The sequence below is a fragment of the Porticoccus sp. GXU_MW_L64 genome, from assembly GCF_052983295.1.
The window spans coordinates 56,490-114,160 of record NZ_JBRKJK010000006.1; the positions used below are offsets into that span (position 1 = coordinate 56,490).

Annotated in this window: 46 protein-coding genes (2 of these 46 cut by a window edge); 9 read left to right on the top strand and 37 right to left on the bottom strand. The window is 54.6% G+C overall.

Going from position 1 to position 57,671, the window contains the following annotated elements:
* The 12 genes in view from ACVBEJ_RS05765 to ACVBEJ_RS05820 are tightly spaced (at most 44 nt apart) and all read right to left on the bottom strand, a layout consistent with a single transcriptional unit that may run on beyond the window.
* Positions 1 to 2,164, bottom strand: the 5' portion of a protein-coding gene (locus ACVBEJ_RS05765) for an MMPL family transporter (protein WP_447128659.1). Its footprint begins 122 nt before the window's first position; only the first 2,164 of its 2,286 coding nucleotides appear in the window; the start codon lies at positions 2,162 to 2,164; its stop codon lies beyond the left edge, outside the window.
* Positions 2,165 to 2,208: 44 nt separating this feature from the next.
* Complete coding sequence (locus tag ACVBEJ_RS05770) at positions 2,209 to 2,829, bottom strand: LolA family protein (RefSeq protein ID WP_447128660.1); 621 nt, start codon at positions 2,827 to 2,829, stop codon at positions 2,209 to 2,211.
* 3 nt (positions 2,830 to 2,832) lie between these two features.
* The gene (locus ACVBEJ_RS05775) at positions 2,833 to 3,285 is read right to left on the bottom strand and encodes an acyl-CoA thioesterase (RefSeq protein WP_447128661.1); all 453 of its coding nucleotides are present in this window, start codon (positions 3,283 to 3,285) and stop codon (positions 2,833 to 2,835) included.
* Complete coding sequence (locus ACVBEJ_RS05780) at positions 3,272 to 4,825, bottom strand: HAL/PAL/TAL family ammonia-lyase (RefSeq protein ID WP_447128662.1); 1,554 nt, start codon at positions 4,823 to 4,825, stop codon at positions 3,272 to 3,274. Before ACVBEJ_RS05780 ends, ACVBEJ_RS05775 begins: the two co-directional genes overlap by 14 nt.
* On the bottom strand, positions 4,815 to 5,771 hold the full coding sequence (locus tag ACVBEJ_RS05785) for an LpxL/LpxP family acyltransferase (protein ID WP_447128663.1): 957 nt from the start codon (positions 5,769 to 5,771) through the stop codon (positions 4,815 to 4,817). Before ACVBEJ_RS05785 ends, ACVBEJ_RS05780 begins: the two co-directional genes overlap by 11 nt.
* Positions 5,768 to 6,553, bottom strand: a complete 786-nt coding sequence (locus tag ACVBEJ_RS05790) for a glycosyltransferase family 2 protein (protein WP_447128664.1) — start codon at positions 6,551 to 6,553, stop codon at positions 5,768 to 5,770. Before ACVBEJ_RS05790 ends, ACVBEJ_RS05785 begins: the two co-directional genes overlap by 4 nt.
* On the bottom strand, positions 6,546 to 8,312 hold the full coding sequence (locus ACVBEJ_RS05795; protein ID WP_447128665.1) for an AMP-binding protein: 1,767 nt from the start codon (positions 8,310 to 8,312) through the stop codon (positions 6,546 to 6,548). Before ACVBEJ_RS05795 ends, ACVBEJ_RS05790 begins: the two co-directional genes overlap by 8 nt.
* On the bottom strand, positions 8,305 to 8,931 hold the full coding sequence (locus ACVBEJ_RS05800; RefSeq protein ID WP_447128666.1) for a hypothetical protein: 627 nt from the start codon (positions 8,929 to 8,931) through the stop codon (positions 8,305 to 8,307). The genes ACVBEJ_RS05795 and ACVBEJ_RS05800 overlap by 8 nt, the downstream gene beginning before the upstream one ends.
* A complete protein-coding gene (locus tag ACVBEJ_RS05805; protein ID WP_447128667.1) occupies positions 8,931 to 9,191 on the bottom strand; it encodes an acyl carrier protein in 261 nt (86 codons plus the stop codon). Before ACVBEJ_RS05805 ends, ACVBEJ_RS05800 begins: the two co-directional genes overlap by 1 nt.
* Complete coding sequence (locus tag ACVBEJ_RS05810) at positions 9,191 to 9,451, bottom strand: phosphopantetheine-binding protein (RefSeq protein WP_447128668.1); 261 nt, start codon at positions 9,449 to 9,451, stop codon at positions 9,191 to 9,193. Before ACVBEJ_RS05810 ends, ACVBEJ_RS05805 begins: the two co-directional genes overlap by 1 nt.
* Positions 9,402 to 10,208 (bottom strand): lysophospholipid acyltransferase family protein, encoded by an 807-nt coding sequence (locus ACVBEJ_RS05815; RefSeq protein ID WP_447128669.1) that lies wholly within the window; start codon positions 10,206 to 10,208, stop codon positions 9,402 to 9,404. Before ACVBEJ_RS05815 ends, ACVBEJ_RS05810 begins: the two co-directional genes overlap by 50 nt.
* A gap of 1 nt (position 10,209) precedes the next feature.
* Positions 10,210 to 10,953 carry a beta-ketoacyl synthase chain length factor gene (locus ACVBEJ_RS05820; protein WP_447128670.1) on the bottom strand — a complete coding sequence of 248 codons (744 nt, stop codon included), beginning with the start codon at positions 10,951 to 10,953 and terminating at the stop codon, positions 10,210 to 10,212.
* 190 nt (positions 10,954 to 11,143) lie between these two features.
* Between ACVBEJ_RS05820 and ACVBEJ_RS05825 the strand changes: the two genes are divergently transcribed.
* Both ACVBEJ_RS05825 and ACVBEJ_RS05830 read left to right on the top strand, forming a co-directional pair.
* The gene (locus tag ACVBEJ_RS05825; RefSeq protein WP_447128671.1) at positions 11,144 to 11,650 is read left to right on the top strand and encodes an excinuclease ATPase subunit; all 507 of its coding nucleotides are present in this window, start codon (positions 11,144 to 11,146) and stop codon (positions 11,648 to 11,650) included.
* A 583-nt stretch (positions 11,651 to 12,233) separates the two neighbouring features.
* The gene (locus ACVBEJ_RS05830) at positions 12,234 to 12,566 is read left to right on the top strand and encodes an energy transducer TonB (RefSeq protein WP_447128672.1); all 333 of its coding nucleotides are present in this window, start codon (positions 12,234 to 12,236) and stop codon (positions 12,564 to 12,566) included.
* Between the two features lie 265 nt (positions 12,567 to 12,831).
* On the opposite strand, the gene lysS is transcribed toward ACVBEJ_RS05830, so the two are convergent.
* From lysS to ACVBEJ_RS05895, 13 genes are all read right to left on the bottom strand, one after another.
* Positions 12,832 to 14,346 (bottom strand): lysine--tRNA ligase, encoded by a 1,515-nt coding sequence (gene lysS, locus ACVBEJ_RS05835; protein ID WP_447128673.1) that lies wholly within the window; start codon positions 14,344 to 14,346, stop codon positions 12,832 to 12,834.
* Between the two features lie 103 nt (positions 14,347 to 14,449).
* A protein-coding gene (prfB, locus tag ACVBEJ_RS05840) for a peptide chain release factor 2 (RefSeq protein ID WP_447128814.1) occupies positions 14,450 to 15,545 on the bottom strand; the annotation gives its coding sequence in 2 pieces (ribosomal slippage) (positions 14,450 to 15,472 and positions 15,474 to 15,545; 1,095 coding nt in all).
* Between the two features lie 433 nt (positions 15,546 to 15,978).
* Positions 15,979 to 17,070: a hypothetical protein gene (locus ACVBEJ_RS05845; protein ID WP_447128674.1), complete on the bottom strand. Its 1,092-nt coding sequence runs from the start codon at positions 17,068 to 17,070 to the stop codon at positions 15,979 to 15,981.
* 86 nt (positions 17,071 to 17,156) lie between these two features.
* On the bottom strand, positions 17,157 to 18,254 hold the full coding sequence (locus tag ACVBEJ_RS05850) for a permease (RefSeq protein ID WP_447128675.1): 1,098 nt from the start codon (positions 18,252 to 18,254) through the stop codon (positions 17,157 to 17,159).
* A complete protein-coding gene (locus tag ACVBEJ_RS05855; RefSeq protein WP_447128676.1) occupies positions 18,247 to 18,645 on the bottom strand; it encodes a MerR family DNA-binding protein in 399 nt (132 codons plus the stop codon). The genes ACVBEJ_RS05850 and ACVBEJ_RS05855 overlap by 8 nt, the downstream gene beginning before the upstream one ends.
* Before the next feature lie 33 nt (positions 18,646 to 18,678).
* The gene (locus ACVBEJ_RS05860) at positions 18,679 to 21,774 is read right to left on the bottom strand and encodes an efflux RND transporter permease subunit (RefSeq protein WP_447128677.1); all 3,096 of its coding nucleotides are present in this window, start codon (positions 21,772 to 21,774) and stop codon (positions 18,679 to 18,681) included.
* Positions 21,771 to 22,847 carry an efflux RND transporter periplasmic adaptor subunit gene (locus tag ACVBEJ_RS05865; protein ID WP_447128678.1) on the bottom strand — a complete coding sequence of 359 codons (1,077 nt, stop codon included), beginning with the start codon at positions 22,845 to 22,847 and terminating at the stop codon, positions 21,771 to 21,773. The genes ACVBEJ_RS05860 and ACVBEJ_RS05865 overlap by 4 nt, the downstream gene beginning before the upstream one ends.
* A gap of 64 nt (positions 22,848 to 22,911) precedes the next feature.
* The gene (locus ACVBEJ_RS05870) at positions 22,912 to 25,251 is read right to left on the bottom strand and encodes a TolC family protein (protein ID WP_447128679.1); all 2,340 of its coding nucleotides are present in this window, start codon (positions 25,249 to 25,251) and stop codon (positions 22,912 to 22,914) included.
* 79 nt (positions 25,252 to 25,330) lie between these two features.
* Positions 25,331 to 27,058 carry a single-stranded-DNA-specific exonuclease RecJ gene (recJ, locus tag ACVBEJ_RS05875; protein WP_447128680.1) on the bottom strand — a complete coding sequence of 576 codons (1,728 nt, stop codon included), beginning with the start codon at positions 27,056 to 27,058 and terminating at the stop codon, positions 25,331 to 25,333.
* 452 nt (positions 27,059 to 27,510) lie between these two features.
* Complete coding sequence (gene dinG / locus ACVBEJ_RS05880; protein ID WP_447128681.1) at positions 27,511 to 29,652, bottom strand: ATP-dependent DNA helicase DinG; 2,142 nt, start codon at positions 29,650 to 29,652, stop codon at positions 27,511 to 27,513.
* A gap of 76 nt (positions 29,653 to 29,728) precedes the next feature.
* Positions 29,729 to 30,904, bottom strand: coding sequence for a 1-acyl-sn-glycerol-3-phosphate acyltransferase (locus ACVBEJ_RS05885; protein ID WP_447128682.1), 1,176 nt, complete (start codon positions 30,902 to 30,904; stop codon positions 29,729 to 29,731).
* 69 nt (positions 30,905 to 30,973) lie between these two features.
* Entirely contained in the window at positions 30,974 to 31,984 is a 1,011-nt protein-coding gene (locus tag ACVBEJ_RS05890; RefSeq protein WP_447128683.1) for an aspartate carbamoyltransferase, read from the bottom strand.
* 284 nt (positions 31,985 to 32,268) lie between these two features.
* Positions 32,269 to 34,521, bottom strand: a complete 2,253-nt coding sequence (locus ACVBEJ_RS05895; protein WP_447128684.1) for an alpha/beta fold hydrolase — start codon at positions 34,519 to 34,521, stop codon at positions 32,269 to 32,271.
* A 242-nt stretch (positions 34,522 to 34,763) separates the two neighbouring features.
* Here ACVBEJ_RS05895 and ACVBEJ_RS05900 point away from each other — a divergent pair, with 242 nt between their 5' ends.
* Positions 34,764 to 35,702 carry a GGDEF domain-containing protein gene (locus ACVBEJ_RS05900; protein ID WP_447128685.1) on the top strand — a complete coding sequence of 313 codons (939 nt, stop codon included), beginning with the start codon at positions 34,764 to 34,766 and terminating at the stop codon, positions 35,700 to 35,702.
* A gap of 405 nt (positions 35,703 to 36,107) precedes the next feature.
* On the opposite strand, the gene ACVBEJ_RS05905 is transcribed toward ACVBEJ_RS05900, so the two are convergent.
* The 3 genes from ACVBEJ_RS05905 to ACVBEJ_RS05915 all read right to left on the bottom strand — a co-directional run bounded on the left by ACVBEJ_RS05905 (position 36,108) and on the right by ACVBEJ_RS05915 (position 39,590).
* Positions 36,108 to 37,676, bottom strand: coding sequence for a GGDEF domain-containing protein (locus ACVBEJ_RS05905; protein ID WP_447128686.1), 1,569 nt, complete (start codon positions 37,674 to 37,676; stop codon positions 36,108 to 36,110).
* A 163-nt stretch (positions 37,677 to 37,839) separates the two neighbouring features.
* Complete coding sequence (locus ACVBEJ_RS05910; RefSeq protein WP_447128687.1) at positions 37,840 to 38,208, bottom strand: EscU/YscU/HrcU family type III secretion system export apparatus switch protein; 369 nt, start codon at positions 38,206 to 38,208, stop codon at positions 37,840 to 37,842.
* 20 nt (positions 38,209 to 38,228) lie between these two features.
* Positions 38,229 to 39,590: a flagellar hook-length control protein FliK gene (locus tag ACVBEJ_RS05915; RefSeq protein WP_447128688.1), complete on the bottom strand. Its 1,362-nt coding sequence runs from the start codon at positions 39,588 to 39,590 to the stop codon at positions 38,229 to 38,231.
* Between the two features lie 121 nt (positions 39,591 to 39,711).
* Here ACVBEJ_RS05915 and ACVBEJ_RS05920 point away from each other — a divergent pair, with 121 nt between their 5' ends.
* On the top strand, positions 39,712 to 41,097 hold the full coding sequence (locus ACVBEJ_RS05920) for an SPOR domain-containing protein (RefSeq protein ID WP_447128689.1): 1,386 nt from the start codon (positions 39,712 to 39,714) through the stop codon (positions 41,095 to 41,097).
* 114 nt (positions 41,098 to 41,211) lie between these two features.
* On the opposite strand, the gene ACVBEJ_RS05925 is transcribed toward ACVBEJ_RS05920, so the two are convergent.
* The gene (locus tag ACVBEJ_RS05925; RefSeq protein ID WP_447128690.1) at positions 41,212 to 41,685 is read right to left on the bottom strand and encodes a deoxycytidylate deaminase; all 474 of its coding nucleotides are present in this window, start codon (positions 41,683 to 41,685) and stop codon (positions 41,212 to 41,214) included.
* 124 nt (positions 41,686 to 41,809) lie between these two features.
* Positions 41,810 to 42,628 (bottom strand): iron-sulfur cluster carrier protein ApbC, encoded by an 819-nt coding sequence (gene apbC / locus ACVBEJ_RS05930; protein ID WP_447128691.1) that lies wholly within the window; start codon positions 42,626 to 42,628, stop codon positions 41,810 to 41,812.
* Between the two features lie 84 nt (positions 42,629 to 42,712).
* Between apbC and metG the strand changes: the two genes are divergently transcribed.
* The 5 genes from metG (at position 42,713) to maiA (ending at position 49,752) form a co-directional block, all read left to right on the top strand.
* Entirely contained in the window at positions 42,713 to 44,737 is a 2,025-nt protein-coding gene (gene metG / locus ACVBEJ_RS05935; RefSeq protein ID WP_447128692.1) for a methionine--tRNA ligase, read from the top strand.
* A gap of 179 nt (positions 44,738 to 44,916) precedes the next feature.
* Positions 44,917 to 45,996 carry a 4-hydroxyphenylpyruvate dioxygenase gene (gene hppD / locus ACVBEJ_RS05940; protein WP_447128693.1) on the top strand — a complete coding sequence of 360 codons (1,080 nt, stop codon included), beginning with the start codon at positions 44,917 to 44,919 and terminating at the stop codon, positions 45,994 to 45,996.
* Positions 45,997 to 46,127: 131 nt separating this feature from the next.
* A complete protein-coding gene (hmgA, locus tag ACVBEJ_RS05945; RefSeq protein ID WP_447128694.1) occupies positions 46,128 to 47,435 on the top strand; it encodes a homogentisate 1,2-dioxygenase in 1,308 nt (435 codons plus the stop codon).
* Between the two features lie 100 nt (positions 47,436 to 47,535).
* Positions 47,536 to 48,849, top strand: a complete 1,314-nt coding sequence (fahA, locus tag ACVBEJ_RS05950; RefSeq protein ID WP_447128695.1) for a fumarylacetoacetase — start codon at positions 47,536 to 47,538, stop codon at positions 48,847 to 48,849.
* 258 nt (positions 48,850 to 49,107) lie between these two features.
* Complete coding sequence (maiA, locus tag ACVBEJ_RS05955; protein ID WP_447128696.1) at positions 49,108 to 49,752, top strand: maleylacetoacetate isomerase; 645 nt, start codon at positions 49,108 to 49,110, stop codon at positions 49,750 to 49,752.
* Here the strand turns inward: maiA and ACVBEJ_RS05960 are convergent.
* The 7 genes from ACVBEJ_RS05960 to ACVBEJ_RS05990 all read right to left on the bottom strand — a co-directional run.
* A complete protein-coding gene (locus ACVBEJ_RS05960; protein ID WP_447128697.1) occupies positions 49,749 to 50,090 on the bottom strand; it encodes a hypothetical protein in 342 nt (113 codons plus the stop codon). The two genes, maiA and ACVBEJ_RS05960, sit on opposite strands and share 4 nt — an antisense overlap.
* A 93-nt stretch (positions 50,091 to 50,183) precedes the next feature.
* Positions 50,184 to 50,858: an alpha/beta hydrolase gene (locus ACVBEJ_RS05965; protein ID WP_447128698.1), complete on the bottom strand. Its 675-nt coding sequence runs from the start codon at positions 50,856 to 50,858 to the stop codon at positions 50,184 to 50,186.
* Between the two features lie 225 nt (positions 50,859 to 51,083).
* Positions 51,084 to 51,956, bottom strand: a complete 873-nt coding sequence (sucD, locus tag ACVBEJ_RS05970; protein ID WP_447128699.1) for a succinate--CoA ligase subunit alpha — start codon at positions 51,954 to 51,956, stop codon at positions 51,084 to 51,086.
* Between the two features lies 1 nt (position 51,957).
* The gene (sucC, locus tag ACVBEJ_RS05975) at positions 51,958 to 53,127 is read right to left on the bottom strand and encodes an ADP-forming succinate--CoA ligase subunit beta (protein WP_447128700.1); all 1,170 of its coding nucleotides are present in this window, start codon (positions 53,125 to 53,127) and stop codon (positions 51,958 to 51,960) included.
* Between the two features lie 245 nt (positions 53,128 to 53,372).
* Positions 53,373 to 54,809 carry a dihydrolipoyl dehydrogenase gene (gene lpdA / locus ACVBEJ_RS05980; RefSeq protein ID WP_447128701.1) on the bottom strand — a complete coding sequence of 479 codons (1,437 nt, stop codon included), beginning with the start codon at positions 54,807 to 54,809 and terminating at the stop codon, positions 53,373 to 53,375.
* Between the two features lie 172 nt (positions 54,810 to 54,981).
* Positions 54,982 to 56,187, bottom strand: a complete 1,206-nt coding sequence (gene odhB, locus ACVBEJ_RS05985) for a 2-oxoglutarate dehydrogenase complex dihydrolipoyllysine-residue succinyltransferase (RefSeq protein WP_447128702.1) — start codon at positions 56,185 to 56,187, stop codon at positions 54,982 to 54,984.
* Positions 56,188 to 56,227: 40 nt separating this feature from the next.
* Positions 56,228 to 57,671: the 3' portion of a 2-oxoglutarate dehydrogenase E1 component gene (locus ACVBEJ_RS05990; RefSeq protein WP_447128703.1), read on the bottom strand. It continues 1,388 nt past the right edge of the window; only the last 1,444 of its 2,832 coding nucleotides appear in the window; its start codon lies off the right edge, out of view; the stop codon is at positions 56,228 to 56,230.

Genomic DNA, 57,671 nt, shown 5'->3' on the forward strand with positions numbered 1-57,671 from the left:
ACAAACCAAACGCCAACAACGTGGTCAGTGCCGACAAAATAATTGCCAGTGCTGTATGAGCGGCAAGGCTGCTCTGGCGAACCGCAAAAATGCCAAAGTCGGCGCCAATACCCAAAAGCAGCAGCAGGGCAAATACCCGAAACAGATTGACTGATTCTCCCAACCAACCCAACGCTCCAAGAGTCATGGCTATTGCCGTGACCGGAACCCCGATGGCAAGCACGGCTCGCTTGGTGCCCAACCGCAAAACCAGCAATAGAATCGCAATCAGCACACCGCATAACAGCAACAACGCTGCCCGCTGACGATAGGTTGCCATTACTGCGGAAACATCCCCTACCGTGTCCACCAGATACGCGCCTGCGGGCAATACCTGTTGCTGCAACGCGGCCACATCCTGCACTCCTTGCAGACGCACGATGGAACGGCAACGGTTATCGGCACATCCAAGAAACAGGTTTTTCCAGTGATCCGGTGCGGCAGCCAGCCATTCATTTAAGGTCAGGGTGCGCTCACTCGCCTGTTGAAATGCCGCGACCTCTGCGTCAATCAGGGAGTTGTCAAACCCCAGGGCCAACAAGTAACTGCGCAACGCACCACTGTCGTACAAACTGCGTTGCAACAAGCGATAATTCTCACGCTGCTTCTGTTGGTTTGGCAGCAGCAACGACAAGCCCTGATAGCCTGAAATAACCTCTGCTTTTTGCAAATCATTCAAGCCTTGGGCCAACTTTCTTTCGCGTTTGAGCAGCTCAATTTCGGAACTGCCCTCAACCACAAAAAAGCGGCTGTCGTAGGTCTCCGGCAAGCGAGACTTGATCAATTCTTCCTGAATTTTCAGGTCTGCATTCGGCACCTGTAACTGACGCACATCATCTTCACTGTGCAACCAAACACTGCCCGAAATAACCGCAAGTACTAATGGCACCGCAAACCAACGCCCCGCAACCATACATTGGCTCCACCGATCAGCCATATCACTTGCCATTGACAATAGAAAGTGACGACGAGGCCAGGGAAAGCCGCGCAACAAAAATGGAAACAACAACACAACTGTGAGCCAGGAAAACAACAAACCAAGCGCCGAAAAAACCGCCATTTGCCTTAAACCGGGGAACGGGGCAGACGCCACGGTGAGATAGGCCACCACTGTGGTAAACAAGGCCAGAGCCATCGTGCGTACAACAGGGCTCCGCCCCGCAGCAGTTGAGTCGCCATTGGCTGTACCGGGCAGATGGCTGCAGAAATAATGCAGGCAATAGTCCACAGCAACCCCCACAAGGCTGGCACCAAATACCAGGGTAAGAATATGCAGCTGGCCAAATAAAAGTCCGCTCAGGGTCCAGGCGGCAGCAATACCGGTAGAAATTGCCAGCAGCGCCAGCATCAATGGTCGAATGGCAGCAAAGGTGGCGATCAGCAGCAATACAACGCCTAGCAGCGAACCAACCCCCACCAGGCGAATTTCCTGTTGTGCGCGGCTGGAACCGGACGCCGCGTACACCGGCAATCCGGTTATATACAGACTGAGCTCGCTGTCGAGTTCTTCCTGCAATGTCTGTATCAATATCAGCAGTTGCTCCTGCTGGCCCAGGTCAAAAGCCCCTTTGTTTACTTCAGCGACCACCAGCCCGTGATGGGTGCCCGAGGATTCACCGAGCAGTACACCGTCGCGGGCATTAAGCGATGTCGGAAACAGCTGTTCAAAATAACTGCCAAACAAATACAAAGGGTCGCTTTCAAGGCTTTTTGCACGGGCGAAGGCTGTGGGGTTGTATAGCAGTTGTTTGCTTGTCTGAAGGTACTGTTCGGGGTTGCTTTGCAGCTGTTTGGCAATTGGCCCGGTCAGCAGTTGATAGCGGTACGGAAAAAGTTGTTGATAAAACGCCCTTGCCTGTTGCTGGACAACCGCCTGATTTTGCAACTGCAGAAAATCCGCTCGCCGAATCTTGTTTTGTATCTGCACACTGGCATCAACCACCTGGTCGCGATTGTCGCCAGTGACCATCAGCAGTACCCGGCGCTGCGCAGTTTCCGCCAAACGCTGGCGCCCCTGATTGACCGCTGGCTGCTGATCCACCGCTGGCAATAATTGCATCAGATCAGTTTCAACCCGGTACAGGTCAGCCCCTTTGTACAACACAGGTATGGCTAGCAGAATCATCGCCAGTAGCCAGGCAATTGCACCGCGTTTTTCCCCGTCCGGCATCACTGGGCAGGCTGGTTTACTGCGCGCAGAAATTCATTTTTCTGCGCCGGGTTTAACAGGGGTTCGCAGGCGACATTTTCGATGGCTACCACCGTGCGATCACCCCCATGTTCATGGATATCGATAGAACGCACCGCGCTGTCACCAGTGACCAGAATTTTTGTGACTGCCTGCTGCCACGGACCGGAACGAGGCGTCAGGGCAAGATCCCAATGGCTTTCAGAAATTACCGCCTTTACCTGAAAATGGCTGCTCAGTTGTGCACTGTCAATCAGCAACAACGCCAATAACAGCTGACCAAAATCCTCCGCCATGGGCTGACTCTGTTCTGAGCTAAATACCGTCCCTTGAGCGGTAATATGAATGGTGGATGGGTACGGTTCCAACACCCGCCAGCGGGCACCCAGATTTTGTTGGTGGTAAAAGTCCCCCGTTGACGTCAGCGGGCGGCTGAGTATTTTCAGATGACGCTGCTGCACAAATTCACCCCGCACAATCTCGGAGCGATGCAACCGTTGGGAGATATTCTGCAACGCCGTCACAGAATCATCCGTGGCAGTTTCCGCCGCCACAGAACAACACAGCAACAAAGCCAACATCCCTGAAATCACTATCCTCACTCGTTACTCTCCATCCATCTGCCCATCCATCTGCCCATCCATTTCAACACCCAGGCGATCATAAAGTACCTGAGGGCTGGCAAAGCACATTTCCCCGTTGGCCATATCCACCGCAACCTGACAGGTGTGCCCTTTGGTCAACCGTGCAGCGGTTATCTGGTCAAAAATGGTGTAGTTGATTTTCAGGCGATTTTCGTATTCGGCAATTTCTGCCAACACTCGTATGGAAGCGCCAAAGCGGGCGGGCCTGGCGTAGCGAACATGCAGGTCTATTACCGGCCATGCATAGCCGGATGCTTTCATTTGCCGATAGTTGTAGTTGAGTTTATCCAGCAACGCACAACGGGCAATTTCAAAATATTTGACGTAGTGGCCGTGCCAGGCCACCTCCATCATATCCACATCGTGAAAGGGTATTTCGAGTACCACTTCCGCCTGCCAGTCAGATCTCATCATAAAGTTTCCAGTTTCTCTGGCGCACTTCCTCAAGCCCTTGGCGCAGCTCTTTTTCAAGGGCTCTATCTTCCTTGAGAAGCGGAGTTACCTGACGAATCTTTGCCATTGTATCAGCCAGTTCTGCGGGCAATTCGCTCTGCAATTGCCCCTGTGCAGAACGCAACTCAACGCCCTGGACAGCAGCGTACAAAACAGCAACCGCCACCTGCTCGGCCAGCTCCAGCACCCGCAAACAATCACGGGCGGCGATAGTGCCCATGCTCACTTTGTCCTGATTGTGGCATTCCGTGCTGCGCGAAAACACACTGGCGGGCATGGTCAGTTTCAGTGCTTCAGCAGTCCAGGCGGAAACACCAATCTGTACTGCCTTGAAGCCGTGATTGATCATGGCGGTGTCACTGTCCGCACCGGAAAGGTTGGCGGGCAAACCGTGGTTAAAGCGCACATCCACCATCTGCGCCATTTGCCGGTCCAGCAGGTCGGCAATATTGGCAACGGCGGTTTTCAGACCATCCATGGCAAAGGCAATATGGCCACCGTAAAAGTGGCCGCCATGGAGTACGTGCTCCCCTTCACCATCAATAATCGGGTTGTCGTTGGCGCTGTTCAATTCGCCCTCAATAAATTGCCGCAACCAGGGCAGAGAGTCCTCCAGCACCCCGATCACATGGGGTGCACAGCGCAGTGAATAGCGGTCCTGCAAGCGATGGCTGTGCCTCGGCGCCTCTCCCACATGCAAATCCTGACGAATGCGCTGGGCCACTTTTATTTGCCCGCTGTGAGGTTTGACGGAAAAAAGCAGTTCATCAAAGTGATAGCGATTACCCGCCAGAGCGACCGATGCCAGTGATGTAATTCGGCAGGCCAATTGACTGAGGTATTCCGCGCGTTTGTAGGCAAGACACGCCAGTGCCGTCATCACTGCGGTACCGTTCATTATCGCCAGGGCTTCTTTGGGGCGGAATTTCAGTGGCTCGATGCCCAGCTCGGCAAACACCTCTGCGGTTTTGCGACGCTGGCCATTTACATGCAGTTCGCGCTCTCCGGCCAGTACCGCCGCCAGATACGATAACGGCGTCAAATCACCACTGGCACCAACGGAACCCTCCTCGGGAATCACCGGCAGAAGATTCTGTTCCAACAGTAGAGCAATTTGTTGCAGCAGCCGATAGCGTACACCGGAGTAGCCTCTGGTCAGGCTGGTGAGGCGAGTGGCAAGCACCGCGCGCACCTGAGTGGCGTCCAATTCGGCACCCAGGCCACAGCCGTGAAAGGTGTAAAGGTGCCTGGGCAGGGCTTCCACCATATTCAAGGGAACCTCAACGGTGCACGAATCTCCGTAGCCGGTAGTGACTCCGTACACCATACCCTCCTCCTCCAGAAGCTGTTCCAGAAAATTGGAACCCCGGCGAATGATGTCAACAAACCTCTGATCGTCACTCAATCTGGCAACGGCTTTGGTTTCGGCAACAGCCACAACCTGTTCAATGGTTAACGGCGCAGTATCGAACACCACTACCGGTTTATTTTCAGTGTTCACGTAAATCAGATCCCTGCCAAAAATCAAAAAAATTGTACCACTGCAGTGGTGCCTGCTGGCAGTAATAAGCCAGTTGGTCAGCGTATTGTTGTGCGTATTCTGCCAGTGCAGATTCTCGCGCCCCTCTGGGCAATATCAATTGCTCCGCAAATTGTTCGATATAAACCCGATAGCCTGTTTTCTGACGCAGACAGAACAGGCTGTACACCGGGCATTTCAACAGTGCAGCAAGAATGTACGGCCCTTGCGGAAAGGGCGCTGTGCGCCCCAGAAAACTGGCTTCCGTACGGCGCCCCTCGGCCCCTACCGGTGTTCTGTCGGCGGCAATGGCCAGCAGCTCACCACTGGCAACCCGTTGCGACAGCGTAGCGGCAGTGGCCGCGTCCAGTTCGGTAACTTCCAAGAGCTCTACCTGCCGATGGCCGTTTACCTTTTCCAGTAATTTGTTAAAGCTCTCCGCATGGCGAGTGTGCACCAGTATGTTGAGCCGGGCGCCCTGATTGACCATAGAGAGAACCCGGCACATTTCTGTGTTCCCTAAATGGGAAATAAACAACACCGCCCCCTGCTGCCGGGATTGCAAGCGGGTAAAAATATCCCGCTGCGGGAACTGTACTGTTTGCTCGTTGATACCACCAATCCAGGCGGAAAATTTTTCCAGTAAATTCTGCGCAAAGCTGAGCAAGTGCCGATAGCTGTTCCACCAGGTGCTTTTTGGGGTTTTACCGCCAGTGGCGATATGCAGCAAGTGCAAATACTCCAGGGATGCCCGGCGAGCTTTGCCAGCGAGCAAAAAATAGTACAACACCACCGGGCAGGCCAGCAGCCAAAAAAGCGGCAGCCCACCATAGCGGTAGCAAAACAACAGAATGCGAATACCCAGCGGATTGGCAATTTCCTGCTGTTCCGACCAGTGTTGCTGTTTGTGGGAGTTGAAATCATTCATGGGCAAGACTTGCACTTTTGTAATCCACGCTTTCGCAGCTTGCGCCTGAGCAACATGGGCAAGCGGATCAACATGCCCACAAACAAGCGGGCGTGCATGGCGGATATGGCCACATTGTCCCGCCACAAATCAAAATGGGAAACCCCGTCCAGCGGGTAGTTGACCGCTGTTTTCAAGGGCATCACATCAATGCCGCGCCAACTCAGATGCACCAGTATTTCCGTATCAAAATCCATTCTTTTGCCGAGACTGACCTGCTCCATCAGAGTGATTACGGCGGCCAGTGGATATACGCGAAAGCCACACATGGTATCGCCAATAGCGGTAGAAAGTGTATTGATCCACACCCAGATATGCGTCAGGTAGCGACCGTAAAAACGCACCTTGGGCACCGACTCGTCAAAACGGGGCTCGCCGTTAATCACCGCACACGGATGACATTGCGCCTGCTCTACAAAGCGGGGGACATCAGCCACATCGTGCTGGCCGTCGGCATCAATCTGCAAGACATGGCTATATCCCAGGCGCCAGGCTTCTGCAAAGCCCGACATAACGGCGGCACCCTTGCCGCCATTTTCCCTGCGCCGCAAAAGGCTCACCTGCGGCTGTATGGCCAGCTGATCGAGAACCGCCGCACATGCAGCACTGCTGCCATCGTCCACCAGTATGCAGGGAAGCCGATGGGCCAATAGTTTTGATACTACAGTGCCTATGGCTTCCTCATGGTTGTACACGGGGATCACCACACAAAGTGTGAATGGTGCACTACCGGGCTCAGGCAAACCTCAACCTCCCCTGGCTGTGTACGCCAGCGTCTGATTGCAGACAAAAGCTGATTGTTTTTTTGGCCTCGTCAAAGCTCAAGTCCAACTGAATATTCGTGTCTGGCCGCAGCACTTTTTGAAACTTGATCGCGTCCATGGAGGTAAAAGCACCGAGCGCAAAATACTGCCGACTGAAATAATCCGCCCAGCGAATTTGCACCACACCGGGGACAATCGGTGTTGTCGGAAAATGACCGGGTAAATAGGCCAAATCTGCTTCAACCCGCAGGTCGAGTGTGACACTGTTATTCAGGCGCTGCTCGGACAATACCGGAGGCAGAGTTTTTAATTCTTTTACAGGTTCCATGGTTTTCTTTTTGGTAGTGGAGTCAACAAACAACAATTGCAATTGCTTGTGCAACAACTTTCCCTGGGCATTCATAGGTAACTGTTCCACAAATCGCCATTTTCGCGGCAACAAAACCGCTTCATAGAAAAACCCCAATTGCGATTTTAGCTGGCGTGCCAGCGCCGACTTCCCCTGTTTTTGGTATAACCCCTGGCCTTTTTCGCTCAATACAACTACAGCCCCCACCTGCTGACGCCCATCCTGTTCAAGTAACAGCACTCGCGCTTCACTCACTGCGGAATTTTGTTGCAACCGGTTTTCCAACTCCGGCAGAGACAGACGCTTGCCTTCAATTTTGACAATGCGATCCAGGCGCCCCAGCAGTTGAAAAGTATCTTCACTGGTCATTTTCACCGCATCCGCCATGGCGAGAGTGACCCCCTCGGGCAAATGCGGGGAGCGCAACAGCAACTCCCCGCGCTCACCCTGGGACAATTCAACCCCGGCAAAGGCCCGCCAATCATCACCGGGTTGCTGGCCATCCCACTGCTGACGCCAGGCGATGCCGCCACTTTCCGTGCTGCCATAGACTTCTATTGGAGGCTCACCCAACCATTGTTCCAGTTGTCTGGCGCTGTCCGCTGGCAGCAATCCACCAGAGGAAAATATCGCAATCTGCTGTTGCCGCGCCCGTTCCCAGGGCAGTGCTGCGTGCAAACGTTTGAGATGGGCCGGGCTCGCCACCCAGTTGCAAGCGGCGAAGTTGTCGGCGTCTTCAAGAAGCGCCTGAGGATCCTGGTAACTGTTGCTGACAAAGGCCCTGCCCGCTGCAAGGGGCCAGAGAATTTTAAACAACAGGCCATATATGTGCTGATGGCTGACGGTAGCAACCGTTACGGCATTACCCAGGCGACTGCCCCAGCTGTTTTGCAGGCTGTCCAGTTCGGCAACAATCTGCTTCAGTTGCTTGGCTTCGCACTTGGGCTCTCCCGTTGAGCCCGAGGTAAACAGCTCCAGGGTTTGCCCGGCATCCAGCTCTGTAAAAGAATGCTGTGGTTCTTTAGAGGCTGCATCAAGCAATTCTTCGACACCGCTTATGGTTATGCCATCAGCGGACTCAAAGTCTCCGAGTAAAGCATCCACCTGAGCGGCTAACCCGGTGGCAGCACCAGGGCGACCACTGCCAGCAAGTAGCGGAATTTTGCCAGCGTGAAGCAAGGCCATCAACGCTACTGAAAACGAATAACCCTCTTTGATGTAAACACCCCAGCGGACTTCCGGGCGCTGTTGCAGGCACGCCGCCAAATTGCCAACCTCACCTGCAAATTCGCCCCAGAGCACTGTGCGCCCGTTATGCCAGGCAACCGGGCAGGAGTGACACCGCCCTGTTGCCATCAGCTTTTGCAGCGACAGAAAAGAGTTAGGCATGTTCGTTGTCACTAAGGTTATCGTTACTAAGGTTATTGTTATTAAGGCTGCTGTCACTGTCACTGCGACTGCTATTGCGAAGCTGGCGTCGCACCAGCCATTCAATGACAAAAATCAGGCCCATCAGCAAATAAGCGATCAGGCCGTTGTATAAAGTCCAGATTTCAAGGCTGGCCCAGATTGCCGTCAGCGCTGCCAACAACCCGTTAAGGCCAAAAAATACACACCATACCAGCGTTACCTTGCGGGTATATATAACCGCATTTTCCGGCAAATCCGGTTCGCGAATGCGAGCCAGACGCTCTATCAACGAGGGTGGAGACACCAGGGTATAGGCAAACACCAACAGCATCAGAAAATTGACCAGAACCGGGTACCAGAGCAGCATCTCGCGGTGGTTTAGCACCATCAACAACAGAGCGAAGACGCACAACAGGGGAAACCCTTTGCCCATTGACAGGGTGGATGGGGAGTTTCTTGCAAGCACAAAGCGAATCACCAGTATCAGCAACAAAGCAGCACCGATCACCCGCGGCGAAATATCCCCAACCCACAGGTAAACCATCACCGGGTACAATGCCGTGATGGTGACCAAAAGCCCGGTTAACAGGGCGCGCATCAAATACCCAGCAATCGCTCGATGGCGACCACCACGTCACCCACTGTACGCACCGCCTTGAAGTCCTCAGGCTTCACCCGTTTGCCGGTAATGTCTTTTACTTTCACCACCAGGTCAATGGCATCGATGCTGTCGATATCCAGGTCTTCGTACAAGCGCGCTTCCATGGTGATATCTCCCTTGTCGGCTTCAAACATTTCCACCAGCACATCGCAGAGAGTATCGAATATCTCATCCCGGTTGTTCATCGCATAAGCCATTATTTTTCCCTCGATTGTTGCACCAGCAATGCCAGGTTGTGCACCGAGGCAAAGTGCTTTTTGGTGTCTTCTGATTCCGAGTTCAGCTTGATGCCATAATTGTTTTGCATGGCTACTCCCAGCTCCAGGGCATCAATGGAGTCCAGGCCGAGACCATCTCCAAACAGGGGCGCTTGAGAATCGATTTCTTCAATGGAAATATCTTCCAGGTTAAGCGTATCGACAATCATCCGCTTCAGTTCGTTTTCCAGTTCCACCATGCTTTTCCAACTCCTCGGTAAAATGATGTTGCAGTAATTCAGTCACTCGCCTTACGGCCACAGTGATATTGGCTTGCTGGCGATAGCGGGAAATATCAATATCGTCGCCCACATACAAGGTGAAGTGCATTTTTCGTTCGGGTATCTGATACCACTTCATATCTTTTGTCATGGCCGGCAGCGCCCCGTGAATCACTACCGGCGTTATGGTCGCCTCAGAACGCAGCGCTACCTGGGCAGCCCCCCGCTGGAAACGCAGCGCCTCACCCGGCGTGGTGCGCGTTCCTTCCGGAAAGATCATCAGGCTGTCGCCACTATCCAGACTGCCTGCACAGCCCTGAATCATACTGTGCGAATCATTATTGCTGACATAGTTGGCAGCGCGCACCGGCCCTCCGGTGAAAGGATTCTTCCAAAGCGCGTGCTTGACCACACAGTTGGCATTGCGAATCTGGCTGATCAAAAATACCACATCCAGCAGACAGGGATGATTGGCCAGCACCAATTGCCCTTTCCGGTTCAATTTTTCTGCGCCGTAAATTTCCAGCTTCAGCACACCCAGGCTGCACAACAACCAGACGTGGGCACGCAGAATATAATGCAGTACCAGCCGCGAGCGCTTTTGCAACTCACTGGCCGGAGTAAACAACTTCAACAGGGGAAACACCAGAATTCCCAGCAAAAAACCGCCCAGGCCAAAGAAGAAAAAGCCTATCGCAGTGCCGATCAAACGCCAGATATAATTCAGTCGCCTCATATCAACTCGCCAGCTGCCAGCTTGAGCCGGAGCAGTTGCACAGAGCATTGTCGGCACCACCGGCCAGCACTCTGATCAAATCCAGCAGTTGACTCTCTTGCTCCTGGGGCACAGCTTCACCCTCTCCGGATTGCCGCTGCAATGTCAGATTGGCCGGGCCGTCTTTTGAAACCAGCAATGCACAAGCCAAGGTGCCGCCGGGCCCAGGCACTGTAGGTTGATAGAGCGCCGGCAGTGGGCGGTCGTAGAAAACAACCAGGGCCTGCTGCCACTGCCCTTCATTCAAAACACCCACCGCTTCCAGCAAAGCGGGCACCACGCCCGCCCCCATGGGGGACAGGCAGGAAATCTCGGCAGTAATATTGCGGGCAATACTCAATTGCCCGGCAATGGCATTGTGAACCGACAGGCTAAAAGACGCCGGAGATACCTGCTGCTGTTTGGCCACTGCCTCGGTGAGTTGGAAGGTGCGATCACTCTCCCCATAAAGGGAGCTGAAGATCAGCGGCACCTGCTGACCGTCGTCCAGGCACTGCCAGGCCACATGCAGTGCGGTTCTGGCCAGTGGTGACAGCCTGCGCCGCAACATGGCGGGCATGTAGGAAACATCGGGAACATCCCCTGCCAGGCATTGCGACTGCTGCGCTACAGGGTTACCAGAGGCGGCCCATTGCTGCCACTGATCAGTGGTTTCCAAACCCGGCGACCAGGCGGCCCAGCGCTCGATAGTGAGTGTCAATGTCATAACCTGCAATCCCGACAGGAACTTTTCGAATCCGGCATTATACGGATTTGCACATCGCGCCGACAGCCTTGCCAGCCCCTTGCCTCCCATGTCGAATAACCATGTCGAGTGCCCCTACCCCTCCCCTGGTAACGGAGTTATCATTGCATTGCCACAGGGCAAAGGACCATTGACTTGAGGAGGATCCACCATGCAACTCACTAAACTATTCACCATAAAACCATTCACCATTAAACCATTCACCATTAAACACGCCACCATCAAACTATCCGCCATTCTCACCGTGCTGTTGGCATTTAGCGCTCCGGCACTGGCCCGGGATACCAAACACATGTACTCGCTGGATGACGCACTCAATACTCCAGCGGCGCAAGAAAAGCTCAATCAGGGCATCAAATTCTATTTTGGCGACAAAAACCTGCCTGCCATTGCCAAGAATCTGGGCACTTACACCGCCAACAAAAAAACCAATGCCTTTGGCAAGAGCGACAAAAAAGCCTGCCAGTGGGCCTTCCTGTCCGCCATGCTGTCGATGCAGAACCGCGCGGTAAACGAAGGTGGAGATGCGGTCTTTATTCACAGTTACTACAAGAAGAATACCGTGAAAAGCAGCACCGAATTCGAGTGTGGTGCCGGTGCAGTTATGGCGGGCGTTACACTGGTAGGCAAAGTCGTTAAGTTGAACCTGAATCCGTGATTTCAGAGTGAGTGTAGAGTGCAAGATATTGGTTTCACAGTGGAATTGAAAAATCTTAGCTTCACCCATCGGTTAAGTGGGTATTTTTCAAACCGCTGTGGAATCAAGAGCTTGTGCTATACGCCGCTCTGAAGTCACGGACTCAGGTTGAAATAACTCATCGATGCGGGCGGCTGCAAATAGCCGCCCGCTTTTATACAGCTAACCCGATTCCAACAGCACCCACGTTTATCCCCCTGTAGCACAACAACAAACCGGGGGATTTATGCTGCTTTCACAACCGCCATCAACACGCCCATTAAAGGCCCTTCTTGCAGCCACAGTCACCACTGCCGGGCTGTTGCTTTTTATGACATCGCTGGTCAGTTCTGATGCCAAACCAGAGGACGGGGGTATCTGTTGCTTACCCATGGATCCTTTTCAACCGCCGACCAACATTGACGATGTGTTTATACAACGGCTTATCCCCGAGGTCCCGAAGCTCAAGTTCAAGCCAGCCCCACCGATGACTGCGGCGAGCATAACCGACCCCCCTTTTACTCCCGTCACCATTGAAAAAAGTTCAATTATTGAAGGCGAGATAATGAGTGTTGTCACAGGCCCGAAAGGTCTTCAAGACAGCCTGTTAGACGGCGCCAGTGAACGCACCGCGAGCCTGAATAACGCTGTGGCGGCGCGCTACCCCGGCGATGCCATTGAAAAGGGCCTGGAGGGTTATGTGGATGTGATTTTTGATATCACCGCTACCGGCACCACCACCAATGTTCGCGTACTGGCGGCAGAGCCCGCTCGGGTTTTCAACCGCAATGCCGTCAAAGCGGTAAAGAAATGGAAATACCGGCCTCAAATTGAAAGCGGTGTGGCGGTGGCGGTTAGTGGCGTGGTAGCCAGAATTCACTTTGAACTGGAAAACTAGCCACAGTTAGCAGATTCAAGAAACCCAGGTCACAGTAAGCGGTTGGTATTTTGCGTAACTTGGGAACAGCTGGGAATCCATCCAGCCTTTGGCCCTGCCATTCCTGGCGGGGCTTTTTTTGTGGTTTGTCCATAAGCTTCCGTCATTGCGAGGGAGCGGAGCGACCGCGGCAATCTCCATCCAATTGCCGCCTTTCCCCAAGCCCTCTGCCAACCGAACCGAGATCGCCGCACTGCGCTCGCGATGACGAATACAGGTTCATAGCTCACTCCGGCCGCATATGAGGGAACAACAGCACGTCACGAATGGAAGGGGAATCAGTCAGCAGCATCACCAGGCGGTCGATGCCAATACCCTCCCCCGCTGTCGGTGGCAGGCCGTATTCCAGAGCGCGGATGTAGTCCGCATCGAAGTGCATGGCCTCGTCGTCACCGGCGTCCTTTTCCGCCACCTGTGCCTGAAAGCGCTCTGCCTGATCTTCCGCGTCGTTCAACTCGGAGAAGCCATTGGCCAGCTCGCGGCCGCCTACAAAGAACTCAAAACGGTCAGTGACAAAGGGGTTGCTGTCGCTGCGGCGCGCCAGCGGCGACACTTCCGTTGGGTATTCGGTAATAAAGGTGGGGTCGTCCAGGCGGTGTTCGACGGTTTTTTCAAAAATTTCGATCTGCACTTTGCCCAAACCCCAGCTGTCTTTCAGTGGAATATGCAGTTGCTCGGCAATCTGGCGGGCGCCCTGCTCGTGCGCCAGGGACTCGGCGCTGATGTCCGGGTTAAAATGCAGAATAGAATCAAACACGCTGATACGGCGGAACGGCTTGGCAAAGTCGTAGGTCTTTTCGGATACAACGTCGCCCTCGTCATTCTTCTCGGTACTGCGCACATCCGTAGTGCCCAGCACGGTTTCGCACAGCTTGCGCAGCATATCTTCTGTCAGGTCCATCAGATCGTTGTAATCCGCGTAGGCCTGGTAGAATTCCAGCATGGTGAATTCCGGATTGTGGCGGGTGGACAAACCTTCGTTACGGAAGTTGCGATTGATCTCGTACACCCGTTCAAAACCACCCACCACCAGACGTTTGAGGTACAGCTCCGGGGCGATGCGCAGGTACATATCGATATCCAGCGCATTGTGGTGAGTGACAAAAGGCCGCGCGGTGGCGCCGCCAGGAATCACTTGCAACATGGGGGTTTCTACTTCCATAAACTCCGAGCTGTTAAGATAACCCCTAATAAAATCAATCACTTTTGATCGAATCTTAAAGATGTCTCTAACCTCCGGGTTGACGATCAGATCCACATAACGCTGGCGATAGCGCAGCTCTTGATCCGCCAAACCGTGGTACTTATCCGGCAGTGGGCGCAGGGATTTGGTCAGCAGCTGGTATTCGTCCAACTGTATGTAAAGGTCGCCCTTGCCGGATTTGTGCAGCTCGCCTTTAACACCAATGATGTCGCCCAGGTCCAGAGATTTGGCAAACGGGCGCGCCTCTTTGGTGACGTACAATTGAATGCGGCCGCTCATATCCTGAATTTCCATAAAGGCGCCGCGATTGCGAATCACGCGGCCGCCGACCGCAAATACCAGGCCGGATTCCGCCAGCTCCTCCTTGGATTTTTCACCGTATTGCGCTTGCAGATCACCGCAATAACTGTCGCGACGGAAACTGTTCGGGAATGCGGTACCGCCATTGCCCGCCGCTTCGTCGCGCATGGTTTGCAACTTGGCGCGGCGCTCGGCAATCAGTTTGTTTTCGTCCAATTGGGAATTTTGTTCGGTCATTTTCCTGTCTCTTGTAGGGTGGATTAGCGAAGCGTAATCCACCGGGCTTGGCGGATTACGCTACGCTAATCCGCCCTACGTCTCTCATCTCTCGCTTCTCGTCTCACAACCCAGCCTTCAAACTGGCCTCAATAAACTGATCCAGATCGCCATCCAGCACCGCCTGGCAGTTACTGGTTTGCACACTGGTGCGCAGGTCTTTAATACGCGAATCGTCCAGCACATAGGAGCGAATCTGGCTGCCCCAGCCAATGTCGGCCTTGCCGTCTTCCATGGCCTGCTTTTCTTCGTTGCGCTTTTGCATCTCCAGCTCATAGAGCTTGGCGCGCAGCATTTTCCAGGCCTGGTCGCGGTTTTTGTGTTGCGAGCGCTGGCTCTGGCATTCCGCAACTGTGCCTGTAGGTTCGTGGGTCAGGCGCACCGCGGAATCGGTTTTGTTGACGTGCTGTCCACCGGCACCAGAGGCCCGGTAAGTGTCAGTGCGCACATCGGCGGGGTTGATATCAATGTCGATATTGTCATCGATTTCCGGAGTCACAAATACAGACGTAAAAGACGTATGGCGGCGACCACCGGAGTCGAATGGCGATTTGCGCACCAGGCGATGAACGCCGGTTTCCGTGCGCAACCAGCCGAAGGCGTACTCGCCCTCAAAGCGAATGGTTGCACTCTTGACCCCCGCCACTTCACCGGCGGAGCATTCTTCCAGAGTGGTTTTAAAACCCTTGGCCTCGCCCCAGCGCAGGTACATGCGCAGCAGCATTTCGCCCCAGTCCTGGGCCTCGGTGCCACCGGAGCCGGATTGTATGGTTAAAAAGGCGTTGTTGGGGTCCATCTCGCCAGAGAACATACGGCGAAATTCCAGCTTGCCCAGCTGGGCCTGCATAGCGTTGATTTCCCCCTGAATATCCGCCACCGCATCGGCATCGCCCTCCTCAACAGCAAATTCCAGCAACTCCCGGGCATCGCCCACACCAGCGTCCAGATCGTCGATGGTTTTTACCACCGATTCCAGCATGGAGCGCTCGCGACCAAGCTCCTGGGCCTTCTCCGGCTCATTCCAGACATCTGGCTCCGCCAGCAGCAACTCTACTTCGGCGAGGCGTTCTTTCTTGTTGTCGTAGTCAAAGATACCCCCTAAGCACGTCGGTACGTGCTTGCAGGTCATCGAGGGTATTATTCAGAGGGGCTACTTCCAGCACAGTGTTCTTCCAGATTTATTTAGGTGAATTCAGTCAACTTTACAAAAGGTCGCGATTCTACCGGAAAGTACGCCTATCAACCATACTTACTATGCATCAACAAAAAACGCCCTACCATGACTACAGCAGGGCGCTCTAAAACAATTATTGTAACTATTCAGCACCTTTTGAAGTCACAATGGCGCGGGCGCTATTTATCGGGTTTTGTCGCGAGACGTAAATCTGAGGTGGCTTGCTGTGACACGCTGCAACTTTTATTTGTGAGAAAGTCTCCATGTAAGCTCGAGGCCAGCATCCCTGCTGACCACGGTCACATCAAGCGGCGTTGGCGTCGTACTCGAGTCCTCATGTATGCCTTATACACTGCGGGTCTCCGTGCGCCGCCGCCTTGCTCTCACGAAAATATCACTATTTTTAGAAGTGCCCTTAACTATTCCTTTACTTTTTTTTCATGCTCTTGATTTGAGGACTTTTTCTCCTCAGCCGCTTTACTGCTAACCTTGGTATTCCAAAGAACATTTCGCTTATTAATAGGGCTAGAATGATAGCTTCCAGAATGATAGCCATTGCCAATCTTAACGTCTCTCCTGAAAGCTGTTTCAACAATCACATCATCTTTTCCATTTTTAAAAACAGGGATTTCGGGTGCTTTTAAGTCTTGAATAAGAGAGCCCATGATGAATTTATTAGCTTCGTGAATGTTAAACCATATTAATTTTGCATCATCAGCCAACCATTGATTTAACATCACTTCATTTTTTAAACGTTCAAAATTTATTTTACGTAACTCTTGTCGCATTTCTTTTTCTTTTTGGGTACCCCTGGAAGGTAATACGTTATTTTTACCTCTATATTTATCTTTGATTTTATTCTTCTTTGACTTAACTTCACTCTTGAGATGCTCAATACTAACTGGCAAATGCAGCGTATCACTTTGATAAGCAAATTTATTTTTGTAAATTAGATTATCTTTTTTAGTGTTTTTATTATCGTCATCAACATACGGATTTTTATACAGAACATTCCGGGCATCCAGTGTCACGATAGCTTGAGCTTCGAAAGCTGAAAAATCAGGCAAAAAGTAATAACTCACATTCAGAAAAAGCCTATTTTTCTCAGTATCACCTTTTTTCTCAGATACAACGGTAGCGTCACCTACGGTTTGAACCCTATCTAAGCTGTTCCTGCTTTCATTAATTATATCTTTGAGGGCTTCCGTTACTTTATCTGGATCAATTATCTCAGCAATGGAATCAGCCGTATCCTCTGCTCTAGCAGCCGGCCCACTCGCTGAAGCTGCATCGATAATCGAGGTAGTTATAGCCCCTATCAAGCCATATTGATAACCTATGGCTGATGAATCACCATAATAATAAGTTGTTTCAACGCCATTTGATTCAAATATTTCAACACCAACATCCTTGATTTCACCATATTCGGATAAAAATGGTCTTTTTTCAGGAACTTGACTCGCGCACCCTGTAAGAAACAACAATGCAACCAACACAATTTTTTGGTACATGGGTTATCCTTTTATCAATTATTCTGCGGAAGGAACTTTATACAGAATCGTATTTTTGCTGACAAGCAGAAATACAGAGCGCGGATTCAAAGAGACAAAAAATTTAACACCCAACCAATCAACAACACTTGCGGCAAGGTTACCAGCGGCAAAAACAGCGCTACTTTCCAGGATTTGGTCAGGTCTTTCAGCACCATCACTTCGGTGTAGTCGGTGGCAATGCCCGCCATCAGAAAGGTAAAACCGTTGCCCGGCGCAGCGGCGCGGGTGAGCAGGTCGGCGGCGATTGGGGTGGAGCCTTCGGAACACACTTCAATAACGGTGGCCGCCGCCAGGGTCAGAAACAGGCCGATAAGCGTGGGGCCAAAGTAGGTTTGATACACATCCATGGGCACAAAGGCGCGAATCAGCACCGCCAGTACAATGCCGAACAGCAGCCAGCGAAACACCATTCTGGAATCCCGCAGGCCATCCTTGAGAACAGAACTAATAGACTGTGGCGTTACCTCAGCGGATTTCAACAACGCTTTCAGCTCTGGCCAGAACTTTACCGGCTTCACATCTTCTGCCTGATTGGGGTTGGCAGGCAATACTCCCCGCGCCACCAGGCGATCAAAAATTATCCCGGTGGTAATACCAATCAGCGCCGACAACAGAATAAACAACAATGTCCACTGCCAGCCAATCAGGGCTATCAGCACAATGGTCAGAGACAGGGAATTCCATGGGCTGGCAATCAAAAAGGCCATCAACTGACCGAGACTGGCACCGCGTTCGTAGAGTTTCACGCCCACCATCAAAATTCCGTGGTTACACAAGTCCAGTAATATGCCGGCAGCGGTGGCCCGCACCACGCCGCGCACTGAACCACCCCGCCCCAGCACCGACATCACCAGTTCACGAGGCACCCGCTCCAGCAGCCCCACAAACACCACCGCCGCCAGCAACCCCCACCACATTTCGTGCAGCAGTTGCGCAGTGCCAGATGTGATGATTTGCAACCAATCCGGAACATTGGCATTGCCTAAAAACCAGTGCAGCAGGTAGCTGACTGCCACCACCAGGCCAGAGCCCCACAGCAAATAATCGGGCCGGGCTTTTTGCCCCGGCTGGGATGACGGACAGCAGCTTGTGGTTATCTGCTTTGAAGAATCCGGTGATTTGGGAGGGCAGCAATTAGCCATTGGGCTGCCCCGACAGGGAATCGATAATGGCGCAGCTGGGAGAATCGTTATCGGCACAGCGACTCAACAATCCGGTGAGCAACTGTTGGGTTTCCTGCAACTCGGTAATTTGCTGTGCCACCTGTTTTTGGCGCTCGGCAACCAACTGATGCACTTCTGTGCTGCGACGTTTGGGGTTGCGCCATAATTGCATCAACTGACGACACTCATCCAGAGAAAAACCAAACTGGCGGGCGCGGCGCAAAAATGTCAATTCGGAAATTGCAGACTGCGGGTAATCCCGATAGCCGTTTTCAAGACGTGGCGGTGCAGGCAATAACCCCTGTGCCTCGTAGTAGCGAATGGTTTTGGCAGCTATGCCGCTTTGTTTGGATAGATCACCGATATTCATAGCGCCACTATAAACCTTCCAGCGACAAGAACGTCAAGCGCCCTCACCCACAAATCTCACCCGGAAAAATACCGCATACAACACCGGCACCACCAACAGTGTCAGCAGGGTGGCAAACGCCAAGCCGAAGATAATGGTCACCGCCATGGGCACAAACATGGCGGTACCGCCCCACCACAGGGGCATCATGCCCAGCACTGTAGTGGCGGTGGTTAGCACAATAGGCCGCAGCCGCTGCAAGCAGGCATGGACTACCGCATCCGCCGGAACTTTACCCTGTTGTTCAATTTCAATCTTGATGCGGTCGATTAACACAATGGCGTTATTAATAATAATTCCCGCCAGGGAAATAATGCCGAGAATGGTAAAAAAACCGAAGGACGAGTTGGCCGCAAGCAGGCCGATGGTAACGCCGATCAGCCCTAACGGAATGGTGGTCAGAATAATAATGGGACGGCGGATAGAGTTAAATTGTGCCACCAATAACAATACAATCACCATCAATGCCAATGGCAACTTGGCAGCGATGGAGGCATTGGCGTCGCCGGAAGATTCCGATTCACCACCCATTTCAAAGCGGTAGCCCGTGGGCCATTTTTCCGCGCTTTGTTTGAGCCAGGGCACCAGCGTGCTATTGACTTCAGCGGCGGTTACGCCGTCTTGCAATTGCACATTCAAGGTAAGCGTACGCTCCCGGTCGCGACGGCGCACAACACCCGGCTCAAACACCAGTTCCACATCCGCCACCTGTTTCAGTGGCACTCGATTGCCGGAAGATTGCGCGTAAATACTCAAGCCATCGAGCTTGCCCACATCCTGACGGTCGCTGGCTACCGTGCGCAATTTTACCGGAATCAGTTTATCCCCTTCCCGGTATTGGGTCATTTCAATACCCGCCAGGCCGGTGCGCAGCGAGTACGCCACATCGTCACTGGTAACTCCCGCTAACCGGGCTCTGTCCTGGTCGACATTCACCAACAGTTTTTTGGTGGGCAAGCCCCAGTTATTTTTTACCGAACTGACACCCGCGGTTTGATAGAGTTGGTCGGTCACCTGTTCTGCCATGCGGTACAAGTTTTTGGAGCCGCTACCGGACAAACGCACCTGAATGGGATAGCCCACCGGTGGGCCATTTTCCAGGCGGGACAGTTGCGCGGCCAAATCCGGATGGGCTGTGCGCAAATACTTGTTCATGTCATTAATAATGGCGTCAACCGCCTCACCGCTGGCAGTGTTGACGATCATAAATGCATTGGCGGGATTGGGATTAGCCGGGTCAAGGCCCAACGCAAAACGGGGGCCGCCCGTGCCAATAAACGTCATCCAGTTTTTTATATAGGTGCCCGGCAACTTTTCCGGAGTTCTGTAATTTTTTTCGATATATCGATCAAAGTCGACAATCACTGCTTCCGTGGTTTCAATAGACGTCCCCAGTGGCATTTCCAATTTGGCGGTAAACACCGGGTCCTCCGAGGGGGCAATAAATATTTGCGGCACAAAGCCCATGCCCTGTATGGCGAGCACAAACACCACCACAACCCCCAACAAGAATGTTTTCGGATGGCGTAAAGAGGCCAGCAAAAATTGGCGATAAAAACGGTAGCCACTGCTGTCAAAAACTTCGTCTTGTTTGCTGTGCTTCTGTTTGATCTTCAGCATCACCGTGGTCAGCATCGGGATCAATGTCATGGTCAGCGCCCAGGAACACAACAGCGTAATACCCACCACATAAAAAATATCGGCGGTGTATTCCCCCACCGCCGACTCCGCCAATCCGATAGGCATAAAGGCCGCGGCGGTGGTCAACGACGACACCAGCAGGGGAATTTTCAGCTCGCTGCCCGCCTCTACTGCGGCGGCGACGCCCCCCATACCCCCTTCCCTTTTAAGCAGTATGGATTCCACCATCACAATGGCGTTGTCCACCAACAGCCCCAGGGAAATAATCAGCGCTGCCAGAGATATCTGGTTCACGGTAATACCAAACTGCTGCATGACGAAAAAGCTAATCACCATAGTGGTGGGTATCAAAGTCGCCACCACTGCACCGGTACGCAGCCCCAGGAATGCCACCATAACCACCACCACAATGGCGATGGCCTGTAGCAAGCTGGACATAAAATTATTGACGTTTTGTTTTACCAGGTCAGCCTGAAACCAGACTTTTTCCAGCTCAATGCCCCAGGGGTACTGCTGTTGGATTTGCGGAATTAACTGGTTGAGTTTTTTACCCAGTTTGAGAATATCGCCGCCGTCGGTCATGGAGATGGACAAGGTCAAAGCCGCCGCACCATTGGTGCGCGCCATACTGGATGGCGGATCCACATAGCCCCGATAAACCTCAGCAATATCTCCCAGGGAAATCAGCCCGCCACGGGGCAATTGAATCACCGTATTGCGAAGATCATCCACCGACTCAAAATTACCGGTGGGCTCCAGTGCAATGCGCTCACGCCCACTGACAATATTGCCGCCAGAAGACAGTATGTTCACGCTGTTGAGCACACCGCCAAGTTGCTGCGGCGACAACCCCAGTTCGGTCAAACGGGCGTTGTTGTAGTCGATAAAGATCACTTCCTGCTGGGCGCCGTGGATATCCACCTTGGCGATATCCGGCTCTTTCAACAGGCGGTCGCGAATTTCATCGGCAACAGCTTTCAGTTCTGCGTAACTAAAACCATCACCGCTGAGGGTATACACACTGCCAAATACATCGCCGAATTCATCGTTCACATGGGGGCCGTCCACGCCATTGGGCAGGTCGGCTTCCACATCGCCAATCTTGCGCCGCAGATCGTCAAAGATCGGGCGCATGTTTTTGTAGCTCTCTTTAAAGTTGACGTTCACCACTGAAATACCAGTGCGGGATTCGCTGACAATAAAATCCACCTCGGGCATTTCCTGGGCTTTTTTCTCTATTTTGTCGGTGACCAGCTGCTCCATACGCTCCGGCGCCACACCGGGCAGGCGCGAGGTAATGACCGCAGTGCGCACGGTAAAACCGGGATCCATCGCCTTGGGCAGCGCGTAGTACGCCGACAGGCCAGAGATAAACAGCACCGTGACCAACGCAAAAGTAATGCGGTTTTTGGCGATAGCGAAGCCGGTTAATGTCTGCTTGGCGCTCATGGCAGCAATACCTGCTGACCTTCGCGAATCACACTGATACCGGCGGTAATAACACGGTCACCACGGTTCAAACCATCCACTACCTGAACCCCTTGTTCGGTCAGCTCCCCCAGCGTTACCACTTTGCGTTCAACCACTGCCGCTTTATTGCCGCTGGGTCTGGCAATAAATACAAAAGTGTTTTCACTGCCTTTAACAATGGCAGACAATGGCAACAAATAAGCGCTTCGCTCACTGCCTTCGGCAAAGGTAAACGTCACCTCCGCGGCCAACCCCGCCCGTACCCGGTCGCCGGGTTGCAACACGTTTACATTCACCGGAAACACCGATGCACTGCCGTCGGCAACGCCACCCACTTCAGTTACACGCCCTTCAAACAACTGCCCCGGAACCGCATCGAAGGTAATGCTGACCCGGTCATTGGCGCGCACATTGGCGATCAGGTTTTCCGGCACATTGACGGTAGCTTCAATACCATCTCCACAATTGACCTTGGCCACCAGATTGCCCTGGCCGACATTTTCATTTACCTCAGCGGCCAACTCCGCCACCGTGCAGTCACCGTCTGCATACAAACTGGTGTACGACAGCTCCAGCTCCGCCAGTTGCAGTGCCTTTTGCGCCGCCCGCTGTTGCGCCTGGGTAGATTCTGCCTGTGCCCGGGTGGTGTCCAGGTCGTTGCGCGAAGCATTGCTGTTTTGATACAGGTCTTTGGTGCGCTGATAACTGGCATCGGCACTGCGAGCGGTGGCTTTGGCCTGCTCCAGAGAAGCGGCTGCCTGTTGAACCCGCAAGCGGTAAGGAGTTTCATCCAGTTTTGCAATCAATTCACCGGGCTGCAAACGATCACCAATCTGGGCCGCCATTTCGACAATGGTGCCGGAAACCTTGAAGCTAAGACGCGACTCCTGGCTGGAATGACTGCTTCCTGAAAAAGTACGGGAGCGCATATTGGAAGGTTGTTCCAACGTAATGGTACGTACCGGCCGCAGCTGTGGTTCGGCCTCAGTTTTTTTATCGTCGCAGCCAACCAGTAATAAAGCAGCAAGCGAAAAAACAAATCCGTATTTCATAATTGATACCTAAGTAGCGTCACTGTCAGAAGTGCCCAGAAGCCGCAATGACGAGGTTGCACCATCACTGCCGCCCGCGAATATATTCCCGCAGCTGCTCCGCCAATTGTCCACGTCGCTCCGGGGGCAATAAAAATTCGAACTCCCCTACCGCCAGTTGCAAGTTCATCACGGTAAGCAAAAAATCGTATACCGAGTTGGCGGCAGCACCCTGTGCCTGTAATGCCGCATTTTGCGCATCCAGCAAATCAATCACCGACACCACGCCTTTGGCGTAGGAATCGCTGACCAATTCGAGGTTTTTATTCGCCGCCAGCGCTGCCTGGCGAGACAATTCAATGGACGAATAGGCCGCACTGGTACTGTGTACCTGGGCGCGAACCTGCTGTTCGATCTGCTCGCGAGTGGCAGCAATCAAGGTGGTTAATTGTTGCATCTCCAGCTTGCTTTTCGACAACGCCGACTTGCGACTGCCACCGGCAAACAACGGCAAAGAGGCATTCAGCGACACCGACCAGTCATCCTGGGACGCACCTGGGCCACCCGCCCCCACGCCAGACTGACTCAAATTATTGCCGTACTGACCACTGACACTGAAATCCGGCAGCCAAAAATCCCGTTTGCGGTTGGTAATTTCCCGTTTTTTGGCCGCCAGTTGCGCTTCCAGTTGGCGCAACTGAGGCGACAATGTGACGCCACGCTGTACCGAAAAATCGGTTAAAAAACCCAGATTTCTGGGATTGTCGATAAGCTCATTGAACTCCGCTTCCGTCATCACAAAAGGCTCGTTAATCTGTGCACCGGACAGCTGAAAAGACTCTGTAATAGGGCGATGCAATAAACGGTTGAGGTTCTCCTGCGCCTGTTTAAGCACTGCCTGTGCCTGTAGCAATGCACTGCGGTCACTGGCCAGCTGACTCTCCCAGCGATACTGGTCGGCAGCGGAACTGGAGCCGGCTTTAACCCGGTCCTGCGCCAAACTGAGGTTATCGCGGGTAAGTTTTAAATTGTCTTGCTGAATGCGCAGTTGCTCTCGCGCCCGCAACACATTCAGGTACGCCACCGTAGCGGCCTGAACAATGTCCAACTGAAGTTGTTTAAAAACTGCTTCGCGATTGCGTTGCAAATGCCCCTGGATATGAAAGTTGCTCCAGGCATCATCGGAATACACCAGCTGACTAAAGGTTGCTGCACCATCAGTAGAGCGCTGCGCCTGTTGCCCCGCCAACACCAGCGGCGACACTTTGCGGCGGCTGCTGGCCGCAGACACGGACAACTGCGGCAGCAAATTTCCGCGGGCACTGACGACATCGTTGTGGCCTGCGGCAACCCCATAGGCTTCAGCGCTGAGCTGCAGATTGTGTGCCAGCGCCAACTGCGCCACTTTCGTCAGGCTGTACAACGGCCCCTGGCCTTTTTGCTCCTGGTTTAACAGCACCGCTTCGCTCATCACATCAAATCGCGGTGACAGCCCGATCTGCCGCGCGGTGGCCATATTGATGGTCAACTGCCGTTTGCCTTCAAACAACGTGGGCTGTTCCGCGGTTTTATCGCCCAACATCACCGCCTGCATATTCAGGGCATTGCGGCGGGCAATGCGCTGCCAGTCCGTTGCCGGGGAGTCAGACACCAGCATGCCCTGGTGCACTCCGCCGGAACCCAACAGACTAAAACTGGGCAGCTGACGCTGATTGATGGCTTCCAGCAGTTGCTTCATTTGCGCTTGCGGCATGCGCGGCAAGCCCGCAATCATCAAACCATCCACCCCGGCAGGCAACTGGTTTAACAGCTTGTGATCGACCCCGTCGTGGCCGACAAAGTACATGTTTATGCTCTGTTGTTTTGCCAGTTGGCGAGCTTTTTCAGCCAGTTCTGGCACGGCAGCAAGAATCACTTCGTCCACCAGCAAGGCGATATTGCGCACCGGGGCGACACGCCGAAAGCTGGCCAACTGTTCGCTGAACTCCACCCTGTCTACCAGGTAATTGAAGTTGCGCACACCGGAGCCGGAACCGCTGGACGGCACGCCCAGCAGTTGAGCATCGAACACCAGGGGCAAAAAAGTCGGTTTGGGAAAGTCGTTGCGAGCCGCACCGATCTGGTTGGCGGCAACGCCGGACACCAACAGCATATCCACCGCAGGATCCGCATAGGCACGCTCGAATGCATTGCGGATTCCAGCAGCGCTCCAGCCACCCTGGAAGGGCTTGAAGGTGACTTGAAACTCCCCTTCGGTGAGTGCGGTGATTTCCTGGCGGTACAGCTGCTCTATAAAACGCAGCTGACGATCCGGGCCATCGCTGATAACGGCAATATGGTAGCTTTTGGCAGTAGCGGTTTGCGCAGTAAACAATGCCACCAACAACCACAGCCAGCTGAGGCGTTTGGTATTGAAAATACTCATATCCGGGGCTTCCTGAGATAACCCGCTGAGTATAACCATTGGCCGATCAATAAAATATATCGAAGGTGAATGGCGGTTTTTACGCCTTTTCAATCTGCTCCACAATCAACTGCACAGAACGTTTGCCGCGCCACTCGTTTATGTCCGGTTTAAAGGCGCAGCGCACTCGCTCGGCATTTGCAGACGGCCATTGGTCCAGATCGACATTAAAGGCAATGGCGTCTAGTGCCTCTCCGGATTCCTGAGCGAGCACCAATTTCAGGTGTTTTTCACCGACGATACGTTGTTGCACCAGGCGAAATTCCCCATCAAACACTGGCTCCGGGAACTGCTGCCCCCAGGGGCCGCCATCGCGCAATTGCTGTACCCGTTCAAGGGTAAAATCTTCCGGCGCCATTTCACCATCGGAGTGCAATACCGCCTGCAGGTCGTCGTCGCAAAGCTGGCGCCGCACTTCGTCATCAAATGCGGTTGTAAACTGGCCCAGTTTTTCCAGGGGCAAACTCATCCCGGCTGCCATGGCATGTCCCCCGAACTTGCTCAACAAACCCGGGTTGCGGGCAGCCACCGCATCCAGCGCATCGCGAATGTGCAAACCGGGAATGGAACGGGCGGAACCTTTGATATCGCCATCGCCGGCGTCGGCAAAAGCAATCACCGGGCGGTGAACTTTTTCCTTGATGCGGGAGGCCAGCAGCCCTACCACCCCCTGATGCCATTCCGGGTTATACAGGCACAGCCCCCAGGGGAGACCCTGCTCGTCCAGTTGCAACTGCTCAACCAGTGCGACCGCCTCTTTTTGCATCTGGCCTTCAATCAGCTTGCGATCGCGGTTCAGGCCGTCCAGCTCCATGGCAAATTCACGGGCGATATCCGGGCTATCGGTGAGCAGGCATTCAATGCCGTGGCTGATGTCATCCAGCCTGCCCGCCGCGTTCAGGCGCGGCCCCACAAAAAAACCGAAATCCATGGCCACGGCGCGGCGATAATCGCGACCGGCAGCGGCCATTAACGCCAATATACCGGGGCGACAACGACCAGCTTTTATGCGCTGCAACCCCTGGTGCACCAGAATGCGATTGACTCTGTCCAAAGGCACCACATCCGCTACCGTGCCCAGCGCCACCAAATCAAGCCAGGTGGCCATACCGGGCTCAGAAACTTGCTGTTCCGCAAACCAGTTGCTGTCACGCAGTTTGGCTCTGAGGGCGCTGAGCAGGTAAAAAATAACCCCCACACCCGCCAGGTTTTTACTGGGGAATTCGCAGCCCGGCTGATTGGGATTGACGATGGCATCGGCACTGGGAAGTTTTTCACCGGGCAGGTGGTGGTCGGTAACGATAACTTTGATGCCGGCGCTTTGCGCGGCCTCTACCCCGGCGATACTGGAAATGCCGTTGTCCACGGTGATGATCATATCCGGCTTGTTGGTTGCAGCCAGCTGGACAATTTCCGGGGTCAGGCCGTAGCCGTAATCGAAGCGATTGGGCACCAGGTAATCCACCCGCTGAAAACCCATGGCGGTCAATGCCAGAATCCCCAACGCCGTGCTGGTAGCGCCGTCGCAATCGAAATCACCGACAATCAGTATGGACTGTTGTCCAGCCAGTGCTTGCTGCAACAGCTCAACCGCCCTGTCCACTCCCTTTAGCTGTTTTGGGCCGGGCAGGTGTTTTAAGTGGTTTTGCAATTCGCTCTCGTCGCGCACGCCGCGAGCGGCGTAAACCCGTTGTAGCAAGGATGGTGTATTGCTGGAGAAGCAACTATCGCCTCGATCAACAGAGCGGCGTTTGATGATTTTGGGCATTTGTGCAATTCGTATTGAGCATGTCGCGCTATCTTGGTGGATTGCGCCCTGCACGTCCACCCAAAGAAAACATCCTGCCGGGCTGTGCGGCAAAAATTTACAGAACATCCAGGGTGATTACAGTTCGACAGGTAGCACGGTAGCAAATGGATGGGGATTGCCGCGTCGCTTCGCTCCTCGCAATGACAGTTAATTTTTGGCAGTTCTTTGACGTTAAGACCAGAGTTGGGTGGCGCTTTACTGGACCGTATGCGACAGGGATTTCGCATCCGAGCGTACAGGGAAGTTACTTAAATAACGAAAGCACAGCGTGTCCGGTAAAGCGCTACCCGGCTCTGGTCGCCACTCAGGGTGATTAGAGCGCGACGGGTTACAGGGTAGCAAATGGATGGGGATTGCCGCGTCGCTCCGTTCCTCGCAATGACGGGGTGACGCTTAGCCGCTACCCACGACTATTCAATCTCCCGCCGAAACGGTGGCAGCGAATCCAACAGTTGACGGCCATAGCCTTTGGTTACCACCCGGCGGTCGAGCACTGTGACTTTGCCGGTGTCCTGTTCAGTACGCAGCAAACGCCCCACCGCCTGAATCAATTTCAGGGAAGCATCCGGCAGGGAGATGTCAAAAAACGGTTTGCCACCTTTGTTTTCCACCCACTCGGCCAACGCTTCCTGAATGGGTTCGTTGGGTACCGCAAAGGGGATTTTGGCAATAATCACGTGGCGGCAATAATCGCCGGGCAAGTCGACCCCCTCGGCAAAACTGGCCAGGCCAAAAATCACGCTGCCCTGCCCGGCGTCGATACGCTCCTTGTGACGGCGGATAACTTCTGCGTGAGAGTAGTCCCCCTGTACCAGAATGGTTTTTGCCATATCTGCGGGCAAGTTATCAAACACCTGTTCCATCTGACGGCGGGAGGCAAACAACATCAACGTGCCTTCATTGCCATCAATCCAGTCCGGCAGCCTGTCGATCAAATCGTCGGTATGGGCATAAGCATCGCTGGCATCGGCAACCTTTGGCACCGACAGAACCCCTGAATTGGCATAATCAAAAGCACCGGGCACCTGTTGGTAGTGAGCCTTTGAAAAAGTACCCGCATGAGAACGAAAACGGTCAAAGCTGTTGAGGGCGCACAGGGTCGCCGAGGTAATCACTGTGGCAAAGGCGCGGCCCCACAACTGTTCCCGCAATAATGGCGCGGCGACAATAGGGCTACAACTGAGGCGAATATCCAGGTTGCCTCCGGCACCATCTTCTAGCGACAACCAGCGGGCACTGGGGGCGCCTTCTTTGGGGTCGGCAGTGGCAAATGCGGCCCAGAGCGCGGCGCTGGATTCGGTGCGAGACAGCCAACCGCCGACCACCTGCTGCAACTGTTCCAGATCCACCCTGGGCACCGGGCAGTGAGGTTCTTCCAGCAAATCACCGAGGCGCTCGGTCAAGGATTCAAGGCGCGCTTCCAGCTGTGCAAAACGGACGCCCAGCAGGGCTGACAGATCCCTCAACTCGGCACCAATATCACCATTGGCAAAACGGTATTGGCGGTCAGCGCCACTATCGATTCTGTCGGCCACTGCACTGAACTGCGGCGTGGCAACCGCCAGCTGGCTGGCGCACTCCAACGCCTGCTTGCCAAGCTCCGCGCACAGGCTGTGCACATCTTCCAGCACTGCAAAGTTACTGGCGCTGGCCTTCAGTTGTTTGTCGATCTGTTGCAACCATTTGCCGGTACTGTCCAGCTGGCAATGGCTGGCAAAATGGCGCAACGCGGTATCAGGCAAGCGATGACCTTCGTCGAAGATGTAAATGGTGTCTTCCGGTGGCGACAGTATGATTCCACCGCCAAGGGCCAGATCAGACATCACCAGATCGTGATTGGCGACAATACAGTCCGCCTCACCCAGATCATCCCGAGCGCGAAAAAAACAACAGTTGTTGATATGGCGGCAACTGCGCCCGGCGCATTGGCGGCGATCCACCGTCAGTGGCTGCCATTGCTCCTGAGGCACGCCATCCGGCCAGCTGTCACGGTCCCCCTGCCACTGACCGATCGCCAGCGCGTCGGCCATGCTGTTGTAGAGTTTGATGCTGTCGGCACTGGGGTTAAACAACATCTCGTCCGGGAACAGCCCCTGCCCGGCCTGGCTGTCGGCGGCCTGATCCAGACACTGCTCCAGCTTCAGAGGGCACAGGTAGCGACCCCGGCCTTTGGCCAGGGCAAAGCGCGTATCCCAGCCGGTGTGTTGCAGCAGTTCGGGAATATCCCGCAGCACCAGTTGCTCCTGCAGGGAAACAGTGCCGGTGGCAATCACCACTTTTTTGTCCAGTGCTTTGGCGATGGGCAAAGTCGCCAGCAAATAGGCCAGGGTTTTACCGGTGCCGGTGCCCGCCTCCACCACGCACAGGCCACTGCCATCCACTTGCGGGGAGAGAACGCGATTATTGTCGCTGTCCAGCTCAATGGCCCCCAGACTGTTGGCGATGGCGGCAATCATTTGTTTTTGACCCAGGCGCGGCTTCAATTCGCGAGCGTTAAGAAAGTCGCGATAGCCTTTTTGGATGGTTTCTTTGAGGTCGTTGGAAAGAGGCATAAAAGAAAGGTTACAGGACGCTGCGCTTACAGGAAAAACCTAAAAACCTGTCACCTGTAGGGCGAAGCCCGTCCTGTCAGCCGGCAACGCCGGCGTCCTGTAGGCTTATTTGGCTAACCACCGAATTGGCGTAGCCCGCCAACGCGATAGGCCGGTGTTTCTCTGGCAGGCTGTCGATACGTTGCCTGAACTCCTGCTCCCGTTCACTCCACTCACTGTCGCTAAGGCCCAACTGTTGGCGCATTTCCGTCACCTGGGGGTGGTCGCCATGCAGTCTGTTGTAGGCAATGAGGTTGGTGCAGTGCTGGTGGTAGTTTTCGATCACGTGCTTGTCGATAGCCGCTGCGATACTGTCGGCGCTCTCCAGCTCGTCGACGGTGAGCGGTTCTCCGAAGGTCACATGAACCAACCCTTTCTGGCCGACAATTCCCTTGTAAATGCTTTTCAGGTCTTCATGTTCAGACTTCTGGTAGCTGCCGTGTTGCGCCACTTCGTAGAGCTCACGGGCTTTGTAAGCATCGCAGGGGTCCAGCTCGTATGACAGTGTTATCGGCACAATATTCAGTTGCCCCATAGCTTCAGCAAAGTCCTGATCTTTGTCTTTGCTGAGGGAGAGCATCTTGATTAACGCGGTGTCCGTGCGATCCAAACCGTCTTTGGCGCGCCCTTCCCGCTGAGCGATCCAGATGGAGCTGTTTTGCTGGCAAATTGAGTGGCGAATGTAGTGGGATAATTGCAACAGGGCATCCATCTTTTCCCGGCGGCTACCGACTGAACGCTTGACAATAAAGCTCTTGTTCAGGCGCATCAGGTCAGAGGTAAAAGGTTTGGTGAGCAGATTGTCACCGATGGCAATACGCGGCGTGTTAAAACCGCCGCGATTCAGACCAATGCCCACTACAGCGGGATCGACAGCAATATCCCGGTGGTTACAGACAAACAAGTAGGATTGCTCCTTGCTGAGCCGGTCGAGGCCGGAAACACAGATGTCGCGGGTCTGTTTTTCCATCAGGTTCCACCAGTAATGACCGATCACCTGCTGAAAACCGGCAATGTCATTCACCCCCGCAAAAGCCTCCTCCAGCCGAGCCCTGATCGGGCCGCGAAACACCCAGGGTATCCAACGAGCCAGGCGTGGGTACTTCATGCGGGCAATGGTGTCGTGCAGCTCCGGGTCGGCAACCAGGCGCGCCAAAACCTGCGACACTTCGCTGTCCTTGTAGGGGCGAATATCTTCAAAATCAGTATTCATCAAATTCTCATATCAATTCGAGAAATAAAGCATAACGGGTTGTTTTTATTTAATTTTATACAGTTAATTTCAACTGCGACGATGGTGCCAGCGCACTTCGCGACTGTGCGCATCCACCAGTTGCGCAACCCCCAACACCTGAGCAAACAATGCCATACGCACCAGTATACCGTTGTCCGCCTGGCGGAAAATAGCCAGATTGGGGTTGTTATCCAGGTCCGTATCCAGCTCGTTGGCGTCAGAGCGGGAATCCCTGGGCAGCGGGTGCATAATGACGGTGTTGGGCTCGCAGTGGCGTGTGTATATGGATTGATTGATGCGCATTTTGCCCCGGTACAGGTCCGCTTCTTCCGCACTGGCAAAACGCTCCTCTTGGATGCGAGTGGAGTAGACGATATGAGCGCGAGCAATTCCCTGGTCAAGCTGGCCAGTCTGCTCCACGGCAATCCCCGCTGAACGCATCTCTTCCACCAATTCAGCGGGCATGGCCAGTTCCGGTGGCGACACCAGGGTAATGTTCACTTGCTTGTAGAGCATCAACAGCTTGCACAGGGAATGCACCGTTCGGCCAAACTTCAAATCCCCCACCATGGCAATGCGCAGGTTATCCAGGTTGCGACCGCGAGCTTGCAGCTCCTTTTCAATGGTGTACAAGTCCAGCAAGGCCTGGGTGGGGTGTTCGTTGCTGCCATCCCCACCATTGATTACCGGCACACGGCTGGTAGAGGCAAAGTCTGCCACCGAGCCCGACTCCGGGTGGCGCATACAGATTATATCGCTGTATCCGGACAGTACCCGGGCAGTGTCCTGTAAAGATTCCCCCTTGACCACCGCAGAGCTGGAAAACCCGGTAGTTTCCCGCACCTCACCACCCAACAGGTTAAAGGCACAGCCAAAACTCACCCGGGTACGGGTGCTGGGTTCAAAGAACATATTGCCGAGAATGGCCCCTTCCAGAACCCGCGTTACCCGGCGGCGCTGAGCGTAGGGCTCCATGCTGTCGGCGGTGGCGAACAGGATGTCGATATCACCCCGCTCAAACTGGCGGATAGAAAGAATGTGGGAGCCCTTGAAGTCCAAAGCGAATGCCCTGCCGGTTGAAGTGGTGGGCGATTTTAGCATTATTGGGCGGGGAAAAAATATGGTGACGGCCGGTAGCGCTCGGATGGTTTGCTCGCAACAACCAGCCGTAGGGTGGAAGCATAGAGTCAGGTTAGAGCATGGTTTGGGAATTACTTTTTGTGACCGCGGCCAGCAGGGATGCTGGCCACGAGCCTACATGGAAGTATTAACGGCGTGTCACAGAAAGTAATTCCCAAACCATGCCTGCTCGTATACTGTCACTATCAGTAAGCGCCACAAGCCTACTTCAACTTGCTCTCAAAAAACCGGAACATCATCTGCCACAGATGCGCCCGGGTGTCTTCGCCACTGATGCCATGGCGTTTACCGGGGTAAGTCATCAACTGAAAATCCACTCGCTGTTGCTGTAACTGGCCCATCAGTTTTACCGCGTTGTCAAAAAACACATTATCGTCCGCCATACCGTGTATCAGCAGTAAGTCACCTGGCTTGTCGCTGGCCAGGTAATTGTCGATATAGGGGAACACCGACGCAGAGGCGTAGTCTTGCGGCGTTTGCGGCACGCCCATATAGCGCTCGGTGTAGCAGGTATCGTACAGCAGCCAATCCGTAACCGGCGCCACGGATACGGCAGCCGCGAAGGTGTCCGGGGCTTTGAACAAGCTCATCAGGCTCATGTAGCCGCCGTAAGACCAGCCGTACACCCCCAGCCGCTGGCTATCCACATAGGGCAGCGATTGCAGCAGTTTTACAGCGGCCATTTGGTCCACTACTTCCGCTTCGCCCAGCCTGCCTTTGATAACCCCCTCAAATTCCGTACCCCGGTTAGAGGTGCCGCGATTGTCTATGGTAATAACCACATAACCGTTGCGGGCCAGAAACTGATTAAACCAACGGGTATTCCAGGCATTTCTTACCCGTTGGCTGTGGGGCCCGCCGTAAACAAACACGATGGCTGGATAACGCTTACCCGCCGCCATATTGTTTGGCTTCATCAACTGATAATGCAGGGTTTTGCCATCCTCAGCGCTCAGGGTAGCGAACTCCAGAGGAACATGGTCAGCGATATATGGGCTATAGGGATGGCTGTCGTCCAGGGGATTTTGTTCCAACCAGGTGATCAGTTCGCCCTTGTCATTTTTCAGCGCCACCGCCGGGGGCTGGCCATCGGCGGAAAAAGTGTCGATAAACAGCGGCTTCTGACAGTCACCCTCTACCCTCACACAACCGTAGTCCACACTGTGCCAGCCGGGTTCTTTGGTAAGACGAAGAACATCGCCACCATCCAGGGATACCCGATAAAAATGCCGTTCCAGCACACCTTCTGCGTTGGCAACAAACCAGGCTTGACGGCGTTTTTCATCCACCGCCACCAGGTGATCTACCACCCATTCACCGGAGGTAAGCTGGCGCACCGTCTTGCCCTGATAGTTCACTAAATACAGGTGCTTGTAACCACTGCGTTCGGAGGCCCAGATAAAGGTTTTATTGTCTTTCAGGAAAGTCAGATCGTTGTTCAGATTAACCCAAGTTGAGGAAACCTCAGCCACTACCGGCCAGCTTTTACCGGTTTTACTGTCGGCGAACAGCAGCTGATTTTCGCTTTGTGGGCGGTTGAGCCGCTGTATCGAAAGGGTTGTACTGTCTGGCAGCCACTTCACACGGGCCAAGTAAATATCTTCGTTGTCCCCCAAATCCATCCAGCGGATTTTGGGTGTGCGACCACCTACTTTAACCACCCCCAGTTTTACTTTGGCGTTTTGCTCGCCGGCAAAGGGGTAACGTTGCTGGATGGCCGTTACAGAGCCATCGGCAGCCACTTCGTAGCGGTCCATCAGTGTGACTTGCGATTCGTCAATCCGGGTCAGGGCGATATGGCGTTCATCCCCGGCCCACCAGTAACCGGTATTTCTGCCCATTTCTTCCTGGGCCACAAACTCCGCAGTGGCATAACTGACTGCGCCGCCGCCCTTTTTGGTGACGGCAATCTCCCGGCCTTTTGCCAGGTCGATTACATACAGGTTTTGCTGGCGCACAAAAGACACGTAATTGCCTTGCGGAGAAAAGCGCACATCGGTTTCAAATTCAGGGTTATTGGTAAGGCGGCGAGGCGCTTCTCCAGCCAACGGCAGGTAGTGCAAGTCTCCGCCCAGGGGAAACAACAGCGCATCGCTGTCCGGCGACCAGTAATATTCCACAATACCACTGCCCAGTATGCGCTGGCGTTCGCGCCGTGCCCGCTCCACTTCGGAAAGCTGTTCGCTGCCACCGGTCAGTTGCCGGGAATCCACCAGCAAGCGGTGCTCACCGCTGGCAATATGGTAGGCCCATAAATCCTGCTGTTTGTGATTCTCCGGCTTGCCCTTCAGGTAGGTGGCCATAGTGCCATCGGGAGACAGTTTCAAACCTTTGATGCTGGGGCCACTCAGGGACGGGCTGGCCACAAAGCGCTCGATGGTCAACGGCTCAGCAACCAGTGGCAGGCACAGAGCCACAGTGAAAATCGCAATGAATGTCTGAAGTTGGCGCAACATGAGTGTATTTCCGCTTCGCAAGAAAACGCCAACTCTACCGAACTTATAACATTTCAGGCAAAGTCAAAATTCCGTCACCGCCACCACATTAAAACAAACTTCTCCAAAAGAGCGTCATTTTTCCAACACCCCATGGCATCAAACAGCCTCAATCCACTGGCATACAGATTGCTTACGGGTATTCAGACAACGCTATTCAGGCAATGGCATTCACGCAATTGGCACAACAAAGGCATAACAATATGAGCGATATTGCGGAGTTCAACAGCGGCAAAGGCGCTGCGGCAAAGAAGCTGTCCAAAGGCGCCGGCAACCAGCGCCTCAAGGTCGCCACCGACTCCAGTACAAAAACTCCCCAGCTGACAGAAGCCAGCCTGCTGCGGCTGTCACAACTGTGGCAAACCACATTGGACGTGTACGCGCTCCTCGACCGCCTGATCGCCGAACTGCCCCGCTTTGTGCCTTTCGACAGTTTCAGTTACTTCCACCCGGAACAAGCGCTGGAGCAACGGGTTGGCCAGGGGGGAAAACACAGTTGCAGCTATAAACTGAACTTGCAGGGGCGTCAGCTCGGCCAGCTGGAATTGACCCGCAGCCAGCGTTTTTCGGAGTCGGAGCTGGCCTCCATCGAGCGCATTCTGGGTACCTTTATCAACAGCCTGCGCAACGCTGTGGACTACCATCAGATGGCCCGCAGTGCCTACACCGACAGCCTTACCGGGCTGCTTAACCGCAACGCGTTAAATCACCTGCTTATTAAAGAAATCAAACGTGCCCAGCGCGGCGGCAACCCCCTGTCGATCTTGTTTATCGACCTGGACCACTTCAAGTCCATCAACGACCAGTACGGCCATTCCAGCGGCGACCGCCTGTTGCGCCAGCTGGCTCTGTTGCTGGAAAGCCAGGTGCGCGGCTCGGACTGCATTTATCGCTATGGCGGAGAGGAGTTTATTGTTCAGCTGCCTGATACCAGCAGCCAGGGTGCGCGCCTTGTGGCAGAGAAAATTCTTGCCGGCATCGGCAACCTGCACTTTGCCCCCGGCGGCAAAGCCTTGCCGGTCACCGCCAGCATTGGCGCCACCACATTGAGCAATGAAGATGCCCACTCGCTGATTGAACGAGCAGACCGCGCCATGTACCGCGCCAAAGAGGAAGGCAGAAATCGGGTTTGTGTTTTGTAAAAAAAGTGGCGGGGATATCAACGTCATTCTGAGCGCAGCGAAGAATCTTGCAACTGGTAGCTAGGGGGCGTTCTCAATTAGTGAGCTGTTGCTGCTGGAGCCCATTTTGGCTCTCAGCAAGGCGCCGTGAGTGCTGTGTAGTCGCTCTACATGAGCGAACGGCAACACCGCTGAGGGACAAAATGGGCCCAGCCCTTCGGGTTGCGCCTGAAATGGCGCCATACTGCGTTATTCGTCGCTCATTTGCTTTTCGTTTAAAAGAAAATACCAAACCACTCTCCTCATGCCTTGTCTGGCGCCATTTCAGGCGCAACAGCAATAACTCACTAATTGAGAACGCCCCCTAGTACGAGATCCTTCGTTGCGCTCAGGATGACAAAGCGCACTCGATCTGCCCGCAGCCAACTAAACAATCACACAGCTGTTGCGATTGTTGCGCTTGGCTTTGTACATACCCTGATCTGCCCGCTCAAAGGCAGTCTCGGGGGTGTCGTCATCCTGAACCTCAGTGACACCACAACTGATGGTGACATTCACCGGCTGCCCACCACTGTGGAAACCGCATTTTTCCACACCGACACGGGCTTTTTCGGCCACCACCTTTGCCCCTTCAGCATCTGTATCTGGTAGCAACAAAACAAATTCGTCGCCGCCAAAACGCGCCAGACAGTCGGTTTTGCGAATGCTTGAAGACAGCATCTCCACCACTTTTTGCAGCACCAGATCGCCAGCTTTATGGCCGTAGGTATCGTTGACTATTTTGAACTTGTCCACATCCACTACCATCATGGTCAGCGGGAAACCGATACGGCGGCTGCGGGCAAACTCCTCGTACACCCGCTCTTCGTAACCAAAGCGGTTCAGCACGCCAGTGAGTGTGTCTTTTGATGCCGCGGCTTGTTTCTCGTGCACTTTGGCCCGCAATTGCTGACCTTGCAGCTCCATTTCCCGCAGCTTGCGAGTCAGGTCACGCACCCGGCGCTCGGACTGGCGGTATTTTTCCTGTTCGTCACTGAGGTAGCTATTGAGGGTTTCGCCAATTTGTTCCACCCGCCCTTCAATCAACTGCCGCAAGCCATCCAGGGTACTCTCGCTCGCTGCGGCCTGTTGAATACCGCTAACCTGCTCACCGATATTGTGCTGCAGTTGTTCAGCTCGACTGAGTGAGCCTTTATCCAGGGTGCCCACAATGCCCTGTTCGATGCCCTGCAATTTTTCCCGCAACTGGCCGAGAAACTGTTCTGTATCCCGGCGTTCAATGCCGATACTGCGGGCAATACCCCCCAACAACTCCAGCACCTGTTGCAGAATATGCTGCATTCCAGCAGGGGTGCTGACGTTCGGCAGCTCCGCCTTGATAACCACCACCTGGCGGGATACATCATCCAGGGAGGCCAGATTGTCCAGCACCTTATCCAGTACCGGGCGCAGGGCGTCAAAAATATCCCGGGCACTGGTATCCCCTTTGTTGCCAGCGCGTTTTAACCAGCCGCGGCTTTTGCTCTTTGGAGTATCCGTGGCAGCCTTGGGTGCGGTATTGTCTACCGAACTTTCGTTGATGGTGCGCAGCAATTTCAGGCCACGTTGCAGCACTTCAACAATTTCATCCTGGTTTTTGGCGCGAGCCGCAGAAATCGCAATTTTCTGGGCATCGCTGTAGTTCGCCACCGGTACGCGCATTTCCTGCAGCAATGCCTGCAATGCTTCAGCGAGCGGCACAATGTTATTGCCAGCATTATCCGCCCCCGACATCTCTTTGAGATAGCTGAACAGCATGGCGGAAACTTTGGTAAGACCGTCATCGTCACTGGAAACCCGCTCCCGCAAGACGATGCGTAAATGTTCGAGAATGCTTTCCAGTTTATTGTCTTGCACACCGTTGGCAGCGAGATAACTCAGCTCCACCCCGATGCGCTGCAACAACAGCTCCCGTTCACTTTTGTCACTGGTGGCTGTACCGTTATTCGGATTCATAGCCTGGCTCTTTATCGTTATAGTCACTGACTTTCCATCCCTGGCCCCTTTTCATTGCGGCCTTTGCCATCGATTTTACTCCCCATCACCACGGCAGCAAGCCAACTGGCGCACAATACATAACCCAAGTGGCATCTGCGGTCACGTATCTTTTTTGTTACATTCAGACCTTTCTATCCGCTCGGTCTTGCCTTTGAGGTGCCTCACCCTTTGGCACGTTTCCCTTTGGTACTTTCCCCTTTGGTACTCTTCCCTTTAAGTAATAGGCAAACGACAACACTTCCGCCACCACCACATACAATTGCCGGGGAATTTCCTCTCCCACAGGCACCGCGCTCAGTGCGGCAGTCAACATCGCGTCCTGTTCCACAGGTACATGATGTTCGCGAGCCAGCGCCTCTATCTGCTCGGCCACAGCACCTTCGCCTTTAGCCACGACTACCGGCGCCGCCTTTTTATTATCACCGCTGTTGTCGTAACTGAGGGCTGCCGCCAACCTGGGAGGCTTGCGTGGCACATTATCGTCTGGCATTGGTACTTCCCATACGCGGCCTATATGCGGTAATCCAGCAGGCTGTCGATTGAATTCATTGGCACTTGCTGATCCGCAGGTTTGCCCTGACGACACACCAGCGCACCCACGTTCAGGCCACTGGCCACCAGAGCGGTTTCCAGCACGGGCAACTCCGCCTTTGCCAGTTGCGCTGTGTCATCTTCTTGCGCCCACAGTGATGCCGATACCTTGTCGCCGCGCAACAGCACCTTGGCTCGTATTTGACCCAATTCAGCCAGTTCGAAAACCAGCTCCACCTGCCAGCCCGGTTGCAGTTTGGCATCATCACCGCCACTGGCTTCCCGCTCAATTACCATAGGCAGACTGTGGAATTCCTCTCCCTGGCGATAGGGCAATTCAAAAACCCAGCGAGCCACTTCCTGTCCCGGCTGCGGCAGGCTTTGCACCTGCTGCGAAACAATGCGGGCAATGGCCCCTTCAACCAAACGCTGCAAATCCTGGGCGCTAACCATTTGTGTCTGACTGGCAGACTGATTCAGCGGCCCTTCCTTTTGCACTCCTGGTTGTGTCAACGACTGATGCGGTTGGCGAGCGGGCTCCGCTGCCAACAGTTGCTGCTGTGCTGGCGCTTGAGATTTGGCGCCCTCTGCAGACTGCGCCGTCCCTGTGGCAAGGCTGCTCGCGTCTGGTGTTGCCCCAGGCGATGCAGGGCCAGTTGGGGTTGCAGTACTGGCGCCAGTGGGCGTTGCAGTTTTCACCGCTGTCGCGCCATCAGTGCTTGCAGGCTTTTGAATAGCCAAATGGCGCGCCAGCTGCACCAGCGCCTGCTTGACATCCCTTTGTGTACCTTCGCTGCCGCGCTGGGCCTGACGCTGTTCATTGAACAATCCTGAGTCCTGCACCAACTGCTGCAGACGGGTGTGGTCAGCGAGTTTTTCGCCACTGGGAATCCGTGCCAGCAAGGTTTCTATCAGGCCGCGGGTGCGAGCGGGCAACCGGTCTCTCTGGACTCCACTCTCGGGCTTCGCTTGTGGCCTGCCTTCCAGAATAGCCAATAAATTGTTAAGCACTTTTTCCGTCGGCAACTGCCGGGGCAACAACTGGCGCAGCGCCTGATTCACCAATTCACTGGCGCTACCACTGGCCACGGCCGCTGGCACCACCTGCAATGTCGGCGTTGTACCCGCACTCAACACTCTGAGCAACACCCGGTCACCGGCCTGAATCGGCGCCTGGCTGCGGGCTTCCAGCTGGGTATTGCCAATGCGCAATTGCAGCCGTTCCGCAGCCGGGCGCGCCAACACCACCGCTTCCAGAACTTGCCCCACGCGCCAATTGTGGAGCTGACTGTTTATCGCCCCCTGGGAGGTCAACCCGGTAAGCGTTATTTCCCCCAGCATGGGTTACAAAATCTCCTGGCACCTGTGCGATAATTACCTTTTTATTTTCTCGACCTGTTGCTGACTAAACTTTAGCGGCATAAATGGCGGTTTATTAACCCGAATTCCACAGGGAATCTCCATGAGCATTTTTGATGACGACAATGCGGATCCAGTAGCAACCGCCAAGCCAGGCAAAAAAAACCACAAAAACCCCTTCGCAGACCCGGATGAGCGCCTGGAGCCACTGATGGATGCAGGCAGCGAACTGGACGACGACGAACTGGCTTTTGAGGAAGAAGACTTTGAACCCCTGGATCGCAAACGCAACCGTCATCTGAGCAGTAGCCTGGACAAAATTCGCGACAATGGTCCGGCAGACAATGGTCCAGCAGACAATAGCGCAATAAACAATGGCCCGGCACAAACAGCCGTCAGCGAAAAACCCAGGCTGGATAAAAAACCGGCCAATCGGGAAAAATCCGACTCTCAAGCAGTGCGAAACCCTTTTGCCAGCAGCAGCGAAGCAAGCAAAACACTCTCTGAGGACAACCCGTTTCTGGCACCAGCCAGGCGTGCACAGGCAGACTCTCAAACGCCCTCTGACAACAATCGGCAAGCAGCCGAAAACAAGGCCTTTCCCGGCACAAAACAGGCAAACGTAAAACCCAGGGAAGCCAGCAACAAGGCAATCCCCAGCCAGCCCCGCCATGAAACCCGCCGCGCGGCATCGCCCGTATCACAACAAAAACCAATGCCTCAACAGCCAGTCACAGAGCGATCAGAAGCAAATTACCTGCGCCCCGGCCAGCAAACCTCACCGCAAGTCGAACCCGCTCCGCAGGTTGCACCACCGGAATTTGCCCGTCGCCAGCAAGCTCCTATCGGCGTGAGTAGCCTGACTTTGTGGACCCTGCTGGCCATGGCGGTACTGTTGGCAGCCTGGAGCATGATCCAGCTTTCCGCTGTAAAGGAGCAACTGGCGTCCTTGAACAATGAAGTTAAACAGATGGACAGCCCCGCCATCGATAGCAGCGCTCAGGAGGCGCGCCTGTCCCGTTTGGAAAACAACTATCAAGCGCTGGAAAGCCGTTTACAGCAATCACTCACAACCGGCAATAGCAACCAAAGCGGTGAGATTACGCAACTGCAAAAACAACTCAGCCAGTTACAGCAAAAGGTGCAACAACAGCAAAAGGAACTGCAATCTGCCATTGCCACACTCAAGCAGCAAACCAAAGCTGCACCCCCGGTGGCAGCCAGCAAACCGGTGACCGAAATACCCAAACCCACCGGCTGGGTGATCAACATTGCCTCACTCTCCAACCGCGATAATGCCCTGAATCTGGTGAGCAAAGCCAAGGCACTGGGCACCGATACCAGAGTGGAATCCTACCCTTCCCAGGGGCGTACCCTGTACCGGGTACGAGCCGTTGGCTACAGCAGCCAAGGCGCCGCCGAGCAAGCGGCCCTGCGTTTGCAAAATGGGCTGGGAATGAGTGGGTTGATTGTGCGGAAAATAGACTGATCGCTACGGATTGCGAATGCCCGTCATTCTGAGCGCAGCGAAGAATCCCGTGTTTACTGCAATTTATGAGATCCTTCGCTGCGCTCAGGATGACAAATCGCACGCAGCTAACAATCACTGATTGGCGTAATCCTCAATCGCCTGTTCAAGAACCACCAGCTCCACCCCTGCCTGGGCAAACATTTCCCGGGTTTCCTGGGCGGCGTGGTACATGGATTTGGCCACGACTTTTTGAATACCGCAGCTGATAATCAACATGGCGCACACCCGGCAGGGTTCCATTTTGCAGTACAGGGTACTGCCCGCTAATGGAATACCGTGCTTGGCCGCCTGGCAGATGGCATTCTGCTCTGCATGGATGGTGCGCATGCAGTGCTGGCGAATGGTGCCGTCGTCGTCGATTACCTGCTTCATCAAATGGCCAACGTCATCGCAGTGAGGCAAGCCGGAAGGCGAGCCCACGTAGCCGGTGGCGATAATTTGCCGGTCTTTGACAATAATGCAACCGGAACGACCCCGGTCGCAGGTGGCGCGGGTGGCCACCGTGTCCATCATGGCAATAAAGTAATCGTCCCAGTCTGGTCGCATGGTTGTTCCTCATCCAGTCTCGATCCCTGTCATCCTGAGGGAGCGAAGCGACCGCCAGGATCTCGTAGCTGCAAACTTGTGAGATCCTCACGCCGCTGCGCGGCTCAGGATGACAGTGGGTGTTTCAATTAATTTCAATTTCCGGCACTGCAGCATCTGTTTGTTGCAGTTGCACTATCAATTTACGGGCAATATCGTGATAGATGCCTGCCACCTGCCCATCGGGTTCGGCCACTACCGTGGGGTTGCCACTGTCTGTTTGCTCGCGAATGGCGCGATCCAGTGGCAGCGCCCCCAGCAATTCAGTTTGGTAGTCCCGGGCAATGCGTTCACCACCGCCTTCACCAAAAATATGTTCGATGTGACCGCACTGGCTGCAGGTATGCAGGGCCATATTTTCCACCACTCCGATTACCGGAATGTTAACCTTGCGAAACATCTCGATGCCTTTTTCCGCGTCCAGCAAAGCGATGTCCTGGGGGGTGGTGACAATCACCGCGCCACTCACCGGCACCTTCTGCGCCAGGGTCAACTGGATATCGCCCGTACCCGGTGGCATATCCACAACCAGGCAGTCCAGCTCACCCCAGCGGGTTTGCCCCAACATCTGCTGTAGCGCGCCGCTGGCCATAGGGCCGCGCCATACCGCAGGAGCTTTGTCTTCCAGCAGATAGCCCAGTGACATGGTTTTCAGGCCGTGAGCGTCTATGGGCATAAATGTATTGCCGTCGACCACCTGCGGACGGGCACCCTCAGCGACACCCAGCATCAGTGGCTGGCTGGGGCCGTAGATATCCGCATCCAGAATACCTGCGGCGTGCCCTTGCGCCTGTAACGCCAGAGCCAGATTGACTGCGGTGGTGGATTTGCCCACGCCACCTTTGCCGGATGCCACGGCAATTATGTATCGGACAGCTTTTAAGCCTTCGGGAAAATCACTCATCTTGTGCCTTAGAAATCCTGAAAATCCACCGTAAAAACGGTATAGTTGCGCGTCTTTCACACTGTACAGAGAAGTCACCCAGCAATGTCAGATCGTCGCAAAATCCTGGTCACCAGCGCCCTGCCCTACGCCAACGGTTCCATTCACCTTGGTCATATGATGGAAGCCATCCAGACCGACATCTGGACCCGCTTCCAGCGCTTGCGCGGCCACGAATGTTACTACGTTTGCGCCGACGATGCCCACGGCACGTCCATTATGTTGAAAGCCGAGCAGCTGGGCATTAGCTCCGAGGAGCATATCGCCAACATCCAAAAAGAACACCTGGAGGATTTCGGAGATTTTCAGATCGCTTTTGACAACTACCACTCCACTCACTCGAAAGAAAATCGCGAGCTATCGAACCTGATATACAACCGCCTGCGTGAAAATAACCACATCGCCAAACGGGAAATCAAACAGGCGTTTGACCCGGAAAAGGGCTTATTTCTGGCAGAGCGCTATATCAAAGGCACCTGCCCGAAGTGCAAAACCGAAGACCAGTACGGCGACAACTGCGAAGCCTGCGGTGCCACCTATTCGCCCACCGAATTGATCAACCCGGTATCCGCTATCTCCGGGGCCACACCCATTGAAAAAGAATCCACCCACTACTTTTTCAAACTGCCGGAATTCGAGCAATTTTTAACAGACTGGACTCGCGCCGGGCACCTGCAGGAAGAAGTGGCCAACAAGCTCGGCGAATGGTTGGAATCCGGTTTGCAGGAATGGGATATCAGCCGCGATGCTCCCTACTTCGGCTTTGAAATTCCCGATGCGCCGGGCAAATATTTCTACGTATGGCTGGACGCCCCCATCGGCTATATGGCCAGCTTTAAAGTGCTGTGTGAAAGGCAAAGTCTGAACTTTGACGAGTATTGGGGCAGTGACTCCAGCGCCGAGCTGTATCACTTTATCGGCAAAGACATTATTAACTTCCACGCCCTGTTCTGGCCGGCCATGTTGACCAGCGCCCAGTTCCGCACGCCCACCAAAGTGAACGCCCACGGTTTTGTCACCGTCAACGGCAAAAAAATGTCCAAGTCTCGCGGCACCTTTATCAATGCCCGCACCTGGCTCGACCACCTGCCGCCGGAACCCCTGCGCTACTACTACGCCGCCAAACTCACCAATGGCGTAGACGACCTGGATTTGAACCTGGACGATTTTGTACAACGGGTAAACTCGGACCTGGTGGGCAAAGTGGTGAACATCGCCAGTCGTTGCGCCGGTTTTGTGAAAAAATCCGGCGGCGTTATGGCAGACAGCATCATCGAGCCACAACTGTGGCAGAAATTTGTGGATGCGGAGCCGGTGATCGCCGAGCACTATGAAAACCGCGAGTTCGGCAAAGCCATGCGCGAAATTATGGCGCTGGCGGATGCCGCCAACGAATACATCGCCGCCAAAGAACCCTGGAAACTGGCCAAGCAAGAAGGCAGTGGCGACGAAGTGCTGGGTATCTGCTCGCTGGGTATCAATATGTTCCGCGCCCTGATGCTCTACCTGAAGCCGGTGCTGCCCACCATGGCACAACAGTCCGAAGCCTTCCTCAACGACTCACTTTCCTGGAGCGAAGGTTTACAGCCACTGCTGAGCCACGCCATCAATAAATTCAAACCGCTGATGCAACGCATCGAAAAAGACAAGGTAGACGCCATGGTGGAAGCTGGAAAAGAAGATACAGCCGACCCGACTGACACAGCACCCCAGGATGGACCACTGGCGGACGAGCCACTGGCCACAGAAATCAGCTTTGATGACTTTATCAAAGTGGATTTGCGGGTTGCCAAAATTGTCAAAGCCGACCATGTAGAAGGGGCTGACAAACTGCTGCAACTGACTCTGGATATCGGCGACACCCGCACCCGCAATGTGTTTTCCGGCATTAAGTCCAGCTACAAACCGGAAGACCTGGAAGGTCGCCTGACCGTGATGGTGGCTAACCTGGCACCGCGCAAAATGCGCTTTGGTGTGTCGGAAGGTATGGTGCTGGCGGCTGGCGATGGCAAGGGAATTTATCTACTGACGCCAGATTCTGGTGCGCTGCCGGGGCAACGAGTGACTTAAAGGCACTTGTGAAACACCCGCAATAGGCACTTTCACAGCCACACTGTAAGATTAACTTTACAACTTCAAAAACACCAAAAAGCCCCTGAAACAGTCTTTTCACTAGGCAGACAAAAGCCGGTTTTGAGAAAATCCGCCCTTTCCCCAGCCAATTGAAGAACTAGCCCAGAGGTCAAAAAATGAGCGTACAACTCGCCACCGAAAACCCCCTTGGAACCGACGGTTTTGAATTTGTTGAATACACAGCTCCCACCGCCGAAGGCATTGCCGGGTTAAAAGAGCTGTTAAAACTGCTGGGCTTCTCTGAAGTTGCCAAACACCGCAGCAAGGAAGCCTGGCTCTACAAGCAGGGCGACATCAACTTTATTATCAATGCCCAGCCCTCCTCCCAGGCCGCCGACTTCGCCGAAAAACACGGCCACAGCGTGTGCGGCATGGCATTTCGCGTAAAAGATGCTTCAGTCGCCCACCAATACGCCCTGCAGCAGGGAGCTGAGCTGTTCAAGTCTGACGTTGGCGCCATGGAACTGCACATTCCCGCTGTGTACGGCATCGGCCACAGCACCCTGTACTTTGTTGACCGCTATGGCGACAACGGCGAAATCTATGACGTGGACTTCAAATTCTACGACGGCTGGAAAGACACCGTTGCCGCCAACGAAGGTGGCCTGCTGGACCTGGATCACCTGACCCACAATGTACACACCGGCAACATGGAAACCTGGGCCAGCTTCTACGAAAACATCGGCAACTTCCGCGAAATCCGCTTCTTTGACATCACCGGCAAAAAAACCGGCCTGGTGTCCAAAGCCATGACCGCGCCCTGTGGCAAAATCCGCATTCCGCTGAACGAATCTTCCGACGACAAGTCACAAATCGCCGAATACCTGCGTGAATACAATGGCGAAGGCATTCAGCATATCGCCCTGTCGACTGACAACATCTACCAGACCGTTCGCAACCTGCGCGCCAAAGGCATGGACTTTATGCCCACGCCGGACACCTACTACGAGAAAGTAGACAGCCGCGTGCCAGGCCACAAAGAAAATGTCGACGACATGCGCGAACTGCAAATTCTGATCGACGGCGACCCGGAAACCTCCGGCCTGCTGCTGCAGATTTTCACCCAAACCGTGATCGGCCCGGTATTCTTTGAAATCATCCAGCGCAAAGGCAACGACGGCTTTGGTGAAGGCAACTTCCAGGCACTGTTTGAATCCATCGAAGAAGACCAGATTCGCCGCGGCGTTCTGGACTGATAGGTAGTACACCCCGTCATTGCGAGCGCAGCGAAGCAATCTCATTCGATATAGCAGCAACCTGATGGAGATTGCCGCGTCGCTTTGCTCCTCGCAATGACGGCTTCAAAAAACAACGAAGGAATCCTCGTATGAGCCACCAATACGACGACCTGCAATACCTCTCCGGTTTCGACAACGAACACGAAACCGAAGCTCTGGAAGGCGCCCTGCCCCAGGGCATGTTTTCGCCGCAAAAAGTGGCCTACGGCCTGTACGCGGAAAAATTCACCAGCACCGCATTTACCGCACCGCGCCACCAGAATCGCCGCACCTGGTTTTACCGCATTCGCCCTTCCGTGGCCCAGGGCGATTACCGGCAGATCGATCAAGGCCTGGTGCGCAGTGCCCCCATTACCGAAGTGGTAACACCGCCCACCATGTACCGCTGGAACCCCCTGCCGATTCCCGCAGAGCCCACCGACTTTGTCGATGGCCTGGTAACCATGGCCGCCAACGGCGACCTGGGTGCACAGGCAGGTATTGGCATTCATCACTATCGCATCAATCGCTCCATGGAAGACCGCTTCTTCTACAACGCCGATGGCGAACTGCTGTTTGTGCCGCAAATGGGCGCCCTGGCACTGCATACAGAGTGCGGCATTGTGGCCATCAAAGCCGGTGAAATTGCCGTTATCCCCCGCGGCATCAAATTCCGTGTGGAACTGCTGGATGAACAGGCGCGCGGCTACCTGTGCGAAAACTACGGCGCCCCCATGGTACTGCCCGAACGAGGGCCGGTAGGCTCTGATGGCTACGCCAACGACCGGGATTTCAAATACCCGGTGGCCGCCTACGAAGACCGGGAAGGGGACTTTGAACTGGTGTGCAAATTCGGCGGCAATCTGTTCCGTTGCGACATCAAACACTCCCCTCTGGACGTGGTCGCCTGGGTGGGCAACTCCGCTCCCTATAAGTACGACCTAGAACGCTTTAACGCCATGGGCACCATCAGCTACGACCACCCGGACCCGTCCATCTTTACGGTGTTGTCGTCGCTATCGGACACTCCCGGAGTGGCCAACCTGGACTTTGTTATCTTCCCGCCCCGCTGGATGGTGGGCGAAAACACCTTCCGCCCCCCCTGGTACCACCGCAACGTAATGAGCGAGTACATGGGCCTGATTTATGGCGTGTACGATGCCAAAGAAGAAGGCTTTGTACCCGGCGGCTCCAGCCTGCACAATTGCATGTCGCCCCACGGCCCGGAAGCAGCGGTGTTTGAAAAAGCCAGCAACTGCGAACTGGTGCCGGAAAAGCAAGAGGCTACAATGGCCTTTATGTTTGAATCCCGCTACGTGATTCAGCCCACTAAATACGCGCTGGAATGTGAGCAGCGGCAACAGGATTACCTGGATTGCTGGAACGGGCTGAACAAGCATTTTGACGGCAACCCCTAACTGACAACATGTCATCCTGAGCGCAGCGAAGGATCTCGTAGCTAGACCCAACACTGAGATTCTTCGCTGCGCTCAGAATGACAACAATCGAGAGTACATAATGACTAACCTGCTCAATGAAACCCACGACCCTTCCCACACCAGCTGGGTCACATCTGCCCAGGGCAGCGACTTTCCCATCCAAAACCTGCCATTTGCGGTATTCCGCCGCGCCGACAGCGACGAAGAGTTTCGCGGTGGTGTTGCCATCGGCGATCAAGTGATCGATATGCAGGCCCTGGCGGACGCCGACATTCTCGATGACTACGCTCAGGAAACCTGCGAAGCCGCCGCGCTGCCCATGCTGAATATATTGATGGGCATGGGCAAAGACGCCAACTCTGCCCTGCGCCTGGCCCTGTCCCGCGCCCTGCGCACCGGCTCCGAACAACAGGCCCAGATAGAACCGTGTCTTGTCCCCATGGCCGAGGTGGAATACGACCTGCCCTGCGTGATTGGTGACTACACCGACTTCTACACCTCCATTCACCACGCCACCGCCGTGGGCAGCCTGTTCCGCCCGGACAACCCGCTGCTGCCCAACTACAAGTGGGTACCCATCGGCTACCACGGTCGCGCTTCAACTGTTGACGTATCCGGCCAGAGCTTTCCGCGCCCGGTGGGTCAAACCAAAGCGCCGGACGCCGCAGAACCCAGCTTTGGGCCCTGCAAGCGCATGGACTACGAACTGGAAATGGGCATTTACATCGGTGAAGGCAACGCCCTGGGCGAACGCGTAGACATTGAAAATGCCGAAGACCACGTATTCGGCCTGTGCCTGTTCAACGACTGGTCTGCCCGCGACCTGCAAGCCTGGGAATACCAACCCCTGGGCCCATTCCTGGCGAAAAACTTTGCCTCCACCGTATCCCCATGGATCATCACCACCGAGGCACTGGCACCCTTCCGCAGCGCCTTTACCCGCCCGGAAGAAGACCCGCAACCGCTGCCCTACCTGACCAGCGATTTCAATAACACAAGCGGCGGCATGGACATTCAACTGGAATGCCTGATCGAAACCGAGCAAATGCGCAACACCGGTGACGCCCCGGCCAAATTGAGCGAATCCAGTTTTAAACACAGCTACTGGACCGTGGCCCAAATGGTGGCCCACCACACCGTGAATGGCTGCGCCATGCAACCCGGCGATCTGCTCGGCTCCGGCACCCAATCCGGCCCCGAGCACGAAGAAGCGGGCTCCCTGCTGGAACTGAGCCGCGGCGGTAAAGAAGCCATTACCCTGCCCAATGGCGAACAGCGCACCTTCCTCAACGACGGCGACAGCGTGATAATGCGCGGCTACTGTGAGCGCGATGGCGCGGTGCGTATTGGTTTTGGCGAAGTGGTTGGCACAGTCTTGCCTGCCAATTTGTAGTTGCCTTGGTCGCACGTCTGACGTCGCACCTCGCACGCTAAATCCAACGAGCCTTGTTTAAAGAACGTCATTCCCGCGAAAGCGGGAATCCATCTGGCTACTTCGTCAGATGCATGGATCCCCGCCTTCGCGGGGATGACGAAGTGCTTGGTCTTAGCGTGCAACGTCCGACATGCGACGTGCGGCCTGTTGTTAAGAATAGTTTTGTCACCGATACAGCTGTACTGTCTTAGTGGCACCCAAACAACAGGACACAAAATGAAACTCTACGGCTACTGGCGCTCCTCCGCCGCTTACCGCTGCCGCATCGCCCTCAACCTGAAAGACGTGGACTACGAGCAAGAGTCTGTACACCTGGTGAAAGATGGCGGTCAGCAATTCAGTGATGACTACACCGCCATAAATGCGGCGCAACTGGTACCGACTCTGGTGGATGGTGACCTGGTGCTAAACCAGTCCATGGCCATTCTCGATTACATCGAGCACAAATTTCCCCAGCCTTCCCTGCTTCCTACAGATGCCGCCGCGCGTGCCCAGGTGCTCGCCCTGGCCAACGACATCGCCTGCGATATTCACCCCATCTGCAACCTGCGCGTGCTGAAACAGATCACCGGCGAACTGGGTGCCAGCGACGAACACAAAGTACAGTGGATTCACCACTGGATAAACAAAGGCTTTGCGGCACTGGAAACCCAGACAAATAAATATGGCAGCAACGGCAAATTTTTATTTGGCGAACAGGTAACACTGGCGGATGTAGTGCTGATTCCGCAGATTTACAACGCCTTGCGGTTTAAGGTGGACATGGAACAACACCCCACCCTGAAATCCATTTGGCAGCACTGCAATACACTTGAAGCATTTAAAAAAGCGCTGCCGGAAAATCAGTCAGATGCGGATTAATTAGATTGCCTGGTATTTAAGTAACTGGTCGCTGTGGTAGCGACCAGCATGCAACTAAAGAAAATTAACGTTGATTTAAAGTACAGCAAGAAAAAATCAAAATCCGAAAAGATATATTTAACCAACTCCCAGCCTTTGAGCTGACGCCTGGGCACCGAGATTATATCTACTATCGGCGTCCTTGAATTTATCTGCTTCAATTTATCCAGCTGATTTTGGTCTTCAACAACTATCGGAATATCGGCAGGAGTTGTGAACACGGCTGTCGTAAATAAAGAAGCTACAATAGCAAGACAAAAGCTAACCCAAATACACCTTAAAAAAACCTTCACTGTCATTATTTTTCCAGAATCAAGCATAACCCGTCATCGCGAGCGCAGCGCGGCGATCTCCATCTACAAAGTACCAAAGCCACGAGATTGCCGCGGTCGCTACGCTCCCTCGCAATGACGGAGTGTTTGTTTCAACCACTCCCCTATATCCAAAATCTCCGGCAGGCTGACATTGTGTTCAATGGGGTAAGTTTTGTAATCCACCAAATAGCCTTTATCCCGCAATAACTGATTGGCTTTTTGCCCCAACATCTCCGGCACTACCGGGTCGCGAGTGCCATGCATTATTTGGATAGGCAAATTCTTATTGGCTTCGGAAAACTCAATACTATCGGCAGTGGCAAAATAAGTAGACAGCGCCAGTAGTCCACCCAGAGGCCTGCTATGACGTAAGGCCAATTCGTAAGCCACTGCTCCGCCCTGGGAGAAGCCCGCCAGAATAATGCGGCGGCTGTCGATGCCTTGCTCTATCTGCTGCTCCACCAGCTTTTCCACCGCATCCGCTGAGGCGCGTAGCTGTACATCATCCACTTTGCGATCGATATTCATTTCCAGAATATCGTACCAGGCGGGCATCACGTAGCCGCCGTTTATGGTGACGGGCATTTGCGGCGCGTGGGGAAAAATAAAACGCACCGTGAGATCACTGGGTAACTTTAATTCCGGCACTACCGGTTCAAAGTCGTGGCCGTTAGCTCCCAGGCCATGCAGCCAGATAACAGCGGCGGTTGGGTTGGGGGCAGTTTCAACCTGGATATATTGAAGGTCTTGCACGGGTTTTCCTTTTTGTAATTTGTCATGCTGAGCGTAGCGAAGGATCTCTTGCTTCGAATCAACAAAGAGATTCATCGCTACGCTCAGAATGACTGTCGTAAAGAGCGGCACTTGGATGGCAGGAGATTGCCACGTCGTTGCGCGACTCGCAATGACGAGTTGGCACAAAAAAGGCAGCCCGCAGGCTGCCTTTCCGTCTAACGTCTAACTTCCAACGTCAAACAATTACCAACCGGTAATTTCCTTCAGCCCTTCGCCAATATCCGCCAGACTGCGAACGGTTTTTACACCGGCATCCTGCAGAGCGGCGAATTTCTCGTCGGCGGTGCCTTTACCACCGGAGATAATGGCACCGGCGTGGCCCATGCGTTTTCCGGGAGGTGCGGTTACACCGGCGATGTAGGAAACCACTGGCTTGCTGACGTTCGCTTTGATGTACGCCGCCGCTTCTTCCTCAGCGGTGCCGCCGATTTCGCCAATCATCACGATGGCTTCGGTGGCAGGGTCTTTTTCAAACATTTCCAGAACGTCGATAAAGTTGGAGCCGGGAATCGGGTCACCGCCAATACCCACACAGGTGGACTGGCCAAAACCGAAGTCGGTGGTTTGCTTGACCGCTTCGTAGGTCAAGGTGCCGGAGCGAGACACGATACCCACTTTACCGGGCTGATGAATGTGGCCGGGCATAATGCCGATTTTGCACTCGCCGGGAGTGATGACACCGGGGCAGTTGGGGCCGATTAAACGAGCGCCCAGTTCGTCGCACTTCACTTTCGCTTCCAGCATGTCCAAGGTGGGAATGCCTTCGGTGATGCAGACGATCAGTTTGATACCGGCATTGGCCGCTTCCAGAATGGAGTCTTTACAGAACGGCGCCGGTACGTAGATTACCGAGGCGTCAGCGCCAGTGGCGTTTACCGCTTCGGCAACGGTATTGAATACCGGCAGGCCCAGGTGTTGTTGACCGCCTTTGCCCGGGGTAACGCCGCCCACCATATTTGTGCCGTATTCAATGGCCTGTTCGGAGTGGAAGGTACCCTGCGCACCGGTAAAGCCCTGGCAGATCACTTTGGTGTTTTTGTCGATCAAAATACTCATGTTACTTGTCCCCCGCCGCAGCTTTTACTGCTTGCTGTGCCGCGTCCGTCAGACTGGTGGCGGCAATAATGTTCAAACCACTTTCTGCCAGCACCTTGGCACCCAGTTCGGCGTTGTTGCCTTCCAGACGAACCACTACGGGTACTTTTACGCCCACTTCTTCCACCGCGCCAATCACGCCTTCGGCAATCAGGTCGCAGCGCACGATGCCGCCGAAGATGTTGATCAGCACCGCTTCCACACTGTCGTCGGAAAGGATGATTTTAAAGGCTTCGATCACCCGCTCTTTGGTAGCGCCGCCACCCACGTCGAGGAAGTTGGCCGGTTGTCCGCCGTGCAGTTTGACAATGTCCATGGTACCCATGGCCAGGCCAGCACCGTTCACCATGCAGCCAATGTTGCCGTCCAGAGCCACGTAGTTGAGGTCCCACTGAGCGGCGTGGGCTTCGCGAGCATCTTCCTGTGAAGGGTCGTGCATCTCTTTGATGGCTTTCTGGCGATACAGGGCGTTGGAGTCGATCACCACCTTGGCATCCAGGCAGTGCAGATTGCCTTCGTCGGTGATCACCAGCGGGTTGATCTCCAGCAGCGCCAGGTCTTTTTCCTGGAACATTTGCGCCAGCCCCAGGAATATCTGGGTAAATTGCTTCACTTGCACCCCTTCCAGGCCCAAGCGGAACGCCAGGTCGCGGCCCTGGTAAGGCTGTGCGCCTACCAGCGGGTCGATTTCTGCCTTGAGAATTTTCTCAGGGGTTTCTTCCGCCACCTTCTCAATCTCAACACCACCTTCGGTAGAAGCCATGAAAACGATGCGGCGAGTGGAGCGGTCGACCACTGCACCCAGGTACAGTTCGTTGGCAATATCGGTGCAGGTTTCCACCAGAATGCGGCTGACCGGCTGGCCATTGGCATCGGTCTGGTAGGTCACCAGGTTTTTACCCAGCCACTGCTTGGCGAAAGCCTCTACGTCGTCGTAGCTGGACACCAGTTTTACGCCACCGGCTTTGCCGCGACCACCGGCGTGAACCTGGGCTTTAACAACCCAGGTGTCGCCACCAATTTCTTTGGCTGCCGCTACCGCTTCGGAGGCGGTTTCGCAGGCAATGCCAGCGGAAACCGGCAAACCGTATTCGGCGAACAGCTGCTTCCCTTGATATTCGTGTAGGTTCATAACTTCTAATCTCTGGATGGATATTTGTGGTCGCACGCTTCACGTCGCACGTCGCACGCTAAAAGTCACTCGAGCTCTGTCATTCTGAGCGCAGCGAAGAATCTCATAGTTTGCTTGAACTGCGAGACCCTTCGCTGCGCTCAGGATGACAATGTTGCGATGGCTTTAGCGTGCGACGTCAGACGTGCGACGTGCGACCGCGATATTCAGCGTGCACAATCGAATCACACACCGCACTACAATCTTTACTTCCTTTTCTTGCGATTGGGCATGTGAATGGCATGGCCATGCACAGCCAGGGCTGCCTCTTTCACCGCTTCGGAGAAAGTGGGGTGACCGAATACGGTCATGCCGATGTCTTCGGCACTGGAGCCGAATTCCATGGCAATTGCCACCTGTTGCACCAGATCAGAAGCGCTGGGGCCAACGATATGGCAGCCGAGAATACGGTCGGTGTCCGCGTGGGCCACCATTTTCACCATGCCCTCGGCGGCGTCCGCAGCCACCGCGCGGCCAATGGCCACAAACGGGAAGGTGCCCACATTGTAAGGCTCACCGGACTGTTTCACTTCTTCTTCGGTAAGACCGACAGAGGCAATTTCCGGATGGGTGTATATCACATTGGGGATGATGTCATAGTTCATGGCGGTCTTCTGACCGGCGATGCGCTCCGCCACCATAACGCCTTCTTCCGAGCCTTTGTGAGCCAGCATCGGGCCGCGCACCACATCGCCCACCGCCCACACGCCCGGGGCGTTGGTGGCGCAGTAGTCGTCGACAAAAATAAAGCCGCGCTCATCCAGGTTGACGCCGCTGTCCGGGGCCAACAGACCCTCGGTGTAGGGGCGTCGACCCACGCACACAATCAGTTTGTCGAAGGTTTCCTGTTGAGTGCCATCGCCGTTTTCGTAGCTTACGGTTACCTGGCCGTCTTTCACCTCACTACCGGTTACCCGGGCGCCCATGCGAATATCCAGGCCCTGCTTTTTGAAGATTTTCAGGGATTCCTTGGCGATTTGCTTGTCCATCATGGCCAGGAAGTCCGGCAGCGCTTCCAGCACCACCACTTCGGAACCCAACCGGCTCCAGACGCTGCCCAATTCAAGGCCGATAACACCGGCACCGATAATGCCCAGGCGCGTTGGTACTTCCTGCAGTTCCAGGGCGCCGGTGGAGTCAATGATGACCTCATTGTCCACCGAAGCAACGGGGATATTGATGGGCTGAGAGCCGGTGGCAATGATCACATTGTCTGCGTCCAGAACCTGCACACCGCCATCCGGGGCAGTGACCTCAACCTTGTGGCCCGCCAGCAGGCGGCCCGAGCCAAATACAGAAGTCACGCCGTTGGCTTTAAACAGCTGGGTGATACCACCGGCCATTTGAGCAACAATTTTCTCTTTGCGGGCAATCATGGCCGGCACGTCCACGCTCACTTCACCGGTGCCAATGCCGTGGTTTTTGTAGCTGTGGGCTACATCGTGGTATTTGTGAGAGCTGTCCAGCAACGCCTTGGAAGGAATACAACCCACGTTCAAACAGGTGCCGCCGTTTACCTGCTTGCCATCTTTCTGCCACTTTTCCACACAGGCAGTCTTGAGCCCCAACTGTGCAGCGCGAATGGCAGCCACATACCCCGCCGGGCCGGAGCCAATCACAATCACATCGTATTTTTCAGACATTTTTCCTTCCTAATCAAATAGCTACATATGTAACTTAAAGTAAAATACTGCCTTTCATCATTCCCGCGAAGGCGGGAATCCATGGCTTTGCAGCTCTTTTCAAGATGGACCCCTGCGTTCTACGGCTTGCGCCTGCTCAAATCAAAGATTTGTCGCGGGGATGACGGGCCGGTTAAATCTCCAGCAGAATCTTGGCCGGATTCTCAATCATCTCTTTAATCGCCACCAGGAACTGCACCGCTTCTTTGCCGTCGATCAGGCGGTGATCATAAGACAGGGCCAGATACATCATGGGGCGAATCACCACTTCGCCATTCTCTGCCACCGGGCGCTGCTGAATGCTGTGCATTCCCAGGATCGCCGTCTGCGGGGAGTTGAGAATGGGGGTGGATAGCAGCGAACCAAACACGCCGCCATTGGTAATTGTGAATGTACCACCAGTCATTTCTTCAATGGTGAGCTTGCCGTCCCGGGCCTTGCCGCCCAGTTCAGCGATTTTGGCTTCGATATTGGCAATGCTCATCATGTTGGCATCGCGCAGAACCGGCACCACCAGACCGCGTTCGGTGGATACCGCCACACCCACATCCTGATAGCCGTGATAGACAATATCATTGCCGTCGATGGAAGCGTTCACGGAGGGGAAGCGTTTCAGGGCTTCCACCGCGGCGCGTACAAAAAAGCCCATAAAGCCCAGACGGGTGCCGTCGTGGATTTTGGTGAACTGGTCTTTGAACTGGCTGCGCAAGTCCATTACCCGGTGCATGTCCACTTCGTTAAAGGTGGTGAGCATGGCGGTGTTCTGGGTCACATCCAGCAGGCGCTCGGCAATACGGGCGCGCATGCGGTTCATGGGCACACGTTTTTCAATGCGCTCACCGGGCATCACTTCAGGTTCGGCAGCAGCAGCGGGAGCAGCGGCGGCGGCGGGAGCCACCGGCGCAGCTGGTACCTGGTAGGCCACCACGTCTTCCTTGGTAACCAGGCCATTTTTGCCGGTGCCAGCAATCTGCTGCGGGTCGATGCCCCGCTCTTCAGCCAGCTTGCGCGCCGCCGGGCTCACGGTTTTTTCACCAGCGGCAGCCGGTGCCTCAGCCTGGGGAGCCTGTTCAGCTGAAGCGGCTGTCGGCGCGGCGGCGGCACCGGCTTCAATGCGGGCGATAACCTCGTTGCTGAGAACAGTGTCGCCCTCGCCCTTGAGGACTTCCTGAAGCACTCCATCCTGGGGGGCCACCACTTCCAGCACCACTTTGTCGGTTTCGATATCCACCAACAGGTCATCGCGGCTGACCGCCTCGCCCGGCTGTTTGTGCCAGGTGGCAATGGAGCCCTCCTGGACCGATTCGGGGAATGTCGGGGCCTTGATTTCGACTGACATTGACTTGTTCCTTACGGGTTTTAGTTGTTAATTTGCATTCTTACCCAACGGTAAGAGCTGCGTGTACAAAGCGTTGCTGTTCTTCCAGGTGGGTGGACATATAGCCCGCCGCCGGTGCCGCCGAAGCGTCACGGCCCACATAGTCAAGATAAATATCCGGGTAGAACTTGTTCAAAATGCGGCGCATGTGGTGTTGACTGCTGTACCAGGCACCCTGGTTCACCGGCTCCTCCTGACACCAGACAACCGAGGTCAGGTTCTTGAACTGGCTGATTACCGCAGACAATTCCTCGTCCGGGAAAGGATACAGCTGTTCCAGGCGCACCAGGGCCACGTCTTCAGTGCCTTGCTCCATGCGCTCCTCAAGCAGATGGTAGTACACCTTGCCGCTGCACATCACCAGGCGTTTCACCTTTGCCGGGTCTACCTGATTGTCGCCAATCACCGAGTGGAAGCAGCCATTGGCCAAGTCTTCCAGAGATGAGGTGGCCAACTTGTGACGCAGAATCCATTTCGGGCTCATCACCACCAATGGACGGCGCATGGGCCGAATGGCCTGGCGGCGCAGCATGTGGAATACCTGAGCCGGCGTAGTGGGTATGCACACCTGAATATTGTGTTCCGCACAGAGTTGCAGATAGCGCTCCAAACGGGCGGAGGAGTGCTCCGGCCCCTGCCCTTCGTAGCCGTGAGGCAACAGCATGGTGAGCCCGCACAGGCGCCCCCACTTGTGCTCACCACTGGTAATAAACTGGTCGATCACCACCTGGGCGCCGTTGGCAAAGTCACCGAACTGGGCCTCCCAGATGGTCAGGCCATTGGGGTGTGTAGTGGCGTAGCCGTATTCAAAGGCGAGCACCGCTTCTTCCGATAAAAAGGAGTCGTAAATATCAAACCGGGGTTGGTCGTCAGCCAGGTGTTTCAGGGGAATGTACGATTCACCATCCTTCTGGTTGTGCACCACCGCATGACGGTGAGAGAAGGTGCCGCGACCAATGTCCTGGCCGGTCATGCGCACCTGGTAGCCCTGCTCCAACAGGGTCGCGTAAGCCAACAGTTCCGCCATACCCCAGTTGAGCGGCAGCGCACCGCCCGCCATTTTTCGGCGGTCGTCGTAAATCTTGTTCACCTGGCGCTGCACCACAATGCCGTCGGGCACACTGCTGATACGCTTGGCCACATCCTGCAGTTTATGCAGGTCGTAACTGGTATCGCCGGCAACCTGCCAGTCGTGGCCCAGGTAAGGACTCCAGTCGAAATGCATCACTTCTCTGGGTTCAACCACCAGGTTGTGAGTCACGTCTTCGCCGTTATCCAGCGCCGAGCGGTAATCGTTGAGAAGCTGTGCTCCCTGGGCCTCTGAGATAACCCCTTCCGTTACCAGTTGCTCTGCGTACAGGGCACGCGTGGTTTTGTGGCTGCGGATTTTTTTGTACATCAACGGCTGGGTAGCCGAGGGCTCATCGGTTTCGTTGTGACCACGG

What these genes read in the sequence shown, in the direction of transcription:
- ACVBEJ_RS05785 (WP_447128663.1), bottom strand. Translation starts at nt 5,771, where the DNA reads ATGAATGATTTCAACTCCCACAAACAGCAACACTGGTCGGAACAGCAG.
- dinG (WP_447128681.1), bottom strand. Translation starts at nt 29,652, where the DNA reads ATGCCTCTTTCCAACGACCTCAAAGAAACCATCCAAAAAGGCTATCGC.
- metG (WP_447128692.1), top strand. Translation starts at nt 42,713, where the DNA reads ATGTCAGATCGTCGCAAAATCCTGGTCACCAGCGCCCTGCCCTACGCC.
- ACVBEJ_RS05870 (WP_447128679.1), bottom strand. Translation starts at nt 25,251, where the DNA reads ATGAGTATTTTCAATACCAAACGCCTCAGCTGGCTGTGGTTGTTGGTG.
- ACVBEJ_RS05960 (WP_447128697.1), bottom strand. Translation starts at nt 50,090, where the DNA reads ATGACAGTGAAGGTTTTTTTAAGGTGTATTTGGGTTAGCTTTTGTCTT.
- ACVBEJ_RS05885 (WP_447128682.1), bottom strand. Translation starts at nt 30,904, where the DNA reads ATGAATACTGATTTTGAAGATATTCGCCCCTACAAGGACAGCGAAGTG.
- ACVBEJ_RS05925 (WP_447128690.1), bottom strand. Translation starts at nt 41,685, where the DNA reads ATGCGACCAGACTGGGACGATTACTTTATTGCCATGATGGACACGGTG.
- lysS (WP_447128673.1), bottom strand. Translation starts at nt 14,346, where the DNA reads ATGACCGAACAAAATTCCCAATTGGACGAAAACAAACTGATTGCCGAG.
- hmgA (WP_447128694.1), top strand. Translation starts at nt 46,128, where the DNA reads ATGAGCCACCAATACGACGACCTGCAATACCTCTCCGGTTTCGACAAC.
- sucD (WP_447128699.1), bottom strand. Translation starts at nt 51,956, where the DNA reads ATGAGTATTTTGATCGACAAAAACACCAAAGTGATCTGCCAGGGCTTT.
- ACVBEJ_RS05815 (WP_447128669.1), bottom strand. Translation starts at nt 10,208, where the DNA reads ATGAGGCGACTGAATTATATCTGGCGTTTGATCGGCACTGCGATAGGC.
- ACVBEJ_RS05860 (WP_447128677.1), bottom strand. Translation starts at nt 21,774, where the DNA reads ATGAGCGCCAAGCAGACATTAACCGGCTTCGCTATCGCCAAAAACCGC.
- lpdA (WP_447128701.1), bottom strand. Translation starts at nt 54,809, where the DNA reads ATGTCTGAAAAATACGATGTGATTGTGATTGGCTCCGGCCCGGCGGGG.
- ACVBEJ_RS05820 (WP_447128670.1), bottom strand. Translation starts at nt 10,953, where the DNA reads ATGACATTGACACTCACTATCGAGCGCTGGGCCGCCTGGTCGCCGGGT.
- apbC (WP_447128691.1), bottom strand. Translation starts at nt 42,628, where the DNA reads ATGAGTGATTTTCCCGAAGGCTTAAAAGCTGTCCGATACATAATTGCC.
- ACVBEJ_RS05895 (WP_447128684.1), bottom strand. Translation starts at nt 34,521, where the DNA reads ATGTTGCGCCAACTTCAGACATTCATTGCGATTTTCACTGTGGCTCTG.
- ACVBEJ_RS05805 (WP_447128667.1), bottom strand. Translation starts at nt 9,191, where the DNA reads ATGGCTTATGCGATGAACAACCGGGATGAGATATTCGATACTCTCTGC.
- ACVBEJ_RS05795 (WP_447128665.1), bottom strand. Translation starts at nt 8,312, where the DNA reads ATGCCTAACTCTTTTCTGTCGCTGCAAAAGCTGATGGCAACAGGGCGG.
- ACVBEJ_RS05910 (WP_447128687.1), bottom strand. Translation starts at nt 38,208, where the DNA reads ATGCCAGACGATAATGTGCCACGCAAGCCTCCCAGGTTGGCGGCAGCC.
- ACVBEJ_RS05865 (WP_447128678.1), bottom strand. Translation starts at nt 22,847, where the DNA reads ATGAAATACGGATTTGTTTTTTCGCTTGCTGCTTTATTACTGGTTGGC.
- ACVBEJ_RS05845 (WP_447128674.1), bottom strand. Translation starts at nt 17,070, where the DNA reads ATGTACCAAAAAATTGTGTTGGTTGCATTGTTGTTTCTTACAGGGTGC.
- fahA (WP_447128695.1), top strand. Translation starts at nt 47,536, where the DNA reads ATGACTAACCTGCTCAATGAAACCCACGACCCTTCCCACACCAGCTGG.
- ACVBEJ_RS05825 (WP_447128671.1), top strand. Translation starts at nt 11,144, where the DNA reads ATGCAACTCACTAAACTATTCACCATAAAACCATTCACCATTAAACCA.
- ACVBEJ_RS05855 (WP_447128676.1), bottom strand. Translation starts at nt 18,645, where the DNA reads ATGAATATCGGTGATCTATCCAAACAAAGCGGCATAGCTGCCAAAACC.
- ACVBEJ_RS05830 (WP_447128672.1), top strand. Translation starts at nt 12,234, where the DNA reads ATGAGTGTTGTCACAGGCCCGAAAGGTCTTCAAGACAGCCTGTTAGAC.
- ACVBEJ_RS05810 (WP_447128668.1), bottom strand. Translation starts at nt 9,451, where the DNA reads ATGGTGGAACTGGAAAACGAACTGAAGCGGATGATTGTCGATACGCTT.
- ACVBEJ_RS05900 (WP_447128685.1), top strand. Translation starts at nt 34,764, where the DNA reads ATGAGCGATATTGCGGAGTTCAACAGCGGCAAAGGCGCTGCGGCAAAG.
- maiA (WP_447128696.1), top strand. Translation starts at nt 49,108, where the DNA reads ATGAAACTCTACGGCTACTGGCGCTCCTCCGCCGCTTACCGCTGCCGC.
- sucC (WP_447128700.1), bottom strand. Translation starts at nt 53,127, where the DNA reads ATGAACCTACACGAATATCAAGGGAAGCAGCTGTTCGCCGAATACGGT.
- ACVBEJ_RS05915 (WP_447128688.1), bottom strand. Translation starts at nt 39,590, where the DNA reads ATGCTGGGGGAAATAACGCTTACCGGGTTGACCTCCCAGGGGGCGATA.
- odhB (WP_447128702.1), bottom strand. Translation starts at nt 56,187, where the DNA reads ATGTCAGTCGAAATCAAGGCCCCGACATTCCCCGAATCGGTCCAGGAG.
- ACVBEJ_RS05800 (WP_447128666.1), bottom strand. Translation starts at nt 8,931, where the DNA reads ATGCGCGCCCTGTTAACCGGGCTTTTGGTCACCATCACGGCATTGTAC.
- ACVBEJ_RS05920 (WP_447128689.1), top strand. Translation starts at nt 39,712, where the DNA reads ATGAGCATTTTTGATGACGACAATGCGGATCCAGTAGCAACCGCCAAG.
- ACVBEJ_RS05775 (WP_447128661.1), bottom strand. Translation starts at nt 3,285, where the DNA reads ATGATGAGATCTGACTGGCAGGCGGAAGTGGTACTCGAAATACCCTTT.
- recJ (WP_447128680.1), bottom strand. Translation starts at nt 27,058, where the DNA reads ATGCCCAAAATCATCAAACGCCGCTCTGTTGATCGAGGCGATAGTTGC.
- ACVBEJ_RS05850 (WP_447128675.1), bottom strand. Translation starts at nt 18,254, where the DNA reads ATGGCTAATTGCTGCCCTCCCAAATCACCGGATTCTTCAAAGCAGATA.
- ACVBEJ_RS05905 (WP_447128686.1), bottom strand. Translation starts at nt 37,676, where the DNA reads ATGAATCCGAATAACGGTACAGCCACCAGTGACAAAAGTGAACGGGAG.
- hppD (WP_447128693.1), top strand. Translation starts at nt 44,917, where the DNA reads ATGAGCGTACAACTCGCCACCGAAAACCCCCTTGGAACCGACGGTTTT.